Below are 56,983 nucleotides of genomic sequence, written 5' to 3' on the forward strand. Positions count from 1 at the left end.
GAGACTCAGTGAAATTGAAATCGCTGTGAAGATGCAGTGTATCCGCGGCTAGACGGAAAGACCCCGTGAACCTTTACTATAGCTTCACAGTGGACTTTGAACCTGCTTGTGTAGGATAGGTGGGAGGCTTTGAAGCGAGGACGCCAGTTCTCGTGGAGCCATCCTTGAAATACCACCCTGGCATGTTTGAGGTTCTAACTCTGACTGGTAATCCTGGTCGAGGACACTGTGTGGTGGGTAGTTTGACTGGGGCGGTCTCCTCCAAAAGAGTAACGGAGGAGCACGAAGGTGCGCTAAGTACGGTCGGACATCGTACGGTTAGTGTAAAGGCAAAAGCGCGCTTAACTGCGAGACAAACACGTCGAGCAGGTACGAAAGTAGGTCTTAGTGATCCGGTGGTTCTGTATGGAAGGGCCATCGCTCAACGGATAAAAGGTACTCCGGGGATAACAGGCTGATACCGCCCAAGAGTTCACATCGACGGCGGTGTTTGGCACCTCGATGTCGGCTCATCACATCCTGGGGCTGAAGCCGGTCCCAAGGGTATGGCTGTTCGCCATTTAAAGTGGTACGCGAGCTGGGTTTAGAACGTCGTGAGACAGTTCGGTCCCTATCTGCCGTGGACGTTGGAGATTTGAGGAGAGTTGCTCCTAGTACGAGAGGACCGGAGTGAACGAACCGCTGGTGTTCGGGTTGTGATGCCAATCGCATTGCCCGGTAGCTACGTTCGGACGGGATAACCGCTGAAAGCATCTAAGCGGGAAGCCCCCTTCAAGATAAGATCTCCCTGAGGACTTGATCCTCCTAAAGGGCCCTTGTAGACCACGAGGTTGATAGGCTGGGTGTGTAAGCGCTGCGAGGCGTTGAGCTAACCAGTACTAATTGCCCGAGAGGCTTGACCATATAACACCGAAGTAATTTACCGGTATTGATTGAGTATAACTGCTTATCCAAGTTAAAGGTCTTCTGACCAAGCGCCAACTAGACAAGCTAGAACTAAGACAAAGCTTAACGGTTTTGCCTGATGATCATAGCGGACTGGAACCACCTGATCCCATTCCGAACTCAGAAGTGAAACAGTCCAGCGCCGATGGTAGTGTGGATTCCCATGCAAGAGTAGGTCGTCGTCAGGCTCTTAATACGAAGAACCCGTCCCCGTGACGGGTTTTTTTTATGTCAAAAGAACACCAGCTGTGCTGGATCATCTATCCCCATCCTCCTAAGACAACCTTCCTTCAACGCTCAGTGAAAGTCCCTCGAGCGCGATTCCAGCTCTTCGAGATGCGGCGTCAGGTCTGTCAAGCGATGTGCGAGGACGTGCGCTACCCTTCCTTCCTCGTCCTTATCTAACTCCCCGTATACCATTAGCAGGCGTTTTATTTAGTACAGAGCTGAAGCTCTGTAGGAATGATTGGACAACTATGGGCATGTGCAATGATGGAGATGTGGTAATCCGCTTTAAGATATGCGGCCTGATGAAGAAATTAGGACCAAAAAGCTTCACTTGCCAGTAATCCGGCAAGTGAAGCAAAGTTGAACAGAGAAAAGGTTATCCCTTGTTCTGTACCGGACGGAATGGGTAAACCCAGCCGGTGAAGGCTTGTACGCTACGGGTCTGTATCCATACTTTGCCTTTGCCGCTGAAGCGGCAGACAAAACCTTCTCCAGAGAAGAACAGGGATTTATAGCCGCCGACTTTGGTGATGCTGTATTCCAACCCTTCTGTGAAGGCGACAATATTGCCGGTATCCACGACATAGTCGCCATCCACGTCCAGCATGATCATTCCGCCATAGGTGTTGAACCAGAGGTCGCCATCGCCGCTACACCGAATAAGGAAGAGGCTTTCGCCTGAGAAGAAACCTTTCGTCAGTCCCTGCCATTTGGTCTCCACCGTTACGCCCATATCGGAGGCGACAAATGCGGAGTTCTGCAGAAAGATAGTTTCTCCTCGCAGAAATACGTGCGCCAGATCGCCAGGAGAAGCTGGCGCGATGCCAATTTCGCCAGGACCGTTTTGAGCGGTGAACTCATTGATGAAAATGGACTCGGAGGTTAAGAAGCGGCCTAGGCCGCCTTTCGCCTTGGTCTTCATGACCATGTTGGTGTCCATGGTCGCCATTGCGGAGGCTTCTACTCTGAGCGTCTTGCCGCCGGGTACTTTCACCGTCAGGAAGGCGAAGTCAGGGCGACCTTCGATTTTGAATTTAAAGCCCGGTTGCTCTTCCCCCTGATCAATGGTCGCTTCAGGCTCGACCGTGCCTGGGGGAGCAGGCTGTGGTACAGGCTCCAGAGGAGGCGGAACTGGCCTGGTAATCTCATTGCCTGGCTTCAGCTCCTCCTCTGCGACGGGGGCAGGAGAGGACGCTTCACTCATTCCTACTTGGCTTTGTACGCCGATTCTACTCAGCGCCATCTGAATTTTATCCGCAGTGGACTCATCTAAGCCTTTTTTCACGACCATCGGGGCGCGAGAAAATATTTGTTCAGCGGTCTCCGGCGCAACTTTGAACAGTTTGGCGAAAGCCTCTACTGCGCTTTCCCGGGTAACGCCGGGGTTGAGCTCACCGGTAACTGTGACTTGGTATGCTGTTGTACTCATCATCACTCTCCTTAAGCTTTACGCGGCTTCAAGCCTGACGACATCGCCCATCCGAAGCTGGATGGATTGTGCGATTGACACCAGACCGTGCCCTTGCCGTGGAATTTGCAAACCAGCCCTTCTCCGCCTAGAAACGAATGCATCCAGCTTTTACCCGCCTTGGTGATCGTAAAGTCCAAGGTTTCGTTGAATGCGACGATATGGCCGGTGTCCACGATATACTCACCGTCGACTTCTACGGGGTATATGGCGCCGAAAGAGTTAAGCAGGACCTTGCCTTTACCTTTCATATGCAGCCAGAAAACGCTTTCCCCAGAGAGGAGAGATTTGAAGCCCTGCCAGCCCAAATCGATTTCCACGCTGTGTTCGCAGGCCATGAAAGAACCGCCCTGAACGATTAGGCTTTCGTTGTCCAGATCATAGGTCATCATGTCGCCTGCGAGCGTAGCCCCGAACCAGACTTCTCCGTCGCCGGATTTGGGTTCGAAATGGTTAAGAAACAAAGATTCGCCTGCGACCATGCGTTTGATCGCTTTCATCAGGCCGCCGCCTTGCTTCTTATGTGTTGTCGTCGTGACGTCCATATTGCCGCTCATCGCGATCATGGCTCCGGATTCCGCCGTACAGATCTCACCTTGAGCCAATTTGACTTTCGCCGCGGTGTTGCCAGGGCGATGGATAAGTTCGATGTCCATAGTGCGCCCCTTAGAAAAGTTTCGGGTTGATCCAGTCGGTCAGACCGGAAATGCTACGAGTTTGAATGATGATTTTGCCTTTGCCTTCGACCCGGGTTACCAATCCTTCGCCGCCAAAGAAGCTGGAGAACAGGCCGCCGGCCAGCTGGATGTGCAGGCTCAGACCAGGGTCATAAGCCACCAGGTGACTGGTGTCGACGATATATTCGCCATCAATCTCTTTTTCCAACAAGGCGCCGTAGGCTCCGTACCAGACTTTGCCTGTGCCGGAAACCACTAGCTTGAACAGTCCTTCCTTGGCGATGAAGGATTTGAAACCGGCCCAGCGCACGCCAAGGCGAACGCCTTCTGTCGCCGCCAGAAACGCGCCGGGTTGAAAGCACAGGGTTTCATTGTTCAATTCTGCGCAGCGCACTTCGCCAGGAGTGGGTTGCACCAGGGTCAATTTACGTACGCCGTTGGTTTTGTTGCTGAAGCGGTTGATGAAAAAGGTTTCGCCCCCCAGAAATTTTCTAAGGATGGCGATAAAAAACGACCCATTGGTGCGCGTCTCCATATCCAGATCCGCCGACATGCTGGACATGGCGTCGGACTCAGCCGTGATCTGCTCGCCAGGCTCCAGTTCGACGTCCACGTAACCGAACGCGGCGCCTCCTTTTATCTCTGCCTTCATGCGCTATCTCCGTTGTCGATAACTTTGTTTCTTCGTATTTCGAGGGAGCGGACTCTATTTTTCCGCCACAAACTCTTTGACCAGTTGCTTCAGTCTCTGGAACTCCGGCTCCAGATTGCGATAGTCGCCATCCTGATCGCTGATCTGCTCCTGAAGATCAGTGATGCGATCCTCAGTGGCTGGATGAGAGCTTAAGAAGCCCATGGTGTCTTTCATGAGGTCCCTGGCGTCCTCGTCTTCAATCTGTTCAAGCCGCTTTTTCTCTTCTTCGATGATTTTATCGAAGAAGGTAATCAAGCCTTTGGGGTCGATATTGGCGCGTTTTAGTAATTCCAGCCCCTTGGTGTCGGCGTCTGACTCAAATCCTCTTGAGTAGCTCTGGTTTAGCAACAGCGGCGCGGCGTTAGCCACTGTCGCCAGCAAACCGCTGACGTCGCCGAACACAGCCTGAGCCAGCGCGTAAGTGCCGGCGGCCCCCATGATATTGCGTATTCCGTGCTGTTCCGTGACATGTGAAATTTCATGGGCCATGACGCCAAGAACTTCGCTGGCGTTATCAGCCGCCAATATCAGTCCGGAGTTAATAACGATGTATCCTCCCGGTAACGCGAAGGCGTTGATATCGGATGAGTTAGACACGTAAACCTTATAAGTGTAACGCTGGTCATTAACGGCATTGATCAGTGGGTCGGTAAGCGCAGCGACCGCCTGTTTGCCATCTTCGGATTCAAGTAGCTCGTTCTCTATCTGATACTGGCCGAATACCGTTTTGCCCAGTTTCTCTTCCCACTCGGCGGGAACCTGTCTTGCGGCGACGGCGGTGATGCTATCCATAAAAACGACAACAGAAAGCGGCGTTCCGATGATCAACGCTACGACGATGACCAGCACGGTCCAATTAATACGGCGTACATTACGCGCTTTGCGAAGCTGGCCCTGCAGATGATTGTCCTGGTGCAGGGCTGGATGGTTGAGGATGCTGCGGTCGCTGGTGTAGAGGCTCCACTCGGGAAAATCGGGGTGAGTGATAAAAACCAGTCTATCACTGGCGCCGCCCATTTTGACTTGCGCGCCAGTGACAGGAAAGCGAACGTTACTCTCGCCATTGGAGAATTCAATGAACCCGTCGGACACCGTCAGGGAGCCGGAAGCTCTGCCGTTATTGAATTGCTCGTGAAACGCATGGGCCTGATAAGTTTGCGTTGGTTCCATTCATCCCTTCCTGTATGAAATTCTGAAGTGCTGAAGAGTAATAAAAAGGACAAGTTGTCAGGGACGGAATTAAATCCTCTTTCTTAATCGCCGTAAAGCAGAAACGGGGAAAAAGGCTTTGATTTAAAATAGTTGCAAACTTCAGCTGGCGCAAACGTCGTGACCCGTATGTTAAGGCGGTCACTTTATTGTGATGAACTATCTTGTTTTCACTGACTATTTAATACACGGCATGCTAGAATCGCGCGCTTTTTATTCAAATGTAGTCTGTGGAAGTTAGAGTAAAGTTATGATGCTGCCCCGTTATTTGTCTGTTTTGTTGCTCTTAGGAGCGCTTATCTGTTTGCCTGGTTGTGGTGGCGGTGGTGAAGGCGGAGGCGGAACTTCGAGTAGCGATGACAGCAATAGCGGAAGTGTGGAAACTGGCGGGGAGCAAGGAGATACTTCTGACGACACGAGCAATCCTTCTAATCCCTGTGACGCCCCTGTCGGAACTCAAGCTGATCTATCTGAAGATTGCCGAACGAAAGATTGGGAGCCGGTAAGCTCTCCAGATATATTTAAGGCGGGGCCTTCCGGTCTTTTGTATGTTCTAAGTAGTGAGGATACAAGCAAGATATATAGATGGGATCTGGCTACCCAGCGCTATATCAATCCTATTACGCTGTTAAATCCAATTTCCGATTTTGAATATTCCGCGTCACAAGAGCGTCTGCTTTTAGGGCATGAGAACGGCGAAATTACGGCGATCAATATTACTAAAGATAAAACAGAACGCCCTTTCGCTAAGCTTGGCCTTAATATCATTAAACTTGTCGCGGCCGACGACGATTTGTGGGTTGTGGTCCCTGGTGACCGCGATCCTTACTACAGCCCAGATGTTCTCTATTTATTGGACGCAGTCGGGCAAGTTAAGAGCAGTACTTCTATTGATGATCATCTTTACACTCTGCAATGGAATTCTGAGGCTGGTCGTCTTTATTTCTTTGGCCACCAGACATTTCCGGGCACGGAATACTATGCGTGCGGATCAGGTGATTATGTGACTAAAGGCAGCCTCTATTGGAGGCGCTACAACAAGGATACCGCGATAATTGAGCACTCATCCGAGTTGGCGACGTGCCTGGAAGATGGAGATTTTTCGTTGAGTCCTGACGGAGGGGAACTGGTTGATCTACGGGCCCAAATTAGTGACTCAGACGGAGACTCAGCTCTAACTAAGCTTAGAAGTCCTTTTACTGACCCTGATGCTTTGGGGTTTGGGGAGTACAAATACAATCAAACTCTTTGGCTTGAAGGACATATTCTGGCGACGTACATTCATGAGGGAAAAACCTATCTCATTAGATGGGGCGATTCTCGCCAGGTAGTGGACTACCGGATATACCCGGGAGTAGCAAAGGCGTTGGTTGACGCCGGAAATCAAGTGGCGCTTGTGGTTGGAGATGACGGTGAAACATCTATTTATAGTTACGATATCCGTCTGGACGATGATGGCGATGGCGCACCAAATCGTGAAGATGCTTTTCCAGCGGACATCTCCGCCTCTAAAGACTCTGATAACGACGGCTATCCCGATGAATGGAACCCCGGTTTCACTGATGCAGATACGACGACAGGGTTGTCCCTGGACTACTATCCCTATGATTCGTCATGCGCTCTGATTGAGCATGGCGCGCCCATGGACGTCAGTCTGTGTGATATCGCGAGAATGCATTCTGAGGTTGTTGCGACAATCGTTCAGGGTAATCGGCAAGGGGATGTGTTTGCTCTGAATGGCGATCGCAACGCCATCTATCGTTGGTCCGCTGTCGACCATGAATATAAAAATCCATGGCGATTAAGTCAGCCTGTTGTCGATATGAGTTATTCCGATAGCGTTAAGCGGCTTTATGTTCTGTACAAGAATGGTGAAATCAGATACTTCGATGAGGAAAATGAGAATCGCTTTTTTGCATACATGGTCGGCAATCCCACCACTATAATAGCCGGAGGAGATGCGGTTATCGTAATGGCGTCTCCAGTGTCAGAAGGCGCTTGGTTGTACGACAACAATGGCCGCATTCTGGCTAAAGGTCTGATTACCAGTGCGCCGCCGGCCTTGAATGGTTGGTATGCTTCGGGCAAAGACGATGCCTTATACTTTTTCTCGCACGACTTTCCTGAACTCATGATTTCATTTTCCAGCTCTGGATATTTGGATTACATCGCTCAAGTCGATGGTCCTGTATCAGCCGGCTTTTTAGCGTACAACCCATTCAAAGATCTGTTGCTTATCGATAGGGCTGTATACAGCTTTGAGGAGGTGGGGCGCCAGCTGACCAATGCCGTTAGCTTGCCTCTGAGTTCGTTAAACGGCGCTACCTGGACGAAAAACAGTGGTCTTCTGACTGTGTCGGAGAAAGAAGGTGGCGGGACACTCTTGACGGAATTGAACCCTGCTTTCGAGAAAATTGCTGAACAGGAATATGAAGGCGCTCCAATCGCGGTGTTTGGTAGCGAAGGCGATTATATGGTTGTGACAAAGTCAGACGAACGTATTGAAATAAATGGCTACGCTCCTGTAGTGACTGACTAAAGTTAAACTTTTTCCTCGGGCGGGAAGTTCTTTTCCGCCCCTTTCTACTTCTTCCTTTTCCCCCAATTCCGCAGTATTAGGCAAGTCTCCCGCAGGAATGATGTAGTTGCTCTTGTCTGACAGGGACTACACTTTACTGAGCTGTGTATGCCTATCAACCACATCCCGGGTCAGGGATATAAAGAATCAACGAATACTCTGTGGGGGGCGATTATGGGAATCGAACTGACTATTAATGGAGAAAAGCGCTCGCTGGATGTGCCTGAGGATACGCCTTTGTTGTGGGCGATCCGGGATCATCTGCATTTGACCGGGACCAAGTTCGGATGCGGTATGGCGCAATGCGGCTCCTGTACAGTGCATATGAACGGGGCTGCGATTCGTTCTTGCGTGACGCCGGTTGGGTCAGTAAAGGGACAGTCTATCACCACGATAGAGGGACTGGAGTCGAAAGTCGCCAAGGCGGTGCAGGAGAGTTGGGAGGAAGAGGCGGTGGTGCAGTGCGGTTACTGTCAGTCCGGACAGATCATGTCCGCCGTGGCGCTGCTGCAAAGTAATCCCAAGCCCAGCGACAGTGATATCGACAGCTTTATGTCAGGTAATATCTGCCGTTGCTCCACCTATGTCCGCATTCGCGCTGCGATCAAGTCCGCAGCGGAAAAAATAGCGTAAGGAGGCTCTATGAAAACCATGAATCCCAGCCTGAGCCGCCGTTCCTTTATCAGCAAATCCACTCTGGGCGGAGCGGGACTGACGTTGGCGCTATCACTGCCTTCTTTGGCCGGCGCAGCGGAGTCTGGTCCGGGGAAAACCGCCGGCGAGGCGGCCAGTCAGAACTTCGCTCCCAACGCATTCGTTCGCATCAGTCCGGACAATAAAGTATACGTGATCAGCAAGCACATCGAGATGGGGCAGGGAACCTATACCGGCCTCGCCACCTTGTTGGCGGAAGAACTGGATGTGGATTGGTCTCAGGTCGTTGTCGAAGGCGCAGAAGCCGACGCCAAGCGTTATAACAACCTGTTCTGGGGGCCATTCCAGGGTACTGGCGGCAGCACCGCCATGGCGAACTCCTACCAGCAGATGCGGGAGGCGGGAGCCAAAGCCAAGGCGATGCTGGTCGCTGCGGCGGCGACTTTGTGGAAGGTTCCTGCTGCGGAGATCGAGGTCGAATCCGGCAAAGTGAGCCACAGCGGAACCTCCAGGCAAGCCAGCTTCGGAGATCTGGCGGAACTGGCGGCCATGCAGCCGGTGCCGGAAACGGCGACGTTGAAAGATCCCAAGGACTTTCGTCTGATTGGTCAGAAGCTGGTGCGTAAAGATCCGGGTAAAACCAATGGGACTGCGATCTTTACTCAAGATGTACAACTTCCCGGTATGCTGACCGCTTTAATCGCCCATTCACCCAAAGCGGGCGGCAAAGTCAAAAGTGTTGATGACTCGGGGGCGCGCAAGGTTCCCGGTGTTGTCTCTGTCATGCAGATACCCGCTGGCGTGGCGGTATTGGCCCAAGACTTCTGGTCAGCGAAAAAAGGCCGCGACGCTCTCAAAGTGGAGTGGGATGACAGCGCTGCGTTTCGCAAAAGCTCAGAGACTATTCTCAAAGAGTACCGCGAAGAGCTGAATAAGCCGGGAGCCCCCGTCGTGCGCAATGGAGATTTCGATACCGCATACGCGGCTGGAGCGAAGCAGTTTGACGCCATCTATGAGTTTCCCTTTCTGGCCCACGCGGCGATGGAGCCGATGAACTGCGTGATTCAAAAGAAAGAGAATGGCGCTGAACTCTGGTATGGCTGCCAGTTTCAGACGGGGGACCAGATGCAGGTCTCACAGATCCTGGGCGTACCGATGGAGAACGTGAAGATCAATATGCTGTTGGCGGGAGGCAGTTTTGGCCGTCGCGCTAACTCACACTCTGATTACATCGTTGAAGCTACGCAGGTCGCCAAGGCCTATTCGGAATCCGTTCCGATCAAGTTGGTGTGGACCCGTGAAGATGATATGCGTGGCTGGTACTACCGTCCCATGTATGTGCATCAGATATCCGCGACCTTGGGTGCGGACGGTTACCCCTCCGCCTGGCGTCATCGCATTGTCGGTCAGTCGATTGTTTCCGGCACAGGCTTTGAAGGGATGATGAAAGACGGTATCGATCCAACCTCTGTGGAAGGCGCTTCCAATCTGCCTTATCACATCGCCAACATGCAGGTGGATTTGCACACGATCAAGGAGGGCGTGCCCATTCTATGGTGGCGCTCCGTGGGATCGACCCACACAGCTTATTCAACGGAGACCTTTATTGATGAGCTGGCCAAGGAGGCCGGTAAAGACCCCGTGGCGTACCGCATGAAGTTGCTGGAAGGCCATCCCCGTCATCAGGGCGTACTGAAGCTGGCGGCGGAAAAGGCCGGCTGGGATAAGCCACTGCCCAAGGGGCGCTTTCGCGGCGTGGCGGTGCATGAATCCTTTAATTCCTACGTGGCGCAGGTGGCGGAAATAGAGGCGGTGGATGATAACCGCTTTCGCATTGTGAAGATCACTTGCGCGGTGGACTGTGGGCTCGCTATTAACCCCGACATAATCCGGGCGCAAATGGAAGGAGGCATAGGTTACGGGCTGTCGCCGGCGCTGGTGAGTGAGATCACCCTGGAGGATGGCGCAGTCAAGCAATCCAACTTCCATGATTATCAGGTGTTGCGCATGAATCAAATGCCGGATGTGGAAGTGTATATCGTACCCTCTGCGGAGCCGCCCACCGGCGTTGGCGAGCCCGGTACGCCAGTGGCGGCGCCGGCGGTAGCCAATGCGTTGTTCGCCGCGACGGGAGAAATCCCTCGCAGTCTTCCATTCAAGAATCTGTTCGCCTGATATGAACGCGCCGATGTTTGTGGAAAACGTGATACCTGCGGCCTGCGCCTGGCTGGCTCAGGGCGCCAGGGTGGCGTTGATTACTCTGGTGGGCGTCGATGGTTCTTCGCCGCGCCCGCTGGGGAGCCAAATGGCGGTGCGTGAAGACGGCGTGGCGATAGGTTTGATTTCGGGAGGTTGCGTTGAGGCGGCGTTAACCCATGAAGCCGCCGCCGCTTTGGCGGACGGTCGCAATCGCATGCTGCGTTACGGTAAGGACTCTCCTTTCTTCGATATTCGGCTGCCTTGCGGCTCTGGGATCGATGTGCTGATTGACGTTAATGTAGGCGCTGATCTGTTGTTCGCTGTGCGAGATCGGCAACTACAACGTCAGCCGACGTTGTTGTGCATGGACTTGGAGCGCGCAGCCAGCGGCGATGGCGTGCATCTGCAACTGGAAGCCTGCTCAGGAATGCAGGCTTCCGACTCCTATGCGAACGGCGATCGCTTTGTCAGAGTTTATAATCCCACCACCCGCCTGTTGGCGTTTGGACGGGGTGAGATATTTCGACAGCTGTTGATGCTGACGCCTGCAATGGGGTTTGAAGTGTTGGCGGTCTCTCCTGGAGATGCATCTGGATCTTCTCCGCCCGGTGTGACCAGACTGCATGCGCCGGACCATTTCGAGGAGGGGTGGAGCGACGCCTGGACGGCGGCGGCGCTGTTATTCCACGATCATGAATGGGAGCTTCCCATTTTGCGCAACCTGCTGCGCACGGACTGCTTCTATATTGGCGCATTGGGAAGCCTGAGGACGCAGGCCCTACGGCGCGAGCAGTTGGCGGAGGAAGGCGTCAGCACAACTGAGATTGACAGAATCAAAGGACCCATTGGGTTGAATATCGGTGGTAAATCGCCGCCGGAGATTGCAATTTCGATTCTCGCCGAAATTATTTCCCGCCGCGCATAAAAACGGCGCGTTACGCGCCGTTCTGAAACAGGCCCCAGGCGATGCGCCACATGAGTACCGCGATCAGCGCATCCACCAGACGCCAAAATGAAGGGCGCGACAACCAGGGCGACAGCGCGGCGGCGGCGATGGCCAAACCGAAGAACCAGATGATCGATGCTGACGCTGCGCCGGCGGCGTAAGCGGCGGGCGCGGCCTGTTGGGCTCCTACCGAACCGATCAAAAACAGGGTATCCAGATAAACGTGGGGGTTGAGCAGCGTCACCGCCAGAGTGGTCGCCACGACAATGCTGAGGTTACGCTTAACCGCGCCCTCCGCTTCAAGGCCCGCTCCAGGGTAGAGCACCCGCTTCATGGAAAACGTCCCATAAGCGGTGAGAAAAATAACGCCTCCCCAGCGCGCCCATTCTGCAATCTGGGGGAACTCCCGCAACAGCGCCGCCATGCCAAATACTCCGGCGATAATCAGCAGCAAATCCGCCAGCGCGCAAATTGCGGCGACGGGAAAGTGATGTTCTCGCTTCAGACTTTGCGCTAATACGAATGCGTTCTGTGCGCCAATGGCGACGATAATTCCCAAAGAAAGGCTAAACCCGTTGAAATAGCTCTGCCACATGCAGTTAACACCTTTTTGTGATGTACATTGCCGCTATAGACGTTTTGTCGTTATGGACGTTTATAGTCATGTACGTTGTTGTGATTCAGGTTGTCGCAGGCGCCTTGCGTTTGTCTGCATTGAAGATTAGGGTGTTTCTAAATATTAATAAAACAAATAATACTAACCTCTCATTAGAAAAACTGATCATGCTGGATTACAAATTACTGCAGGCGCTGGCGGCGATAGTGGAAGGCCAGGGCTTTGAGAAGGGCGCCGCCTTGCTGGGGATTTCCCAGTCTGCGATTTCTCAGCGCATCAAGCTGTTAGAGGCGAGATTGGGACAACCCGTGCTGATCCGCTCCCCAGGGCTCACGCCCACCGATCTGGGAAAACGTCTTCTGAATCATGTGCAGCAGGTGCGTCTACTGGAGCACGATCTGTTGCAGGATGTACCGACGCTAGGCGCAGAGGCGCTACGCCTGCGCATTGCGATAAATGCCGATAGCCTCGCCACTTGGTGGTTTCCTGTGATGGGGGATTATTGCCAGCGCGAAGGCGTGCTGCTGGATCTGGTGATTGAAGATCAGGATATTGGGCTCAAACGGATGCGCGACGGCGACGTAGCGGGATGTGTATGCAGCGCCGAGCAGGCGGTGCAGGGCTCCCGTTGCGTTTACTTGGGAACCTTGGTTTATCGCGCCTACGCCAGCCCTGGTTTCATGTCCCGTTATTTCCCGCTGGGGCTGACCGCTGACGCGCTGGCGGTCGCGCCGGTCATTAATTTCGGTCCTGACGATCAATTGCAGCACCGCCTGTTGCACAGCCTGGGCTATCAGGGCGCGTTTCCGTTTCACTTATGCCCCTCTTCAGAAGGGTTCATCCGCATGTCGGAAGCCGGGCTGGGGTACGGCATGATGCCGGAGATTCAGGCGCAGGAGTCAGTGATGGCGGGGCGATTGGTGGAAGTAGCGGTAGAACATGCGCAGAAAGTGCCGTTGTACTGGCATTACTGGCGGCAGGGTGGGGACATGCTGGAAGGCCTGACTCGGCATTTATGTACGGCGATCCCTTTAAATCAGGGCGAAATAAAGGTTAAATAGCGATCTCCTGCAAAGTTGACCTACTCTCATAATGGATGTGATCCCGTAACCAAGTACACATACTGAACATTATTTTCTTTTCGTGCGCGGCGATGGGGCTCCATATTCGCTCATATCGGCGCTCAATTGTTAGATTCCAATTAATAAAAAAGCAGTTATTTCATGGCTAGTGAACTTCATCAAACCCAGGTTGACCTCGACGGACTGTTGGAGGTGCTGGGTCGTAACTTATATTCCACTCCCGCTGTGGCGATCCGGGAGCTTATTCAAAACGCGCATGACGCCTGCGTGCGTTCCCGGCTGGAGACAGGCCGGGACGGCGATTTCTCCATCCGCATCCAGGCGGATAGCCACCGCAACCAGATTGTCATCACCGATAACGGCTCCGGCCTCACCTACGAGGAAGTGCTGAAATATCTCGCCACTATCGGTTCCGGCTATACCCGTGTGCTGCGGGACAGCTCCCACAATGAGGACATGGTGGGATATTTCGGGCTGGGTTTTTTGTCCGCCTATGTTGTGGCGGAGAAAGTGGAAGTCTGGACAACGTCCTACCAGACGCCGGAGCAGACGTGGTATTTCTCCACCGCCGGCGGTAAAAAATTCGCCATTTCCGCCACTGCGCCAGCGCAGGTGGGAACCACCGTTAAGCTTCACCTGCGGGAGGAGTTTTACCACTTGGCGGAAAGCGACTTATTGCAGGGGCTGATTGAACGCTACTGTTGTCTGCTGCGCGTTCCCATTTTTCTTAATAACGACGACGTGCAGGTCAACAATCTTGTGGCGCCCTGGCGCTTGGACGCCGCCACCTCAGAATTGCAGCGTAAGAAGCGACGCCTGGAATTCGCCGCCATTTTCGAAGGCGCCTTTGAGCCCTTGTGCGCCATTCCCATTCCTGAGAATAACCCCTGGAGTCTGAAAGGGCTGCTTTGGGTACAGGACCGCGGCGGCTACGCCACCTCAGACTACCGTAATATCTCGGTGTTCGTGCGCAGTATGTTTATCACGGGAGAATGTCGTGAACTGTTGCCGCTTTGGGCGGGATTCGCCGGCGGAGTCGTGGAGTCGGTGGCGCTGTCTCCGACGGCGAGCCGTGAAGATATTCAGAAGAACGAGCGCTTTTATGAAATTCGCGACTTCCTGGCCGAAACGCTGATTGAGGGCCTGCGAACCATCGCCGCCAACGAAAGTAGCGTGTGGCGCCGTATTCTCAGCCGACACAACCAGACACTGTTAGGAGCGGCGCTGAGCGATGACCGTTTGTTCGAGGTCATGCAGAACGACCTGAAAATACCGACTACGATTGGCGATGTGACGCTTCCTGCTTACCTCAAGCAGAGCGGCGGCGTGATTTACATCCGGAATGAGGACAAGAACAGCCAGGAAGAGTTGCTGTTCCGGGCGCAAATGAAGCCATTGGTTTCGGGTTATCTTTATGCCGCGTCCGGTTTTTGTCAGAAGTATGCGCACTGGAATCACCTGAAAGCTCACATTCTGGGTAGCGGCGATGGGGAAACCAAACTGTTCACGGAAGAGACGGTAGATAAAGCGATTCACGACAAACTGGCCGCGCTCTTGTTGCGTAAAAATGAGGCGCTGTCCTGCGCGCGTTTTGAGCCGGCTCATGTGCCGCTGCTGGTCATCCACGATCAGGATGTGGCGCTCAAGAAACGAATTGAGCGGGATGAGGCGGACAAGCGCATCGGCTCGGCGGCGTTGAGTCTGGCGCGGTTACATACGCAAGCTATCTCAGCGGAAATCGAACGGCGTCTGTACGTCAACCTGAATTCGCCTTTGATTGCAGCCATGATTGACGGGACGCAGGAGGCGGCAGGCCACTTGGCGGTGGCTGTCCGGGCCTATATGGAGTCGTTAACCCATCAGGTCGACGATAGCGACTCTAACTTTTCTGACGAACTCAAACGCTTCAGCGATGCACTGCTGGCGATTACCAAAGGGGAGTAACGATGGATATTTGGAATTGGGTCCATGAACGCGTTTCGACGCTGACAGACAGCGGCGAGCATCGTCTGGCGGATTTTGTCTACGACATTTCCCATTATTCGGTGAATGATGAGCACCACAAAGTGGATGCGCTATTCCCGGAAGCGCTGAGCCTGGCGCGCAAGAACGGCGATAAGTGGCTGGAGATCTATTTCCGTCATTGGCATCTGCAAAGTCAGGTGCTGACCCGGCGCAAAGGCCAGGCCATGTTGGGCGAGGCGGTGGATTTGTTGGAGTTCGCCCACCGCGAAGAAACCCGTGACTGCCCGCAAAGCATCTGTGCAGTGCAGGATTTGGCCTGCTGCTATGCGATAACCGATGGTCCCGGCTACGTAGAGGAAAGACTGGCTGTGGCGCAGGAAACCATGAGCAGAATCGATGCGACCTGGCCCTGTTTCACCTGTATTGGCGGCGAATACAACAGTGCATTGATTGACGCGGGGCGCTTCGAGGATGCGCTGGCCTCTATCAGCGAGCAGAAAAAGGCGTTGACCGCCAGCCATCGCTCCCCTGATGACACCAACATGTTGTTTTGTCAGTTGGACGCCCTGATAGGTCTGCACCGATACGAAGAAGCAGAAAAGCTGGCGCGTAAAGCCAGAAACGATGGCGGCGGAGAGCATTTCGAGCGCCGCAGAAAGAACTATCTGGCTTGGTGTCTGGCGCTGCTTGAACGTGCTGAAGAGGCGGAGGAAGCACTGCTAAGCTATGAAGAGACCATGCTTTCGCCCGCTTTTTTTGAACCCTGGATCAAAACCAAGGAAGTATTGGCGTCCAAGCAAGTCAGCGCCAACTCGGAAGAGTTGGATTGGCAAATTAACGCCATGGTCTCGGAACTCTACGACAGTAAAGCATGGCGGGACACCGTCAATCTTGGGATGGTGCAGGCGCGATTGGCGCTCAATCGAGGAGCCGTCGCTATCGCCCGCTTATGCGCCCAGCGTGTAGCCGAAGCGGTTCAGCAACTACATCGGGATTGCGGCGCCGCAGAGGAGCTGGCCGCCCTGAGTGAAGCGGTAACCCAGGCGGAATCGCAAAGAACGCCATGGGATTTTGCTGAAATCGAGCAGTTCCTTGAGCAGCAGGCGGAAACCCGTGAAGCGGCGTTGGAGATGACTGCGGACGCATTGCGGAAGTGGCCGGATGACGAGCGAGTATTGCTCGAATACACCCAACTCCTGGACGCCAGCGGCTGGAGTGAGGCGGCGCTTGCGGTATTGCGAGAGAAATCCGGTTTTCACACTCCACGGTTGTTGATGACTTACGGCAATATTCTCATCGATCAGGATCATACAGACGAATTTTTGCGGGAATTCGGTGCGGAAATCGACCCGACCTTAGAAGATGATCTTTTTTGCCGTTTGTGCTGGCTGAAAATGCGCTTCTATTCAAATGGCGACCCGCAACAGGCCTACGAGTATGTCTGCAAATTGATTGATCGCTCTCCTGACGCAGGCTTTGCTATTGCCGCCGCTGCGCGACTGGCGATGAAAGTGGGTCGCTTTCAGGAGTCCGTTAACTGGTGGTCGCGTCTGATTGAGTTGGACCCGGAGGAAAGCGATCTGCATTGGGATCGGATGGTTCCTGCGACGATAGCCGGCGACTGGGCCTGCGTCAGGGAATCCATGCATGCCTTAGGGATGAACGCGCCTGAAGGCGAAGGACCAATTGATGAAGACAGCATTTATGTGAGAGTTCGCTTTATCGATGAGGATGGAGAAACGCGGGATTATCTGGCGGTGCGTAATGGTCCGGTCACTGCTCGCGTTATTGGTTTGGCTAGGTTGGGTGAGCCTCAACGCTTCGGATGCGAAGTGGTGTTTGACGCCGCGCCCTTGAACAAACTGGATCAGGAAGATGAAGAAGGCGGAATGCGTGATAGCGAAGGATTTTACACTTTGCTGTTTTCCGTAGTGCATGTCCTCAAAGCCCCTGAATATGACTATTTCGCCATTGATGGCGCGCATCCCGGCGATGAAAATCTGGAGCGCTTGCAGAATAGCCTTGCGGAGCTGCAGGTGTATTTTGATCGTCGCAGCAACGAAGAGTATATCCTGTATCTGGAGGACGACGCAGAGTTGCCTGGGATATATATCTACATCGCAGTCCCTATCGGCGCAGATCTGGAGGCCGTCAATACGCTACTGAGCGGGTTTTCCGCTGAGCTGGAGCATCCTCTGATTTGGCCGGATCTATTGGAAAAGCTGGGAGATGAAGCTGCTTTGGAAGCGCAGATGGAAATTCAGGAAAAGTACGATCTGTAGTCAGCAAGAAGGGCGGCGAGCCGCCTTTCTTGCGCATGTCCCAAAGGAAAAGACTATTTCACGATAGGCGTGATCTTGGAGCCTTCCAGGGAAACGCCCGCCATCAGGCCTTTGTTGGAGACGACAAAGGCGATGATGGGTTCTTGAATGGTGTTGGTGTCGATGGACTTGCCTGCGCCGAACTCGGCGATGGCGACGCTACCGTCAACGCCGACCTCCCAACCTTCACTTCTAGTGAACTTGTTAAGCGCGTCGGACGTCATGAACAACATGACGACGGTTTTCTCCTGCACTCCCGCCTGAAAGCCGATTGAGGCGGAAGCTATGTTGTAATAGCTCTGAATCGCGCCGCCTTTCACCAGTGCGCCATCGCCGTATTCGCCACCGACAATGAAGCCGGCTTTCAGTATTTCAGGAAACACTAATACGCCTTGCGCTTTGGCGGCGAGTTCTTGCCCGGAAGGGACTTTGTTGTAGAAGACTTTCAGGGCGGCGTTCACTTTGGCGTCAATTTCGACTTTGGACGCAGCAGAAGCGTTGAAAGCGACGCCGATAATCAATAGCAGGGAATAAATGAGTTTTTGGATTTTTATCATCAGATGCATACTTCCAGTCATTGAATGAATCCGCCCTATTATAAGCCTAACAAGCCCCGGTAAAACTGTGGTTTTCCCGGGCGCATCAATAGCTTGAGTTATTCGTCGTATCCGAAAGGAAACATATGCTGGCGAATGATGCCTTTAGGTACGGTCTTGTTGTTCAGTAGTCCGTAGCTTTTTGGCCATTCTTTACCTGGCAGTTTGAAGGTGCCGAACAGCATGTCAATAATCGGTAAGTGAATCGCATAGTTCTTATAGGCGTATGCAGGATCGTCTGCGTGGTGCCAGTGGTGATACTGCGGCGTTACCAAAATGTATTTCAGGAAGCCGAAGTTGAAATTCAGGTTAGCGTGCGCCAGCACCGCTTGCACTCCCACCAAAATAACATAGGCGTTCAACGCTTCGGCGGAAAAGCCCAGCAGGAACAGTGGAATCATTACCACGCTGCGAGTGATCAGTATTTCAACCAAGTGTACGCGGGAGCCGGCCAACCAATCCATGTGCTTGCTGGAATGGTGTACTGCGTGGAACTTCCACAGAAAAGGCACAGTGTGGTACAGGCGGTGGAACCAATACTGAGAGAAATCAGCCATAAATACAGCCAGCAGAAATTGCGCCCAGACTGGCATGGATTGAATGGCGTCACGCAGCGCATCGGAGGCTACCCAGCCAACCAGGAACGTGGAGGATGAAGTGGTGAAAATCAGAATGAACTGCACCAGCATGTGGCTCATAAAAAAGTAAGCCAGATCGGTCCGCCACTCAGGACGCAGTGTATGTGTTTCCAGTTTTTGCGCGAATGCGCGCTCCATGGGGATAAATACCAGGGCGGAGAAGAACAGCGCCAGAATGAACCAGTCCAGACCCAGCGAGTAGGGTGTTTCACCAATGCTGTTGAGCTGAATGTCCGCGCCGCCGGCGACCACCGCCGCAGTGGAAAAAAGCACGCCAGTCATGCTGAGGCGCTTTTGTTGGTTCAGCAGGAAGCTGAGCAGTCCAAGTATAAAAGAGGCGCAAAGCGCTACCAGCAAAAGAGTGCGAGCAAACTGCTCAGTGTAAACCTGACGCAATTCCTGCGTGGTCAGATATTCAGGGAAATGGAAACACAAAATTGCAAGGAAACTGAGAATGCCAAGTGTGGCGGAAATGTATCCGGAGATACGGCCCTGACCGAACTTGAAAGGAGCATGACCGTGACGGCTGAGATAATCGTTGATCAGTTTCATGATGTCTTCCCGAGGGTAAGCGTTAAATACCGCATAAGCGAGATGTTGTCGTGGAAGCCATCATGGAGTATTTCCGGGCGTCCGGCTATCAATGCTTATTGGGTGTCGGGATGTACGCAACTCGGTATCGAATATCGATACCATATACCGGAAAGACTTTTAAACGGATCAGTCTCGCAATTCAGGGATACACTACTAACACCTCTTCGGCCAGAGACTGACTTTTCAGAAAATCGGCGATAGCGCCGAAAGTGGTGGTTTTGATATCGCCAGAATGGTCGGATGTTCGGAACTCTTTCGCTATCAGCGGCGCAAGCAACCCTTTCAACGGTCCCAATTTGATCTCTTGCGGCTGGAACCACGCATGTTGATTGACCTTGATCTGCTTAACGCTGTCAGTTTGGTAGATCGACGCGAAAAGAATATCCAGCACATACTCCGTGCAATTCTGATACTTGGTGTTGAATGGATTGGACACCACGGAATAATTCTTGTTGTGAACGCTTTGCAGAATGCCCGACTCGATACTTTCCAGTATGCGCTGTTGCAGGGCTGGCGTAGGTATGATGACGCCAGCCTTCAAGACTTTGGCGCCGGAGAAAAAGTCGATGGGATAATCCATCGCCAGGTGACTGCGACGGGGGTTGTCATCGTCTTGATATAAATTGTGGATGGCGTACCCCTTCAGCGTCTCTCCCTGCTCGGTAGTGATAGTGGAATAGACGGCGAGCCCCGTATGCGTGAATTCCACACCTTTCGGGAGATCTTTGCCGGGAACGCCTTGTCTGGCCAGTAAGAATACGTAGGCGCCTCGCGCTGCGGCGGTTTTCTCCACTTTTTTCGCAAATACGGCGATTTCTTCAGCCGTGAAAGGAGAGGGACCTTCTTGTTGGCGACTTCCGCCGTAAGCATTGGACTGAAATAAAAAGAGGCTTACGGACAGCGCCACAAACCGAACTAACGCAGCGAATGCAATGCGCGCTCCCGATATGGAGCCTGATGCGGGCATAGTAAGCCTCTTGTACGTCAATTTAACGGGCTGCGACGGCTAATGCAGGAGCCGGACCTGCGGTCACGCTTTCGTCAGATACTTCCAGTGACCCGGATTTTTGGCCGGTAGCGCTGTTCCACAGTGGTTCGGCGATCCTGGCGCTGGCTTCGCCAACCACAGCAATGGCTTTAAACGGAACCGCTGCTGCGCCTGACGCCAGTTTGGCGCCGCCGGAGACGGTGTTGGTCGTCGCCTGTGCGGAGTGGGTCGCCGCTTGAGAGAAATGTTGCATGCTATCCGCCGCGAAGCTGGTGGATGCGAACAGCAAACAGGCGCTTGCCGTTAACGTAGAGATCATTTTTATCGCCATAGCGTATACCTCACTTTCTTGTGTTGCTGAAAAAGGTCGAGGACGCAAGCGTCGTCAACCTCAATGCCGAGCCAGCATGAACCTGGGCTGAACAAAGGCGATAGTAAGTCAGGTAAAGTCGCACGTTGTGGGCTGAAAAGTATCGTTATCCACGACTTTGAAGAGGGGCAAAGAGGATGGCATTGAGCTTTTCACGTGGCGGAGAGGTTTTTATTCTATAGTGAACACATGGTGAAAAATATTTTCAGAGGATGATCTATGACAACCAAAAACAAAGGCTTGACCAACCATGAAGTCACTGTTTGTTTAAAGGGCGGTGCGGTGCTGGGGCCCTTCAAGGCGACCTGGAGCACGGAAGTGGTCAGTGATGTGAGAGAGTTGCTGAAAGACTACGACGCTTTCTTGCAAACCGGTAAGCAAACGCGTTTCAAGTACCATTTGCATGATTCAGAAAAACGTCTGTCCCACACATTGGTGCTGCACTTCACCAATGTCACCGGCATTTATGATTGCGTCGAATTAAGTGAAGGCTGAGCGCGAAGGGCTCAGGATTGGCGTACGTAAACCCAGTTGGTGGCGCCGTTATCGCAAACGATAATGGCGTCCGACAGACCGTTGCATTGGTTGATATCCGACGGCAGCTCCTTCGAATAGCGAGGTTGGATCGCCATGGCGGATTTATCTCGCTTCAAGAAGCCGTACATAGTTTCAAAACGGTCGGAAAAGCTCAGGTTTTGCTTTTGGATATCCTTAAAGGAGTAATAGAACTTGGTGAAGCTCATGGTGGCGTCGCCCAGGCCTATTTCAAGCATTTTGGGGATATAGACGCGATAGGCTTGAGACAGATAGTCCTTCACCGCTGGCTCATTAGCGGGATCGCCTTGGAAAGACGGCAAATTCAGTTTGTTGTCCTCCGCCAAAGCGCCCTGTTTCAAAAACTTGTTCTGCTTGTTGGTCGCTAGATGAAATTGGTGGGAGCCGCAGGTTATCTGGTCTTTGTAAAGCAGGCAGTCGTTGGTGGCGGGGGCGCTGGAACGGGGAGCTTGTTGCACATCCGCTTTGGGCTCTGAACGAGAGATATTATTGGTGGCGGTTGCAGGCGTCGTGCCGACGGTGGATTCGGCTTTCCGCGGCTTCTGCGACTTGCCTGCGCCAGGCAGCGATAATCCCAGTTTGGCGGCGGGACGCTTGAGCAGCAGCGCCTGAATCTGGCGGTCGTTGCGGCGAAAATCCTCCAGCTTGGGCAGCGAAGCTCCTTCGCCTTTATCTTGGATCTCGCAGTAAAGACGCTCCATATCGGTGCGGGCCAGGGCTTGGCAGTCCGCCAGGCTGTGTGCGCTGAATGCGGCGGCGGCGAGCAATACGGACGTTCGTGTAAGAGAGAGTATTTTATTTTTCATAGGGCGTTAGCATAGCGGATCGACGGGACTAAACTGAATAGGCCATTTTTCAGCCTGTCATAAGCCTATTAACCAGGCAGACAAATAGCTTCCTTCTATTTGTCTGCAACGACAGGGCCTGCACATGTCAGGCCCTGTCTCCTGCGGCTTGTCGCCGCGCAGGCGCGTCCATGCGCCTGGTGATTAACATGCCAATATCATTGCCATGTTAATAATGTGTATTCTCCGATGGCCGGGGCGCTGCTTGCCAAGATTTCATCTCTCCGCAATGGGATTTGTGCTAGCTTTGTAAGCGGCCCTGCCTTCCCGCTGGATTCAGGGATTCCCGTTCAATAATTTACCTGTCGAAAAGGATAAAACATGGCTTCTATCACCTTAAAAGGCAATCCGGTTGAAACCAAAGGCGACCTGCCTGCAGTGGGCTCCAGCGCGCCGGATTTTACTCTGGTCAAACCTGACCTGTCCGAGGCGACGCTGAAGGATTACGCCGGCAAGCGTCTGGTGCTGAATATTTTCCCCAGTGTGGACACGCCTACTTGCGCGACTTCCGTACGCATGTTCAATGAGAAAGCGAGTAAGAAGGACAATACTGCCGTATTGTGCGTCTCTGCTGATCTGCCATTCGCCATGGCGCGCTTCTGCGGCGCGGAAGGATTGCAAAATGTGGATAACGGCTCTGTATTTCGTAATGCCGAGTTCGGTGATCGTTATGGTGTGACGGTAATGACCGGTCCACTGAAAGGACTGTTGTCACGGGCGGTTGTGGTGATCGATGAGTCCGGCAAAGTGCTGCACACGGAGCAAGTGGCGGAAATCGCGGATGAGCCTAATTATGAGGCTGCGCTGGCTGCGCTCTAAGCGGCTGGCAAGGCGTGTGAACGCCTGAGGTAAACGAAACCGGCGCATTTACGCGCCGGTTCGAAGGCTAAGCCAGCACTTTTTGAATCCACGCCGAGATATCGTGAATCTCTTCCAGACACACACTGTGATCCATTGGGTAAGTATTGTACTCGGGTGTGTAACCCATCGTCTGCAAGTGGCTGAGGGCGGCCCGTCCCAGACTCTCCGGCACGACGGAATCCATGGTTCCATGACAAATACGGATGGGAATGTCGCGATTCGCGGAATCAGGCTTCAGGCTCGCGGCGGTGGCCAGATAAGTGGAAAGGCCCATCAGACCCGCCAGAGGTTTGGGATAGGTTAGCGCAGTTTGGTAGGCGACGGCGCCGCCCTGGGAAAAGCCCGCCACGATAATGCGGCGACTGTCTATGCCGCGCTCGATCTCTCTGTCCACTAATGCGCGCACCGCGTTGGCGGAAGCTTGCAGGTGGGCTTCGTCCACTTTGCGCTCAATGCTCATCTCCAGAATGTCATACCAGGCGGGCATGACATAGCCGCCATTGATAGTAACTGGAATAGACGGCGCATGAGGAAAGATGAAACGCACCGCCATGTCCTCAGGCAGACGCAGCTCCGGCACGATCGGGGCGAAGTCGTTGCCGTCGGCGCCGAGGCCATGCAGCATGATAAAGGCCGCGTTCGCGGGTTTGCTGGGCTCAATTTCAATATAAGGTAGTAGTGCTGGGGTAGGGGCTAGGGTAGTCACGTGATAGGTTAACCGATGCTTTTTTCCAGGATGGATTGTTGTTTCATATGTTCGAAGCCAAGTTTGCCATAAAACTCCAGCGCTTCCAGCCGCACGGCGTTGCAGCGCACGCGCAAGCGTTCGCAACCGCGCTCCTGCAGCCACTCTGACGCCGCCATTATCAGCTGCTTACCCACGCTCAAACCGCGTCCATTTTCATCCACCACCAGACTGATGATTTCGCCGAAACAGCCTTCCGCCAGACGCACATCCATACTGGCCTGGATGCAGCCGACGGCCACGCCGTCTTTTTCCGCGATAAAGGTTTCGCCGCCCCTTTCTGCTATTTGGGTGATTCTGACCGATGTCTCTTGTGGTGAGACGGCGTAGCCCAATTGCGTCATTAAGTGAGAGATGGGCGTTGCGTCGGCGCAAGTGGCCGCTCTGATATCGATAGTCAGCATAGGCGTTGTCGGATTCGCTAAGTTGGAGTCTGCCCCGAGCCGGGCGTTTGACGGCTGATCGTGCATCTAATATAGCCTGAAACGGGAACGTAAAGAACTGTGGCCGATCTTGGCTTTGGTCGATGACGTTCTGATGACGGCGGGCGCCACTTATTTCAACGTCAGCCGATCCAGGCGCAAGCGATGGCGCTCATCGAACAGGCGCCAGATGGCCAGTCGGTTGGCGATCCAGGTTCCAAATCCGGTGGCGGCGACAATCATCAGAAATATCATGATTTGATAGGCGACGGCGGTTTCCGGCGGGCTGCCTGCGAGAATCTGTCCGGTCATCATACCGGGAAGACTGACGACGCCTGCGGTGGCCATGCCATTGATGGCTGGCGTCATTCCTGCGTGCATGGCCTGACGGCGCTGATCCTGAATGGCTTCCTCGGCAGGTGCGCCCAGCATGAGGCGTCCCTCGATGAGGTCTTTCTGGTTTCTGGCGCCGGCGGTCAGACGGTCCAGGCACAGTGAAACGCCATTGAGAGTGTTGCCGAGAATCATCCCCAGCAAGGGGATCGCGTATTGCGGCTGATACCAGGGGGCGGGTTGGATCAGCGCCAGCAAGACAATCAGAATCATAGAGTACGAGCTTGCCGTCATGGCGAGCAGGCCGATGTGGAAAGTCCAGCCATCAGCAAATCTGAGTTCTTGGCGCGCGCCGACCTCCCGTCCCGCCATGGCGGCCATAAACAGGCTGACTATTAGCACCCAGGGCAGCGAGGCCTGGGCGAACAGAAACTTCAGCGCCATGCCGATCAAACTTAGCTGAATAGTCAGACGCGCGACGCCGATCAATATGCCTGAGCTGAGGTCAGGGGCCTGTCGCCAGTTGATCCAGGCCAGGCTGCACACCAATAATGCGCACAAGCCCAGGTCCCAGATGCTTAAGTGGATAATGCTCATCGTTCAGCCTAATAAATGGCGCTCAAACTTGGAAAGTGGGAGTGAGTTCGCTCAGCTCCCGCACTTTGTCGTCAATGATATTCCAGAAGCGATTGGCCAGCCGCAGGCACTGCTCCTGATCATGGCTGACCAGACAGATCGCCCGGCCCGGTTCCGCCAGATAGGCGGTCAGCATCCGTTCGACACGGTCACGGTTACGGTTATCCAGATTGGCGCTTGGTTCATCCAGAAGCGCGACGGCGGGTGAGCGGGACAGGGTTCGGATCAGGCCCAGGCGTTGACGTTCGCCACTGGACAGGCGGCCGGCTTCCCAGCCTGCGACATCGGGATTGAATCCGGCCTTTTCATACCAGGAAGACGGCATGGCGGCGGGCATGTGCTCTCCTACGGTGGGCAGCCACCAGCGGCATTCGCTGGGGGTGAGCATCACCATACGACGCCACTCCGGCGCTGGAATCTGGTCACAGGGCTCACCGCGTAGAAAGCAAGCGCCGGAGTGTGGGTCCAGATCGGCGATGGCGCGCAACAACAGGCTTTTACCGCTGCCGGACGGGCCGCTCAGAGCGACGCAGTCACCCTCATAAAGATGATTGGAGAATGGTTTGAGAGAGCCTATGGCTAGGTCTCTAAGCGACAACAGCGGCATTGCGTCAACCTGCTCACGTCCGTGAGTATCACGAAGGTCTGCTGAATTCAGGCCAGGGGAAATTGTTCGCTCACAGCTTGCGGCGCCTCACTGGCGATGGGATGAAGATGCTCCGTCAGGGTCATTTTTGAACGCGCCGCTCAATAAAAGTCTATCGTAAAATTCGTAGAACGCCCGTAAAACTTTGTGGAATGCTCCACGGGTTTTTAATGCGATTCAGTTACGTTCGCCAAGCGCTTGATTGTTAACAGCCTGCTCGCAGACGCTTAAACTGAAACGCGACCGCCGGAGTCGCCGGCGCGAATAAAAAACGGATTCATGATGAAGATACTGTTGCTATCCGCCTACGATATAGACAGTCACAAGCGCTGGCGGCTGGGGCTGACCGCCGTATTTCCTGAGCACGAATGGATCGTGCTGAGCCTGCCGCCCCGCTTCTTTCGCTGGCGTATTCGCGGTGCGCCGATCAGTTGGAGCCTGTATGAAAACGAAGCGTTGCGGGGGGCGTATGATCTGATCGTGGCCACCTCCATGGCGGACGTCGCCACTTTGCGAGGCGTGTATCCGAATTTGGCGAGGGTTCCGTTGCTGGTCTACTTCCACGAAAATCAGTTGGCCTACCCGTGTTCCGGCGCGCAGCACGACAGCATCGATCCTGCCATGGTGAACATATACGCCGCGCTGGCTGCGGACTCAGTGGTGTTTAACACGACCTTCAATCAGGCATCCTTTCTTGCCGGTTTGGAGAGTTTGATCGCCCGCTTGCCGGATGCGGTGGATGCAGAGCTGTGTCGCCGTATTCGCGACAAAAGCCGGGTGATTCCTGTTCCACTGGAAGACGAGCTATGGCGCTTTGCGGGCGAGGAAAAAGGGGATGAACCCTTGACCATCGCCTGGAATCATCGGGTGGAATATGACAAAGGCGTGGATGACCTGCTGAAGATTTTGCGAAGGCTGCGGGAGAGGACGCATGACTTTCGGCTCATCCTGCTCGGACGTCGCTTCCGGCAGGCGCCTCACGCCTGGGGCCAACTGCAGGAAGAGTTCGCCGCCCACCTGCTATTTGATGGGTATGCGGAAAGTCGCGAAGAATATTGGCGTTGGTTGAGTCGGGCGCATGTGGCGCTGTCCACGGCGCAGCATGAGTTTCAGGGGCTGGCGGTAATGGAGGCGGCGGCGCTTGGGTGCGCGCCGGTGACGCCTGATCGTTTGAGTTATCCTGAACTGTTTCCGCAATGTCGCCGCTATCAGAATGAGGCGGAAGCCGTTGAACTGCTGCTTGACGCCCGCTCCAGGCGCGTCTGCGACATGCGGGAATACGGTTGGAGCGCAATGCGCGACGTCTATGCCGATGTATTAAGTGCGACGGCGGATCGGTCGTGAGCGCTCATGAGTTGCAGTCTAGGCGTGATCTGTATCCGCTTCGTTCAGATGAATAGCGCGGTGCGCAAGACGGCTGACGTCTTCGCTTTGGTGGGTGACCATCAACAGGGTTTTGCCGAATCGTTCCGCTATGGTTTTGGTCCATTCGGTCGCGAGACGGCGGGTCTCGGCGTCCAGCTCTGAGAAAGGCTCGTCCAGCAGAATGAGCGGCTCCGGCCGCAGCATAGTTCGCAATAGCGCCGCCCGCTGTCGCTGTCCCCCGGAGAGTCGGCCTGGAAGTTTGTCCAACTGGTCGGCGATTCCCAAAACCCGGGCTTGCCTGGGGATCTCATATTGCATCGCCGCTTCCACCCCCAGCTTCAAATTCGCCATCACGGTGAGGTGCTCGAACAGATTGTAGTCCTGAAACAACATGGCGACGGGGCGTTGCTCCGGCGGCGTGTGGGTCAGGTCGGCGTCTTCCCAGGACAAGTGGCCGGTTTCCGGCGCGACGAAACCGGCGATGGCTTCCAGCAAGGTGGACTTACCCACGCCACTGACGCCCTGCAGGGCGATGATTTCCCCTTGAGCGACTTGCAGGTCGTAATGCAGAGTGCGGGCGCCCCGCTTAATTTGAAGTGCGCGAATTTCAAGCATGACGAGGGGATTGCTTCTCCAGATAAAAAATCAGCAGGCCGCAGACGCCCAGAAACACCATGGAGGCCAGTGAGGCCTCTGTCAGCCGATAGGTGCTGGCGTAGCCGTAAATCAGCCAGGGCAGGGTGACGAAATCCTGACTGCCGAAAATTGAGTAAATCGCCACGTCTCCCATGGCCAGCATAGCCACGAACGCGGCGGCGGTGCGAATGGCCGGAGCCATATAGCTCCATTCGATACGTCGACGCCGCCACGAGGTCAATTTCAGTGACTGAGCCAGGCGATGATATTGACTGTCGAAGTTCAATAGCGCCGGCTTTAGTTGGGACGCCGCGAACGGGACGGTAATCAAACCGTTGATCAACGCCACCAGCCACATGCCCCAGTGATCCAGGTCCAGGTGGGGCAACAGCAATACGAACAGACCGACGGACAGCACCATGGCGGGCACAGCCAGCGAATGCGAGGTAAGCCAGTCCAGCCATAACGCGGTGGAAGAGCCCTGCAGGCGAGCGCGACGATAGGGACGCAGGGCGCTGTAGGCGAGACTGATCGACAGTGCGGTGGAAATGGCGCCGAGCCCCAGCGTCACCAGCAGAGGACGGCTGAGGGAGCTCCAGAACGTCATATCGGCGGCGCCGTCGATGACGCGTGGAATCAACGCCAGCAGCGGCGCTAGTAGAAACAGCCAGCAACAGCCGTAAAGCGCCCGGTAAGCAAGCGCTTCAGGGCGCGTTGCGGTCGGCCTTAACTGAGTCGGCGCCGAGGCTGGGCTGAGCCAGGATACTTTGCCGCAGAATGACACCAGTAGAAAGGCGGAGCCTGCGATCAACAACTGCACCCAGGCCAGAGCCAGGGCTTCGGAAATATTGAAGTCGTATTTCAACGCCTGATAGATCGCAACTTCCAGCGTGGTGGCTTTGGGACCGCCGCCCAGCGCCAGCACCACTGCGAAGCTGTTGAAACAAATGACGAAAATAAACCCCAGCAGCAACCAGGTTGAGCTGTGCGTAGCGGCCCACTCCAACTGTAGAAACCGTTGCATGCGCGTCAATTTGAGCTGGCGCGCCAGCCGCCAGCTGGCGTCGGGGATGGACTGCAGGCGCAGATACAGGGTGCGTACTGCAAACGGCAGATTAAGATAGACATGCGCGATCAAAATGCCGCTCAGCCCGTACAGATTCCAGTCTTCTCCCAGCAAAGGACTGAGGCTGCCGGATCGTCCCAGCAGGCTGATGATGCCGGTAATTACGATCAATGTCGGCATGACGAAACAGAGCACGCACAGGCTGAGAAAGACGCGTTTGTGCAAGCTGTCTTTGAGGTAACTGAGCGCCAGCGCCGCCGGCCAGGCCAGCGCCACCGACACTAATGCGCTCAGCGTCGCCTGCAACAGGGTGAAGCGTAGGATGGCGAGAAAGTAAGGATCGCTGAAATAGCTCCAGTCAAATTCGTTACGATTGAATCCAATCAGTCCGCCGAAGGCCAGGGCCGTTGCGATGGCGACAAAACACAGGGCGGGCCAGCCGGCCCATTTTCCTGTCGTGAACGCGCCCTGTTTCATCAAAATACAACCTGCATGGAAAAGGGATAAACTAAGATTAGCGGCGGCGTCGCTTATTGCGAAACGGCGCCGCGCCACTCCTTGATCCATGCTTTGCGGTTCGCAGCGATATACTCCGGCGTCAGCTCAATGGATTTGGGCTGAATCAGCGTGTCGAAGGCCTCAGGCAGTTTGACTCCCTTGCGGACCGGCAGCATCCAATTCGTGACGGGGATGATTTCCTGGGCTTCCTGTGAAATCAGAAAATTAAGAAAGCGGTTGGCCAGCTCTTTCTTTTCGCTGTTTGCTGCGATGGCGGCGACTTCCACTTGCATTACATGGCCTTCGCTGAACAGGGCCGCTTTGTATTGCGTCTTATCTTCCGCCACCTGGTGATAGGCCGGGGAAGTGCTGTAGCTGAGCACATAATCCGCGTCGCCTTCCAGGAACATGCTGTAGGCCTCCCACCAGCCTTTGGTGACGGTGACGGTATGTTGCGCCAGCTTTTTCCAGGCGCTTTCCGCCTGATCGCCGTAAGCGCTCTTCATCCACATCATCATGCCCTGACCCGGCGTGCTGGTGCGGGGGTCCTGATAGATGACGGACGCGGAGGAATCCACCAGCTCCTGCAGAGATTGCGCCGGTTGCTTTATCTTTTGACTGTCATAGATGAAGGAGAAATAGCCGTAGTCGAAAGGCACGAAGTCTTTATCGCTCCACTTCAATTCCGGCGTCAGGGCGTCAAAGGCCACTGCGTGCGGTTGCACCAGACCTTCTTTACGGGTTTCTTCTATCAGTCCCGTGTCCAGTCCTAAAACCACATCTGCTTTGGCCTTCTTGCCTTCGATGCGCAGTCGGTTGAGAATGCTGACCCCGTCTTCCAGGGCGACGAATTTCACATCGCACTGGCAAGTGGCTTCGAAGCCTTTCTCCAGCGCAGGGCCGGGGCCCCATTCGCTGACGAAGGAGTCGTAGGTATAGACCGTCAGTTCTTCCGCCGCGCTGGCGCTGGCGGCGAAAGCGGCGGCTGAAACAGCGATAAGCGAATGGGCTAATCGGGAAAATGAAACTGCGCGGGTAAACAGATGGTGCATGGAGGCTCCTCTAAACAGCGAGGCGCGGAAGCGGCGGCTTGATCCAGAAGTGGACTTGCCGGCCTCATTTCCTACGCCAGCATTAACTGGATCAGGTTCTACGGGTACACTCTCAGCCTGACAGGCGTGTGTTCGAGCGCAATGGCGCATCGAATGAACGCGGCGGAGTCAGGCGCCCCGATGAGACTGCCCGGATTCTAACCAAAAGCGATGGCGCAATCTACGCGGATGCAGAATATTTTGCTGCGGGGAAACTCTGTCTGCGGCGTCGCAATGCGAGTAAACCTTAACAAGGAGTCAAGACGGGATGGCGTTTACAAAGATGGAAACCGAGCGTTTAACGCTGCGGGTGGTGAGTCCGGAGGACGGTCCGGCGCTAAACCGGACGATTATAGAATCTCTGGATCAATTACAGCCATGGCTGGACTGGATGACGCCGCCGCCGAGCGTGGAGGAAACCTCCCGTTGGTGCAGGCAGGCTTACGCTCGCTATCTATTGGAGGAAGAAGTGAACCTGATGCTTCTGCGTAAGGAAGACGGCGCTTTGGCGGGAGTTTGCGGTTTACGTAAAGCCAACGCCGTCTTACGTCATCATGAAGTGGGCTATTGGGGGGCGGCGCGTCTGCAAGGGGCTGGTTATATGACCGAAGGCGTGAAGGCTTTGGTGGAATATGCGCTGCTTGAGCTGGCGGCCAGCCGGGTTTATCTGACCACGGACGAACGTAATCTGAGTAGCCGCAAACTGGCTGAACGCGCCGGATTTCAGCTTGAGGGCGTGCTGCGCAACGAACGCATGGATAACCATGGACAGTTTCGTAACACCTGCGTGTACGCGAGAATTGCGGCGGGAAACTGGACCACTCATTAACCTGGACTTCCCATTATTAATATGGCAATGATATTGGCATGTTAATAGTCAGGCGCATGGATGCGCCTGCGCGGCGGCCAGCCGCGGGAGACAGGGCCTGACCTGTGCAGGCCCTGTCGTTGCAGACAAATAGAAGGAAGCTATTTGTCTGCCTGATTAATAACAACGAGAACGGCATGAGCGATACCCTACAGTCACAAGAGCCCACGCAACGCCCGTTTGTTGCGGAGCGGCTGCGGGCGGCTGACGCATTTGTGGGGATGGAGATGGACTGGCGGCTCATGCCGGCGTCTGGGCACAGCAATATGCTGTTTCGAGCGCAAGGGCCGCAAGGGGATTTGGTGCTTCGCATAAACGCCAGTTCCCTGCGCGCCTTTGGCGTTGACCGACGGCTAGAAGCTGAGGCGCTGCAATTGATCCAGGGCGCCGACTGGGCCCCGCGAGTGCTCTGCAACGCCTGGCGGGAAGGCTGGCTGTTGATGGCCCACCATGGCGTCAGTTTGACCGAGGCAGGGGAGACTGACGCTTCGCATTCTGGCCAACAATTGCTGTCGTTCATCTCGGATCTGCAACGCATCACCGAGGGCCCTGCGTTCGATTACCAGGCATTGATCGCGCTCTATCGCCGTCATATAAAGGAGCGCGCCGACGCTTCCGCTCATACAGAACGCCTGCTGGAACTGGAAGCGGCGTTCTCCGCTATTCCCTCCGATACGATGACACTCACCCATCATGATCTGCACTCCGGCAACCTGTGTCTGGATCAAGGACAGTTAGTCGTGCTGGACTGGGAATACGCCGGCCTGGGATGGCCCTGGCTGGACATGGCCTCGCTCCTGCAACACCATGACCTGGAAGCGGATGACCTATACGCCTTGCCCGCCTGCGCCAACTTGAGCGCAACGGAAATCGAACAGAGACTGCAACTTGCCGCGCATATCAATCAACTCCTTGAGCAACTTTGGTTTGCGGTAAGAGAGGAGCAAACCGGGTGAATATAATGGAGTCCGCAGCAGCTACACGCTAGATTCTCTCAAACACTTCAGATATCGAAGCTGTCAGTCAAGAGTACTATGCCCTCCGAATGATGTATCCAAGCGGCAATGGAAATTAAAATAAACTTGCATTGTAACGGTTTGTTTCGCTTCTTCCTTCGCCGTAATAACTGTCATGAGCGGTAAAGGCGGATTATTAGGGATGTATTCGCATGTATTCCACTCGTCAGTACGAGTTCAAACATTGGACAGATTTAACCATTGTTGACTTGTCTTTTGTTGAGTCTCCATTCTTCGCCGCCAGCTACGCTGAACGCTGTTTAAACCATGATATGAAGATCAACGATATTGTCGGTAACCTTTCAGGTTCCCATTTTCGCTCTGCTTTCGGCGCCTTTCCTGGGCGAGGGACGCCGCACTTTCGGAAATGGAAGGAAGATTTCGTCAGGCTGGTTGAGCGCGGCGACATTCTTCTGGTGTTTAAAGACGGTAAAAAGCCATTTAGTCCGATTGCAAGGCAGGAAGACGAAGGCGTCTTTCCTACAAACTCAGATCCTGTATTGGCTGAGCGACTGATCGCTCGGGCGAACCCAGAGCCACCTCCGCCGCCAGTATTAAACGGACTACTAAAAGACATTCCCTCATTGAACGGTAATTTGTGGTGGGAAAGTGTTCCTGCCGAACGCCGTAATTATCTCCCCCCGCCATCCAAAAGGTCTGAAACGCCTGAGATCGCTCAAGCAGAACCTGATGAGGCGACCAGTCTGACCGAGGATGAGCGTGAGGAGGCCTACAGGGAATTCTGGGAAGCCAAAAAACAAGGAGACGCCTCCGCTATTCTGACAATGGAAGAAAAGTTGGGGGGTGAGTTTTACCACTCGCTGGAAACAGGCGGGGGTGGCCCTTTCGGGAAGTACTATGCTATACCGAAGGAGCGAGCGGAGCTGATGCTGGAAGGGCTACGCGTCATTGAACGGGGAAGCCCCATTGACGATGTAAGAGCATTCGATAACAAGATCAGAAACATCCGTAAAGACCTGATCAACGCCAGTTCAGACCCAATTGTCGCCAGACGCAGCATCGAAGTCAGTTCACTGGAAGGACTAAGCGAACGCGTAGCATTGGAAGACGTCGGCTCATTTGTCACCGAAATTCCACCCAGACTGGGAGAGTTGGAAGAGATCTATGCTGGGGCCATTACTGCAGTGGTTGGGCATCCGGCGCTGATGAAAGTGGGAGATGCAACTGTAAAAAAGGTCTCAAGCCCTTTTAGTGAGAAGAAATATATAGGAGGCGCAGCTGGGGGAAATGGTTCTATCTATAGTCATGCTCTAGAAGATGCTGGCTTCTTTAAACCTATAAAGGACTTACCTTCAACAAGAGAGGGGCTGGAACTTGCGACTCGTCGAATTGAAGAGTTGGTTAAACATTATGCTCCCGAGTTAGATATATCGCGAATTAAGTTCATACCTAACTACAATTTTCCACAGCGCTTTCCTGGAGAGTTTGCTGGGTATGGGAAGTTCATTCCTGATAACTCAAGAGGTGGTTACAACGAGTTAATTTCATTTGATGCGCATAAATCCGGTCAAAGATCAATAGCAGATGCGAAGGGTAACGTAATCGTCGAATTCGACCCAGAGATTCTTCGGAATGATGCTGGTGCTCTTGCTATTTTTACTCATGAAGCATACGAGATTAACGCACTAAAAAGACTATTTGATGAAGAAGGCGAAATATCTCTGCAAACATATGTTAGCAAGATAAATGGCTTTTCCAGCAACAACTATCATGGAAAAGCCGTTCTTAGGGGCGACCAAGCAGCTGCTAAGCATATGATTGATGAGGGCGATGCTACAGTTGAGCAAATCACAGAAGTGTTCAAAAACAAGTATTTCAGATAGCGAGGGTAAGGTGAAAATTGAAGATATAGTGCAAGACTTTGAAGAGTACAGGTGCGACAAAACCAGTGCCGCTCTGGATATTGCCGAACTGATAATTCTTGAAAAGCGCCCTGAAAAAATAAGCACGCTTCCTGGTGAGATAAAAGAAGAAATTAATACTTTGATTCGGGTTTATGAAAATGAGGGCGCTGTGAAAATAGTGACAAGTTCAGGTTTAGAGCATGATTTTACAGAGCTGGCCAAAGGACTCTGTGACGTCATCAAGCGCTATTCCAAGAGTTAACGTCCAAGGGAAGCTAATCTGTCTCCAGTTGGGCTTAATTTGTTCATATTGAAGATATTTTTCATCGACTCTAATAAGTTATAGACGCATCACGAGATCCAAAGTCGGCTTCTTTCTCTTCTTCTTTTTTTTCTTCATCGGGCTTTTCTGTGGCGGGGGCGTGTAGCGGTAGTTCTATTTTGACGACGCAGCCGTGTCCGATGGCGCTGGAAATGTTGATAGTTCCGCCCAGTACGTTGGTGACCAGTTGGTGCGTCAGGTGCAGTCCCAGGCCGGTGCCGCCCTGGTTGCGTTTGGTGGTGAAGAAAGGGTCGAAGACTTTGGGCAGGATTTCCGGTGGGATGCCGGCGCCGTTGTCGCGGACCTCTATTTCTGCGACCTGTTCGGTGCGACGTTGAGCGGACAGCCACACGCGACCTTGCGGCATGTCCTGGAAAGCGTGTTTCATCGCATTATTGACGAGATTCTCCAGCACTTGGCTCAAGGCGCCGGGATAGCTGTCCAGCTCCAGGCCGGGGTCAATATCCGTCACCAGTTGGTGTTCTTTTTTGTGAATGCGTAACCAGGTGGTCAGCAGCATATCATCGATCAGGCTTTTTAAAGAGAATACCCGCCGTTCTGCGCCTGCGCGGTCAGTGGCGAGTTGCTTGAAGCTGTGCACCAATTGCGCCGAGCGATTGAGGTTGCTGAGAATAATGGCGGAACCTTGTTCGAAGCGGGCGAAGAAGTCGTTCATATCAGAACGGCGCAGGCCGCGCGCAAAGGCGTCTCGCAATTCTTCCGCCTGACGCTGCAGGGAGGAAAGCGTCACCAGAGAGGCGCCGATGGGCGTGTTCAGTTCATGGGCCACGCCGGCGACCATCATCCCCAGCGAAGCCAGCTTTTCCGCCCTTACCAGCTCGTCTTGGGTATGCATCAGTTTGTCCAGCGATTCCTGCAACAGGGCGTTGGAGCGCTCCAGTTCGTCGCTACGCGCGCTCAATTGGGCGTTAAGCGTGTCTCTTACGGCGTCGGTCCTGGCGATGCGGATGGAAACGAATAACAGGATCACAAAGAGGAGGAAGATCACACCCAGCGTGGCGATCAGGGCTTTTCGCTGTATTGCGGTAATCGCTGCGGCGTCCACATTCACCACCAGCTTCCAGTATTGGTCCTCCCGGCTCAGGTTCGAGGTGGGTGAGAAGGTGGTGAACAACCATAGTCCCTGATCGTCAGTGAAGGAGCCGTAACTAGTGCTGTTTATGCGGTCCCAGCCCTCCGGGTGACGCACGCCGAAGCGTAATTCGCTGCGCTTGAACATGAATCCCCATTCATCCTTGGATATGTCGCTTAGCAGCCAGTATCCATTGGCGTTCAGGAGATAAAGGCGCACACTGGCTGGCAGATGCATGTTGCGCAAGGCTTGCAGCATCAGATTAGCTTTGTAATTCAACACCACCAGACCGTTATGCTCTCCCTCCGGGGTCAAAACTGTCGTCACTACCCGCAGCGCTGGATTATGGGGGATCTGAATGGCGCCTTGCTCGACATTAAGATCCAGTGGAGAGAAATAAATTTCTTCCGGTTTCAGCGCCATGCCCGAGGTGAAATAGTAGCGATGGCTCTTTTCCTGCAATTGCTCTTCAGGAATGCGTATCGCCTGAGCGCCAAACATTTCTATTCGTACTATTTCACGGCCGTCAGGCCCTAACCAGCGTACTTGGTCGTAGACGCCGGACGCCTCGGAGAAGTCCTGCAACAAGGTTTCTGCGCCTTGCTTGTTCTCCGGCGTTGCGTTGCGAAGCGCTTTATTGTGCGCCAGGAAACGAATGTCCGTAGCCAGATCGCCGAAATTCCTGGTCATTGTCTCATAGGCTGAACTCAGCGACCTGGAGGCAGTATCCTGCACCGGCGACAGATCGTTATTCAACTGATAGTCATACAGAAAAAATGAGAGCGCCAAGAGCAGAATGCTCCAAGGCGCGATCAGTCTCAGCAGGCGCCTGCGAAGATGATAGAGGGACGCTTCCTGGGTGGTCATGGTATTCGCGTCAGCGCCGTTGAGCCAGCCATGGCAACAGAACATCCACCGTCATTGGACGGGCGTACAAATACCCCTGTACGCTGCTGCAGCCGTTGTCGAGCAGCCACTGCGCCTGCTCCTTGGTCTCGACGCCCTCGGCGATAATATCGAGATTGAAGCTTTCCCCCAGCTGGATAACCGTCTTGGCGATGGCGGCGGCGCCTTTGTCTGTAGTGACCTTGTCGACGAACGACTTGTCGATTTTGAGTCTGTCTACCGCGAGGCGGCTCAAATAGGCGAGGGAAGAGAATCCTGTGCCGAAGTCGTCAATGGCGACAGTGACGCCAATCTCCCGCAGACGCTCCAGTTTTTCCTGCACCAACGCGAAGTTGTGCATGACGGTGGACTCTGTGATCTCGACCTCGATTTGCTGGGGTCTGATGCCGACCGCCTCCGCGCTGCGGATGAGCGTGTCCACCATATCGTCCTGCTCGAACTGGATGACGGAGTAGTTCACGCCAATACGAATGTCGCGGTAACCGGCTTCCTGCAAGCGGCGGCAGGCGGCGCAGCTCTGAGTGAAAATTTGCTGGCCTAAAGGCAGGATCAAACCGGAAGTCTCCGCCAGAGAGATGAACTGGTCCGGCCGGATGTGGGTTCCATCCTCCAGGCGCCAACGGGCCAGCACTTCGACGCCGGTGACTTGTTTGGTTTCCAGGTCCACCTGCGGTTGCAGTACGGCGAAGATACTTTGTTTGGTCAACGCGTCCTGTAGCGCCTGTAATAAATGGAAGCGACTGGCGGCGGCGGCTTCGGTTTCCGGGTCATACGTGGTGTGCTGGCGTATGCCGCGTTTTTTGGCCTGTTTCAAGGCGATGCCTGCGCGGGTGATGACTTCCGGCGGCGAGCTGTCCGGGTGGCTGAGCGGATAGGTTACCGAACTGATGTTAAGGAGTTTTAAGCTCTTTTCACTGGCGGAGAGGCCGTTGAATAATCCGTCCAACTTATCGGCGGAGACATCTTCGACACTTCCCAGCACGGCGAATAGATCATCCTTGACCCGGGAAACCTGAATGGTTCCGCTGAACGCGTCTTTGAGCCGGCTCGACACCAGCTGCAAAACCGAGTCGCCATAACGGGCGCCCAGTACGGAGTTGATGCTGGCGAAGCCGTCTATGTCCACCAGCATGAGCTGATACTGGTTTCTATCCGGCCGGGAGAGTATCTGGCTCAATCTGCGCAGCAGCGCATTGCGGTTGGGAATGCGTAGCGTGTCGTCTTCATAGGCCAGACGCTCCAGGCGGTTGAACAGGGAGACATTCTGCAGGCCATTGGCGATGTTCAGGCTGAATACGCGAATCAATTCCTGTTCGGTGGCGTCGAGAGGGTGGCCTGTTTCGATGTAGGCGGCGTAATCGGCGGCGCCGATGGGGTCGAGAAAAAAAAGACAGGTGTAGTCCTTCTCATGAATGGACTTGCGCCCTTGCAGGCACTGATGCAAGTGTTCACGCACGTTAGGCGCTTCGAACTCTATCAGGGTTTTACCCACGCAGTTGGAATAAATGCCTGCGGCGCCGATGATATAACATTCCCTGTTTTCCGGCCTGGACGTAGTGTAAGCCTTGGCGCACACCAGCCCGTCGGGAGGCAGCCCCAACAGTTTGGCCAGCTCCGCCAGCATGCGCGCGGAGAACTCCTGCAGGTTTTTGGCGGAGTACACTGAATCGCTGGACTCGGCGATCAACTGCAAGCCCCGTTTCGCCCGTGCGATTTCCCGAATCTGGACATAAGACCGCGCGCAGCCGGTGAGTACGGTCTGCAGGCGGGTGTCGGTTAACTCGGATTTGGTCCAGTAATCATTGATATCGTACTCTTTCATCACGTCCAGCATGGGCGCCATACCGGGTTGTCCTGTCAGCAGCACCAAACGGATCTCTGCATTGCCGAGCACTTCGCGAATGGCGCGTACGAGGCGGAGGCCGGCGTCGTCGGTCTCCATCACCACGTCCACCAATGCGATAGCGATATCGGCGTGTTCTGAGAGCAGTTTGGAGGCTTCGGCGTAACTGTAGGCGCGTAGTAGCTGAAGGGGGCGGTCCAGGATTTTCAGGCCGGCGAGCGCAAACTCCGTAGAGCGCTGGTAGTTGAAATCGTCATCGACGGTGAGCACTTTCCAGGCTTCCTGCGCGACATGTTCCGAAGGCTCCGGCTCATCTTGCGCGAAGCTGATGACATCGTCATCCATCGGCGTGATTTCCATAATCCCCTTCCGTTCTAAGAACCCCTGTCAACTGGTCCCGACTTTGTCAACGTTTGGCTGGAAGGCGCGTCGTTCAAAGGATGCGCGCGAGGAACAGCCTTGAAAAAGCGGATATTTTGAAGATAGAAGCGTGGGGGCTCACTGTCAACACAGGATGTGACGGCGTCTTATAATTTAATCAAAGCGCCTTATATTGAAATTATTTGCGGCGTATTCTGGATACGGCTTTTCTATCTCAATGGATTAACGCATGATCATTCTCTATCAGTTCCCTATTTCCCACTTCTGCGAAAAAGCGCGATGGGCGCTCGACTATAAAGGGCAGGAATATAAGGTGAAAAACCTCATGCCCGGGGCGCACATCAAGGCTATTAAAAAACTGGCTGAGAAGTCCTCGGTTCCTGTTATTGAGCATGATAGAAAAGTCGTACAGGGCTCAGCGGAAATCATTAATTATCTCGATGGACTGTCGTCGGATAAACCGCTGACGCCGGTGGAGCCGGGAGCAAGGTCCGCCGCTCTGGAGTGGGAAAAATACCTGGACAGAGAGATCGGCGTCTCCATACGCTGTTACTGTTACCACTATTTACTGACGCGTCCGGATCAGGTGATTCCCATGCTGGCGCACCGAGGGCCCTGGTACGGAAAGTGGGTGCTGCGACTTGGATTCGGAAAATTAAGCAAAATCATGCGCAAACACATGCGCATTAACGATGAAACGGCGGCGGACTCCCTGCGCCGTATTCAGGCGGCGCTGACCCGTATTAACGAACGGGCGGGGAGCGACGGGTATCTGGTGGGAGACTATTTTACCCGGGCGGATTTGACCGCCGCAGCCTTGCTGACCCCATTTCTGCAGCCGGAAACCTTCGATATTCCGTGGCCGCAGGACCCACCCCCGACTCTGGCGCAAACCGTCAAAGAGCTGAAGCCGCAGCTGCAATGGGCGCAGCGGATTTACGACCGGTATCGTTAAAGAATCAACTTGCGGCGCCGGGGTTCTCAAGGCGCTGCTTCAGGCTTTGCAGTCCCTCTTCATACATCGACGCCAACAGTCTCTCCAGCAACAGGCCGATATATTAATATGGCAATGATATTGGCATGTTAATAACCAGGCGCATGGATGCGCCTGCGCGGCGGCCAGCCGCGGGAGACAGGGCCTGACATGTGCAGGCCCTGTCGTTGCAGACAAATAGAAGGAAGCTATTTGACTGCCTGATTAATAACAGCTGAACAGGTTGAGGCCGTGTTCGGCGCCGAAGCCGCAAGTGACTTTCACACCGCCGTCGGCGGGCTGCAAGCGGTAAAACGCGGGCGCTTTGCCAAGCAAGAAGGTTATGCGGAAGCATTCTAACGGGCGGGTAAATATCCGGTTTTTCATTCAGTTAGGGTTCACGTTAGCAGGCTTATCTTAACAACTGTGATCGATAAACCTGTGAGGAACTAAAGATGAAAAAATTACCGATGTGGATACTGACTCTGGGGCTGGCGATAGCCGGCGCTTCCACCTCCGCGATGGCACACGACGGCGGACGTCATGACGGCAAGCGTTACGATAACCACCATAACCATGGTCATCACGATAAACATCGTCATCGTGGCGGACACCATAAGCATCATAATCGTCACCACCATCGTCGTCATCACCGTTATTACAAACATCATGACGGCCGCAGATGGGATAATCGCTACAGCTACTACAACCACCGCCGCTACAACGATGACGGCATTGTCGTAGTCTTTCCCATCAAATAAGCATTGCTGGCGGGAAAAGGAGGCCCGGAGACGCAGCGGCGACAGCGCTGACTCCGGGCGCTCATGAATGGATTTAAACCGTCACTGGCGGCGTTCAGCCGAACGCCAGCATCTTGACTGCGGCGATCGCCGCCATGCCTCGTATCATCCACTTAAACTGGTTGATGTTCAGCTTTTTCAACAGCCAATAACCCGCCAACGATCCGACCAGTAGTCCCGGCAATCCGGCGAGACTGCGCAGGGCGATCTCCTCATTCAGAAATCCCGCTGCAATCAGCAATGGAACCTTGGCGCTGTTCAGGATCATGAACGCCCATGCCCGGGTCCCCACATAAGCTTCCTTGGATAGACGCTGCTCCATCAAATACAGACTGAGCAGAGGGCCGGCGGCGTTGGCCGTCATGGTGACGAACCCGGACAACAGCCCCATGGCCTGGGTGGCCGCCGGATGTCGCATAACGGCGGAAGGGCGGTAGTCCAGCCAAAGCCCCAGCGCCAGAATCAAAACGATCATGACGCCCAGCAACAGGGTGAATTGCTCTGGATTGATGCTGGACAGCAACCAAATGCCCAGACCAATGCCGATTAGCGCCAACGGCAACAGGCGCAGCACGATAGGCCAGGAGGCGTCTCGGCCATAGCTTTTCACCGCCAGGATATCCGTCGCGATGTACATGGGAATCAGAATCCCAAGCGCCTCGGGGCCGGGATAGGCGATAGCGATGATCGGCAGGATGAGCAGCCCCATGCCGCCAATAGAGAACTTGGAGAAACCGGTGATAAACCCGGCGGCGAGAATACAGAAGAACGCAGTATCAAAGTCCATACAACCCCCTCAGATCTTGACGGGGCAAGCTTACTCCGTTATATGACCGTAAAATAACGATATATATCGCTCAAGTTGATCGCTTTAAGCGATAGATTTTTGGCGGATTATTGGTCAAATCATTCCGGGGAGGACGAGCATGACCAATGAGCAGTTACGCGCATTCGTAGGCGTGGTGGAGCATGGCAGTTTCCGCGCCGCGGCGGCGGCCCTGTTTAAAACCCAATCTACGGTCAGCGCGGCGGTGGCGGCGCTGGAGCAAGAGTTTGATTTGCAGTTATTCAACCGTGAAACCTATCGACCGACGCTGACCATCGAAGGCAAGGCGTTGTTCCGGGAGGCCAAGGCGTTACTTTCCAAAGCCCATGATCTGGAGATGCTTGGGCATCGTCTGGCGCAGGGCAAGGCGCCGGAGCTGTCCATTTCCCTGAGCGCCATGTGCGCGCATTTGCCGGGGCTGGACACCTTGAAAGCGTTCGCCAAAAAACGCCCCGAGATGCGTCTGCATTTGCATACGGAGCATTTGTCCGGGGTGTTGGAGCAACTACTGCTGGAAAAAGCGGAAGTGGCTATCGGCCCCCAGGTCGGCCTGGATGATCGCTATGAGTTTACTGAAGTGGCGAAAGTCACTCAGGTCACGGTTGCTGCGCCAGGTTTTACTGAAGCCGGCGGGGACGGTGTGGTGCGTCAAGCGCAATTACGCAACCGGCCGCATATTCTGATCGCCGATAGCGGCTCGCTGGCGCCGTTCGATCATGTCAATGTTATTCCCGGCGGCCATCGCTGGTATGTAAATGACTTTTTGATGAAGAAAGGCCTGCTTCTCTCGGGAATGGGGTGGGCGCGGATTCCTCTGCATATGGTGGATGCCGAACTGGAGCGGGATGAGCTGAGGTTCCTGCAGGTGGAGAACTTTCCCTCGCGCAGTCTGGTCCCCATTTATCTCATTCGTTTGCGCAATCAATTGTTATCGCCGCTGGCGCAGGAATTCTGGGATGAAATGTTGGGAGCCTCGCTTTGACATTACCCTCACTCTGTCCAATAGTTATCAATGAACTGAGGGCGCTTCCTCTTGGGCGGCGCTTGTGGGGACGGCGGCGATAACAATAAGGGTCCATCCGTGTTTTTCTGCTTGGGATAAGCAAAAACGCCATGAAAGATGCGTGCGTATATATCATTGAAGATGACCAGATGCAGGCGGATCTGCTGTCGGCCATTCTTGAGTCCTATGGCTATCAGTCCAAAGCTTACGGCAATCCCAAGGCCTTTTTGTCTGAATTCAGCAATGACCATAATTGCGTGATTCTCTCCGACATCATGATGCCGGACATGACAGGTCTGGACTTGCTGAACAGAATGTCCGAAACCGGCTACCTGCCGCCGTTGATATTGATGACGGCATACTCCACGGTGCCGGTGGTGAAAGAAGCGCTACAGGGCGGCGCCTTCGATTTTCTGCTCAAGCCCATCAGCATCACCGACGTAGGGCCATTGCTGGAAAAAGCCGTCGCCCATGAAAAACTGCATCGCGAGCGCTATTTGAAACGCCTCAATATCCAGCGCAGCATCGAACAATTGACCGCTCGTGAGAGGCAGGTCTACGACTTGCTGTTACAAGGGCTCAGCACCAAGGAAATGGAAGCCAGGCTGTTTATCAGCCCCCGCACTATCGAAACCCACTGCCGCAATGTGCTGGCGAAGTTTGATGTCTCCTCCATCAAGGATCTGCTGGTCAAAGTATTGCCTCTGGCTGCGGAGAAAAATAGCGCTGGCTGACTCCGTGCGCATACCGTTCCGCCTGCCTGATTATTAACATGGCAATGATATTGGCATGTTAATAATCAGGCGCATGGACGCGCCTGCGCGGCGACAAGCCGCGGGAGACAGGGCCTGACCTGTGCAGGCCCTGTCGTTGCAGACAAATAGAAGGAAGCTATTTGTCTGCCGGATTAATAATAAGTAGTACTACTGAAAACCTCCCTGATATTTCAGTAAGCGTACGAATCCTCCTGCACAGGCAAAGTGCGTATTCTGTCCTCATAAAGTTCAGGAGGGGTTATGTCAGCAAATCGAGTCGTTTCCCTTGTTGCGAACAACGCGCCACAAGACGAGCTGGAGCAGAGCAGGCAAAAGATGGCCGAGTTGGAGCAAAGTCTCGCCAGCGTGAATCAAATGGCGATGGGGTTGTTGCGCTCCAACAGCTTCCTGGGCGGAATGATTGAGTTCTTTGAGCGTTGCTCGGAGAGTCGCGACCCATCTGAGATCGGGTTGGCGATGGAAAATGCGCTGGCCGCTTATCAGACGCCCTACGTATTTATTCTCAACCTGCCCGAGCAGCACTATGTGTTCGGTGGTAAAAACTACGTCACCAATCTGCAGTTCGACGTGATCACTACACTGACGCTGCAGCGCGAGCGCATTGTGCACTTTGATCAATATACGTTGATTAATTTCCCCTATTTCTCCATCTGTCTGACTATGACGGAGGAGGAAAAAGAAGCCCATCTGGATAATCTCACCCGGTTGGCGCAAGTGGCGAATTTTGTACTGTCCAATCTGGTGCGGGAGACCCAGGAAAAAATGGTGCGTCAGGGCATCATGCAGCGGGCGGTGCGGCGCACTGAGGCCTTGTTGGACAACATCATGAAAATGGTCCTGGACTGCGGCGCTCACTCTATTCAAAGTTTTTCGGATCTGAAGTGGACGATTCAAAGCTCGATTATGGGGCTGGATCTGGACGTCGAATCGGAGCAAAGCATTTTTAATATCGTTGATCAGTTGATGGAGCAGTTCGAACACCAACAGGCTTCCACGCGGATTATTGAAAACTATATCCGCTCGGTGAAGGAGAGCTTGGCGCAGCTTAGCGATAGTGGCGCTGGAGAATTGAAATGAACGTAGAGAAGGTTATGGCTTTTGAAGGTGATTTCGCCGCGGATGTCGTCAGAAACAAGTTTCTGGAGCATCTCGCCGATAGTATGTCATTGATAAGCTCCAGCGGCTCCTGGTTGCATTGCGCCAGCTTGAAGGAGACGTCCCGTATGATTGCAATGATGCGGGATATCGCCAGCGGTATCGTCGCCACTGCGGAAAGTCAGGGGTTGCCCACGATTGCGGAATGCGGTCTGGAGTTGCAGCGCTGGTGTCGACTGGCGCTGGACAATGAGGATCTGGAGGTGATGCGCTGCCTGATGCCTCAGATCAAAAAGGCGGGTTACGAACTCGGCCGCGAGGCGGATCGTCTGTGCGACAACAGACAATGGAAGGCCAGCAGAAGAGAGTGATTTTCCTCCCGCTGCGGCGTTCGCGCTGCGGCTATTCCCTGTCTATACTCCCTAGCATTCATTCCTGTTTCTTGGCCCAGCCAGTTACTGTCCTGGCGCCGTCGTTGCGGACAAATAGAAGGAAGCGATTTGTCCGCCTGATTAATAGTGCAGCAGTTTGCGACTCGGGGAGTCTATGAAGGTTTGTCCCATTTGCAGTACGGATTTTCCCCAGGGCGACTACTGTCCCGCCGATGGGGCCACGTTGGTGGATAAGCAGCGCCGCGATCCGCTTATCGGCAAAATGCTGAAGGACATGTATCGCATTGAGTCCCGTCTGGCGGAAGGCGGTATGAGTCTGGTCTATGTGGCGCGTCAGTTGTCGCTGGACCGTCTGGTGGTGGTCAAACTGCTGCGGGCGGGCATGGACGACCATGACTTTATCCAGCTGTTTTTCCGCGAAGCGCGCATCGCCAGCCAATTGAACCACCCCAACGTCATGCATGTGATCGACTTCGGCAACACCGACGACGGCATGATGTATCTGGTGGTGGAGTATCTGCGCGGAGAAAACCTGTCCGACCTGGTGGAAAAACGCAGCGGGCTGCCGCTGGAAAATGTGGTGTGGCTGCTGGAGCAGATCGGCGCCGGGCTGCAGGCCGCGCATCAGATGAATATCGTGCACCGCGATCTGAAGCCCGGCAATATCATTGTGGCGCGAGTGTCCGGCGACCACTCTGTCGCCAAGTTACTGGATTTCGGCATCAGCAAGCCGCTGGGGGAGGGGGATCTCAAATACACCCGCCTGGGTATGGTGATGGGGACGCCCGGCTATTTGGCGCCGGAGCAGATTGAAGGCGCCCGCAATATCGATAAACGCGCTGATATCTATGCGCTGGGCGCAATTCTCTATTTTTGCATCACTGGCGAACGCCCATATACCGGCGAGAGTCCTCAGGACATCATGAACCGGCAATGCGCCGGACCGCCGCCGGCGCTGCGGGAAAATCGTCTGACCGACGCCCGCAACAAGGCTCTGGAGCCAGTGATTCTGAAAGCCATGGCGTTGCGCCCGGATGACCGCTACCCCGACGTGCAGGCGATGGTGCGAGACATCCAGAACCGCGCTCACGCCGGTATCGCGGAATACTCTAAAGCCATGGAAATGGCGCCGCCCAATCCGGACGTTTATCAGTTCATTTTCTATGGCGAGATTCGCGGCGATGTGGAGTTGCAGGATACCCAGGAAAAGCTGAAAGCGGCGCTGGGATTGAGCGACGCCGCCTGCGCCCGACTGTTCAGCGGTAAACGGGTCGTGGTGAAAAAGCACCTCAGTCTGGGCAAGGCCAAGAAATACGACGAAGCGTTTCAGGCCGCCGGCGCGCTGGGACAGATCGAAGAGATGGATACCGCCACCCGCATTGATCCGGCGCACAGCATGGATGAACGCTCCATGAGTCAACCCATTGTAGTGGCGGCGTCCACCCTGGCGGAGCCTATGCACCTTGGATCGCAGCCGCCGCCGTTCGGTGTGCAGGGTTATACCCACCCCGTGGCGCCGGTACTGGACGATGAGGGCGACACCACTATTGCGCCTCAAGGGACGCCGCCGCCTTTTCCTGCCGCGGCAATAAAGCCGGAATCCGCCGGCGGACGCTCCAGGCTGAGGCTTTGGAGCGTACTGACCGTCGTGTTGCTGCTGATCGGCGTCGGTTACGCAGTTCCGGTGGTGCGTTACAGCGTTTTTGACTGGGGGGCGGAACTGGCGGGCTGGCAGGCGCCTCGCGGCGTCAGTGAAGAGCGTGTGTCCCTGGGAATGAGCGCGGCGTTCAGCGGCGGCGCCAGAGAGCTGGGACGGGCCATGCAGTTGGGCGTCGACCTGCGTATCCGGGAGATCAATGAGCAGGGCGGCATTCACGGACGCTATATCGAACTGCGTGCCCTGGACGACGGCTATGAGCCAGTGGCGGCGCGTCATAACGCAGAAAGATTCATACAGCCGGATGGCGTGTTTGCGATGCTGGGAAATGTCGGCACTCCCACTGCGGAAGCGATTCTGCCCGTAGCCTTGCAGGACCGCACGATTGTGTTCGGAACCTTTTCCGGCGCGGCGTTGTTGCGCAAAAGTCCGCCAGAGCGTTATGTCTTCAACTATCGCGCCAGCTACGAAGATGAAACCAGCGCATTGATCCGTTATTTCGTGGAAGAGAAAGAGGTCGATCCGAGGATGATCGCCGTGTTCTACCAGGACGATGGTTATGGTCTGGATGGTCTGAAGGGCGTGGAGGACGCCTTGTCCGACTATGGCGTGCGCCCGCATGAGATCGCTAAATTCAGCTACCAGCGCAACACGGCGCAAATTGAAGGCGCCGCCCAGGGAATGCTGGGACGGTTGAGTGATATTCAGGCGGTTGTCGCCATCAGTACCTATACCGCCAGTGCGCGCATGACTAAGCGCCTGCGGCAGGCGGGCTTCACCGGACCTTTCGCCAATGTGTCCTTCGTCGGCGCCAGGGCTTTGGCTGAGCAGTTCAAAGAACTGGGCGCCGAATACGGAGAGGGCGTTATCGTGTCTCAGGTGGCGCCGCCGTATGATTCCTACGCCACGGGCGTATTGCGCTATCGGGAGGCGTTGAGTCGCTTCTATCCCAACGAGCAACCGGATTTTATCTCATTGGAAGGCTATATAGTGGCGACCCTGTTTTTCCATGCGTTGGAGAAGGCGGGTCGCCATTTTGATACGGAGTCGCTAGTGAACACCCTGGAGTCCTTTGACGGTGTGGACTTGGGCATTGGGGAAACCATCACTTTCCGCGCCTCCAATCATCAGGGCAGTCATCGGGTATGGGGAACCCAGTTGAATCGCGATGGAGCGTTTGAGGCGATCAGGCTCAGCAAGAAAGAAACGCTGTAGCCTGACCATTCCGACATCATCTCCGCGGCGTCCGATGCGGCTGGATGAAGGATGCGCCAGACCGGGTCGCGCGCTGCGGACTCAGCATGAGGCGAAGCGAAATGAGCGGCGTAACAGCGAAATCTCTACTGGTGGCCATGGGACTCTATTGCAGTCTATGCGCGACCTCCGCGATGGCGGTGGAAGTGCAGCAAAACCAGTTGTACGAAGGGGGAACCCTGATTGAGTCCGGTTCACTGGGCTTGTCGTTCAAGATCCCGGACGGTTGGCAAGGCGCCTGGCCGGCGGGCTCGGAACTCTTCGTCCTGGAATCCCAGGCTTTAAAAGCCAATATTTTTGTCTATATCGACCAATCCGGCGAGCAGGCGCTGATGCAACAGATGGCGCAACCGGTGCCGCTGGACGCTTCCGTTATCCTTTACCCCAAAAGCGCGCCGCAAAAACGCAATGGCCGTCTGACGGCGGATTACAGCATCGGCAATATGCCCAACATGGAAGGCCGCATCAGCGCCGTCACCGGCAAAGGCTCCACCTCTGTGGCGTTGATCGCGGTCGCGGATCAGAGCACCGCCGCGCAAGTCTGGAAAGTGGCGGAGACCGTGGCCTCATCGGTTAAATTCTCCGCGCCGAAACCCTTGGCGCAAGGCGGGGGCGATGGCGGTTGGAGCACCTACATGCGAGGGCGTCATATCGTGCGCTACTACTCCGGCTCCGGGTATCACGAAGAAGAGCACATCTGGCTGTGCAGCAACGGTGAGTTCTATCGCTCCGGCAACAGCGGGGGCTATGGCGGCGGAGCGAGCGGCGCTACCGGCACTCAGGGCGCCGGTAAATGGGAAGCTCAGGGTTCGTTGAACGCCCAGGGCATGTTGATTCTGCAATATGGTCCTGGCTACAGCATGCACGGCAGTACGCCGGGCTTTGATTGGAGTGAATCCGGTCCGGGCGGGGAACGCGTCACTTTTACACTGGCGTTGGCCAATAACAAGCTGTATCTGGATGGAACCCAGTGGTTGCGGGACGGCAACAATCGTTGTCAGTAAGAAGGGCGGGAGCGACGTTGTCGCTCCCGAAAAGCTCAGTCCGACCAGCGCAGTACGACTTTGCCGGAACGGCCGCTACGCATGGCTTCGAAGCCTTGTTCGTAGTCGGCGTATTCGAAGTGGTGGGTAATGATGGGCTCGATATCCAGTCCCGCTTCCAGCATCGCCAGCATCTTGTACCAGGTCTCGAACATTTCGCGACCGTAGATGCCTTTGATTTGCAGCGCCTTGAGCACGATTTTGCTGAGATCCAGCTCCGCCGGCTTGGACGGGAGGCCCAGCAGAGAAATGCGGCCTCCCATCATCATCACGTCCAGCATATCGTTGAGAGCGGAGGGAATGCCGCTCATTTCCAGGCCCACATCGAACCCTTCCTTCATTTTCAGTCGTCCCATGACGTCGCGCAGAGACTCCCGTTGCGCGTTGACTGGCTCCACATCCGCGACCTTGGCCGCCAGCTCCAGGCGATAGTCGTTGATGTCGGTGATCACCACTTTATGGGCTCCTGCGAAGCGCGCCACTGCGGCGGCCATGATGCCGATAGGGCCGGCGCCGGTGATCAGAACGTCCTCGCCAACCAGATCATAAGCGAGGGCCGCATGGACGGCGTTGCCCAGCGGGTCGAGGATGGCGCCCAGCTCCAGACTTACTGCGTCCGGCAAGGGCACGACGTTGAACGCCGGCAGGCAGAGGTACTCGGCGAAAGCGCCGGGCAGATTTACGCCGATGCCTTTGGTGTCCGGCGCCAGATGGAAGCGTCCTGCGCGGGCGTTGCGGCTGAGCATGCCCACTACGTGACCCTCTCCCGAAACGCGCTGTCCGATATGCAGACCATCGACATGACTGCCGACTTCCACTATTTCACCGCTGTACTCATGACCGGTGGTTAAAGGGACCGGGACGTTGTTGCGCGCCCAGTCGTCCCAGTTGTAGATGTGGATGTCGGTGCCGCAGATCGCGGTGCGCTTGATCTTGATGATCACATCGTTGGGCCCGCATTCGGGAACCGGCTGCTCCTGCAGCCAGAGTCCGGGAGCGGATTGCGCTTTGACCAACGCCTTCATGGTTGACGACTGCATGTTCAGCCTCCAATAACCCCAAGTTGTTGACCGACGCGGGTAAAGGCGGCCACCGCCTGCTCCAGTTGTTCGCGGGTCAGCGCCGCATTCATTTGGGTGCGGATGCGCGCCTGACCTTGCGGCACCACCGGATAGAAGAAGCCGGTGACATATACTCCCTGTTCATACAGCGCTTTCGCAAAATCCTGCGCCAGCTTGGCGTCCCCCAGCATGACCGGGATGATGGCGTGTTCGCCGGGCAGCAGTTTGAAGCCGGCTTCGCTCAGGCTGTTACGGAAAAACGCGGCGTGCTCGCGCAGGTTGTCGCGCAGATGGTCGCCGGCGATGGAAATTTCCAGGGCTTTCAGGCTGCCTGCGACGACAGGCGGGGGAAGGGAGTTGGAGAACAGATAGGGGCGGGCGCGTTGACGGAGCAGTTCGATAATATTGCGGCTCGCTGCAATAAAGCCGCCGGCTGCGCCGCCGAGGGCTTTACCCAGCGTGCCGGTAATAATGTCCACTTCCACGCCGTTGTAGGCGGCGCTGCCTTTGCCCTGCGGACCGATAACGCCGGTGGCGTGACAGTCGTCCACCATCACCAGGGCGTCGTATTTGCGCGCAATGGCGACAATGTCTTTCAACGGCGCGATATAGCCGTCCATGGAGAAGACGCCGTCGGTGGCCACCAGAATGTTGCGGGCGCCGTCGGCGCGCGCCTGTTTCAACTGGGCTTCCAGATCATTCAGGTCGCGGTTGCCGAAACGGTAGCGCTTGGCCTTGCACAGACGGATGCCGTCGATGATGGAGGCATGGTTCAGGGAGTCGGAGACAATAGCGTCTTCGGCGCTTAATAACGGCTCGAACAGGCCGCCGTTGGCGTCGAAGCAGGCGGCGAACAGAATGCTGTCCTCCATGCCCAGGAACTCGGCGATTTTGTGCTCCAGTTCTTTGTGCAGCGTTTGCGTGCCGCAGATAAAACGCACGGAAGCCATGCCGAAACCGTATTTGTCGAGCGCTTCATGGGCCGCTGAGATGACTTCCGGGTTGTCCGCCAAGCCCAGATAATTATTCGCGCAGAGATTGAGAATTTGTTTATCGCCAGCTTCTCCGGCGAGTTTGACGGCGGCCGCCTGAGGGGTGTCGATTACCCGTTCCTTTTTAAACAGGCCGGCTTTTTCAATTTCATCAAGGGTTTGCTGTAATTGTTGTTGGAAAGTCTGGTTCATTGGAATTTTCCCTTATATCGGACGTGTTTCCTGTATAGTGGAAAAATGTCTGCAAAGCAATAGGGAAAAATATACCCGGCCCCCTGAATCAGGGCCATGGCGGCCTCCCTGCCGTGTTGCGTCTCCTAACCGTATTGTTAAGTGGAATGGCCGTCAGATGGCGGCGAAGAAACGCTGACAGTACCTAGCGATGGCTATGATTCATCACTACTAAAAGAGCAATGGTGTCGCTGTCGCCGGGGTTCTGAATGGTGTGGGCGACGTCGGCGTGATAGCGGGCGGTGTCGCCCTGCGCCAGCCGTTGCGACTGTGTGCCGCTGACGACTTCAAGCTGACCGCTCAGTACGGTGAGGTGCTCCATGCAGCCCTGCGTGTGCGCCTGACTTTCCAGCTTCCCCTGTGGCCGCATGCGCAGCTCGTACCACTCTATGGAGCCCACCAGATGGGGCGGGCTGAGAATACTCAGGTGATAGCCGCCCTGGGGATTGTCTATCTTTGGCGTCTGCGCGGCGATGATATGTTCGATAGGAGAGTGCGAGACGCCCTCGCTTTCATCCACCAGTTCCGACCACTCGATGCCCATGGCGCGGGTAAGGTTCCACAGGGTGGCGAAGGTCGGGTTGGCCTGGCCGCGCTCGATCTGCGACAGCATGGAGCGGGAGACGTTGGATTGCTGCGCCAGTTGCTCCAGGGTCAGTTTTTCTGACTTCCTGAGCTGTTGAATGCGTTTGCCCAGTCTGGCGACTAAATCAGTGTCTTTCATTGTTTCGTTTCGCGTTCCAGAGATCGGCGCCACTCGCTTAGAAAGCGTTGCCGTTTCAGTTTATCCAGCGGAACCAGCAGTTGTGGCCCCACAGTAATGGGTTTCAGCGGTCCCGGCGCATGTTTGTTCAGCCAGTCCGCAGTGACTTCGCCATGCACGCCAGGGTCGATGGGATACAGTTTCGACTCGCTGGCCAGAGTCTGCTGGCCGGCAGGCGATAACAGAAAATCCAGGAAATCCCGGGCGTTCTGCGTGTTGAGCGCATGCTTATGAATCAGGGCGATGCGCGTCATGATCAACGTGTAGTCCGCCGGCAGAATCATCTGCAGGTGCGGGGCGGAGGCCAGACGGGCCTTGGTGTACGATCCCAGCAGATTATAGCCGATCGCATACTGGCCGGAAGCCAGTCCGTCGAGAATGTCGCCGGTGCAGCAGGCCAGTTGCACCGAGTGGGTGCCGAAGGCTTCCAGCAAACGGCCATAGGTGGTCGCCTGCTGGCTGTCCTGGGCGGCGAACAGATAACCGACGCCGCTGCGGGCGATGTCATAGGTGGCGATTTTTCCCGTCAGACTCTCGCCCTGACTGCGGATCAGCTCCAGCAATTGCTGGCGATCCTGCGGCGGCGGTTCCGGTAACAGTCTGGTGTTCACCACGGTCACCACCGGTTCGAAGGTAAAGCCGAACGCTTCGTTGCGCCACTTCGCCCAGTCCGGAATGCGGCGGGTGTAAGGTGATTCGTAGCGTTGCGCATAGCCGTCGTTGACCAGCTTTACCTGCAAATCCATCGCCGAGCTGATCAGCAGATCGCCGACGATGGCGTCCATCGGCTCCGTCGTATGGGAGGAGCCTTCCACGGTATGCTGGAACAGGTCGGCGGTTTCAAACTCGATAAGACGGATCTCTACATTGGGATAACGCTGCTGAAACGCCTTGATGATAGGGTTCATCACCACGTAATCCAGCACAGCGTGGATATTGAGTGCGCTGACCGGCTTCTGTTGCGCCGGATAAAGCACGACCGGCAACGGGCCGGACGCCGCGCTGGCGGGCGTTACGTTAACGGCGAACGCCAGCGCGCAGCCTAGCAGGAGGAAGCCGAAGAGTTTCATCATGTCGCTAACCACGGGCGTTCTCCTTGCGGAAACCGACTCGCACCGTCAGGCCCTGGGGGTGATTATCCATCAGTCCCACTTCTGCGTTATGGCGCTCCGCAATTTCCCGCACGATGGCCAGGCCCAGTCCGCTGCCGACGCCGGCGGCGGCTGGTGTGCGGTAAAAGCGGGCGAACACTTTATCGCGGAATTCAACGGGAATGCCGGGCCCGTTGTCCTTCACTTCCACAAAAAAACGGTTTGCGTTTTGATATACGCGCACTTCCACCACACCGTTGACAGGGCTGTATCTGACCGCATTTTCGATCAGATTTCGGAACAGTTGCTTTAATGCAAAAGCGTCGCCAGGCAAAGTCGTGTCCTCGGCGTCCGCCTCAAAAGCCAGTTCCACTTTTTCGTTAATGGCGTGGGACGCCAGTTCCAGGCAGGCCTCTTTCACCACTTTGTTCAGCTCGATGCGCCGCAGCGCCTCGCTTTGCAGGCGATGAGTGATGGTGGCCTGATTAAGCAGCTGCGATACCGTGGTGTTCAGTTGATCCACCGATTGCATGATGCGGTTATACACCAGTTTGGGGTCGTCGATATCGGGGTGGTCGCGCAGATTCTGCAGCGCTGCGCGCAACCCCGCCAGAGGCGTGCGGATCTGGTGGGCGGCCTCCCCAGTGTAGCGCTGCATGCGGTCCAGCGTGTCCTGCAGACGCCGCATGAAATGATTGATGGTCTGCTGCAGACGCCAGGTTTCCTTGATAGGCGTGACATGCAGCGGCGTCAGATCGGTCGGGTTGCGGGCGGCCAGCTCCCGCTCAATCTGATCCAGGGGCGAGAAGGCGCGCTTGATGCCGTAGCCCAATAGTCCCAGGGCGATGACGGAAGCGATGGCGATCAACTGCAGGCCTTTGCCGGTGATGTCCTCGGCCAGATCGGCGCGGGCGTTGATGGTCTGTCCCAGTTGCACGGTGATGTAGCCGGTGATGTCCGCCTCCGTCAGCAAACGGCGCAACACGATGAAGCGCACAGGTTCGTCCAGATAGCGGCTGGTGAAAAATCGCTGCTGGATCAGACGCGCGCCGCCTTTGCTGAAACCCTGGTCCGCCTCGGGGCGCGGCAGGTCGGCGTAGCCAGTGAGATAGGCGTCGCGGGGGCCGCTGATGCGATAGAACACACGGTCGTCCCGCGCCAGGGCGAGGGTTTCGAAAGCGGCCACCGGCAGATCCACGTCCACCACGCCGTCGCGAACATGAATGGCGTCCGCTATCTGAAAAGCGGCGCTGGCCAGCAGGCGGTCATAGGATAGCTCCGCCGCGCGTTTGCCGTATCCGTCGATAGCGATGATGGCCAGAGTTCCGAGCACCAGAATCAGCGCCACGGCGCCCAGGATCAACCTGTTGCGCAATGATACCGGCTGATCCGGACGCAACGGCGAATCAGTCATCATCGCATTCCGCCAGATACCCCAGACCTCGCAAAGTGCGTATCTGAACGGAGGAGTCCGCGAGCTTTTTGCGCAACCGCGCGATGTACAGCTCAATGGCGTTGGGGCCGGGCGATTCATCGAAAGCGAACAGGCGGTCGGCCAGTTCCTCCTTGCTCATGACCCGGCCCAGATTCCCGAGAAACACCTCCAGCAGACGGAACTCCCGGTTCTTCAGGTCAAGCTTTTCATCATTGACGTATACCGCCTTGGCGGAGCGGTCGAAAGACAGGTTGCCATGTCGGCTGAGGTTGCTGGAAAAGCCCTGGTTGCGTCGCATGAGCACTCGGCAGCGCGCTTCCAGTTCGCCGAAATCGAAGGGTTTGGTGAGGTAGTCGTCGGCGCCGGCGTCAAGCAGCTTGATGCGGTCGTCCACCTGTTCGCGGGCGGTCAGAATCAACACTGGCGTGGTGTCTTTGCGTTTACGCAGCTCCGACAGAATCTGCTCGCCGCCCAGTTCCGGCAGGTTGAGGTCCAATATGATCAGATCGAATTGTTGGTGCTGCAACAAACCGTTGGCCTGGCGTCCGTTATTCACCCAGTCTACGCCGTGGCCCATTTTCTGCAGCCGCGCCTGGATGGATTCACCCAGCAATTCAGAATCTTCTACAACAAGGATATGCATGCGCCGACTTCACTTTTTTGAATCAGGACGTGACAGGTTTATGACAGGTTCAGCAGTTAGGATGCAGTCATTACCTGTTCCATATCAAGCATAGGTCGCCGGAGAGGTAATCGAAACCAGGTTTCCAAAACCGCAACGAGCGACTAAATACAGAGCGCAACAAAAATAATAGGAGCGTGACATGAACACAACGTATCTTTTTCGACAGTCCCACCCCCCCAGCACCTGGAATGCCGCCGGCTTTTCGTTGCGTCAGCAAACGACAATATAAGCAGGACGGCGGACGCCGGTAGCCCCATAAGGGCAAAACCAATATATTTGCGATCGAATTAATTCCTGTAACCTGTGTGAGGTAACAATAATGACAATCAGAACTCCGATTAAAATGCTTGTGGCCGCCGCGCTGACCGTCAGCGCCACCTTGACCATGGCCTACGAACCGAAAGGCAAAGTTGAATGTATCGCTCCTGCCGATCCTGGCGGCGGCTGGGACTTCACCTGCCGTAGCGTCGGCAACGTGATGGAGGAGCTGAAGCTGGTTCCCGGCAGCGTGCAGACCATCAACATGGCGGGAGCAGGCGGCGGCGTCGCCTTCGCGCATACCGTCAGCAAGCGCAAGAACGACCAGAATCTGGTCGTCGCCGCCTCCACCGCCACTACAACCCGTCTGGCCCAGGGGCAGTATCCCGGCATGAACGCGGAAATGGTTAACTGGATTGGCGCGATCGGCGCGGATTATGGCGTCATCGCCGTATCCAAGAACTCTCCCCATAAAAGCCTGAGCGATCTGATGGCGGCGCTGAAACAAGATCCGCGCTCCGTTAAATTCGCAGGCGGCAGCGCCAATGGCGGCTGGGACCACCTGAAGGTGCTGATCAGCGCGAAGGCCGCTGGCGTAACCAATCTGCCGAAAATCTCCTACCTGTCCTACAACAACGGCGGCGAAGCCATGACTCAGGTCGTAGGCGGTCACGTTGACGCGTTCACTGGCGACATCACCGAGGTGCAGGGCTTCTTCGAATCCGGCGACCTGCGCGTATTGGCGGTGCTGTCTGAAGACCGTCTGCCCGGCAAATTCGCCAATATTCCCACCGCTCGTGAGCAGGGCATCGAATCCATCGCTCCCAACTGGCGTGGTTTCTACATTCCTGGCGGCGCGCCGGCGGATGTAAAAGAGTACTGGACCACCGCCATCGACAAGATTTACTCCAGCGAGCAGTGGAAATCATTGATGGAAAAAAATGGTCTGATGCCGTTCCACAAAAGCGGCGCTGAATTCAACAATTTCGTGAAAGCGCAAATCTCGGACATCCAAGCGCTTTCTAAAGAAATTGGCCTGATCCGTTAATCGCCATGAATGACCGTATTTTCGGTTTAGTGATGCTCGTCCTGGCCGTCGCCTACGGCTGGGGCGCGTATCAACTGCCCGAGCCCTTCGGCGGCAATGAATCGGTCGGGCCCGAGACCTTTCCGATTCTGCTTTCGGTGGTGCTTGGTCTGAGCAGTCTTTATCTGATGCTGCGTCCCGACCCGGACAATCACTGGCCCTGGAACCGCACTGGCGTGGAAATGGTGGTGGCGGTTGTCGTGCTGACGCTGTATGGCGTGTTGCTGGAGCCGCTGGGCTTCATTATTACCACGACATTGGCGGTCGGCACACTGAGCTGGCGCATGGGCGCCCGCAAGTTCCCGGCCTATATGTCCGGCCTGATTGGCGGCGTCGTAGTGTTCGTGTTGTTCAACTACGTGCTTGAATTGCCGTTGCCCCTGGGCGTACTGGAGGTAAGCTGATGGAAACCTTGAACTTTCTGATGCAGGGCTTTGCTGTCGCCCTGACGCCGGAAAACCTGATGTTCGCGCTCCTCGGCTGCTTCCTGGGCACCCTGATCGGCGCACTGCCGGGATTGGGGCCCGCCAATGGCGTGGCGATCCTGATTCCGTTGGCGTTCACCCTCGGGCTGAAACCGGAAACGGCCTTGATCATGCTGACCTCGGTTTACGCCGGGGCCATGTACGGCGGACGCATTTCGTCGATTCTGCTGAATATTCCCGGCGACGAGCCGGCGATGATGACCTGTCTGGACGGCTATCCCATGGCGCAAGGCGGCAGAGCCGCGGAAGCGCTGGCGATTTCGGCGGTGGCCTCCTTTATCGGCAGCGTTATCGCTACGATCGGTCTGATTCTGC

General features: G+C 55.2%; 51 protein-coding genes, 2 rRNA genes and 1 riboswitch (2 of these 54 cut by a window edge). Of the genes, 27 read left to right on the forward strand and 26 right to left on the reverse strand.

All coding sequences use genetic code 11. The features are described from left to right. Together HCH_RS07165 and rrf are read left to right on the forward strand one after the other, a co-directional pair. A 23S ribosomal RNA gene (locus tag HCH_RS07165) occupies window positions 1-903 on the forward strand; it begins 1,988 nt to the left of the window's first position. 117 nt (window positions 904-1,020) lie between these two features. After that, window positions 1,021-1,133 (forward strand): 5S ribosomal RNA (gene rrf / locus HCH_RS07170). Between the two features lie 416 nt (window positions 1,134-1,549). Here rrf and HCH_RS07175 read toward each other — a convergent pair. Genes HCH_RS07175 through HCH_RS07190 form a run of 4 tightly spaced genes read right to left on the reverse strand, consistent with a single transcriptional unit; the run spans window position 1,550 to window position 5,182 of the window. Further along, window positions 1,550-2,602 (reverse strand): TIGR00266 family protein, encoded by a 1,053-nt coding sequence (locus tag HCH_RS07175; RefSeq protein ID WP_041598489.1) that lies wholly within the window; start codon window positions 2,600-2,602, stop codon window positions 1,550-1,552. Window positions 2,603-2,613: 11 nt separating this feature from the next. Then, the gene (locus HCH_RS07180; protein ID WP_011395513.1) at window positions 2,614-3,297 is read right to left on the reverse strand and encodes a TIGR00266 family protein; all 684 of its coding nucleotides are present in this window, start codon (window positions 3,295-3,297) and stop codon (window positions 2,614-2,616) included. 10 nt (window positions 3,298-3,307) lie between these two features. Then, window positions 3,308-3,970, reverse strand: coding sequence for a TIGR00266 family protein (locus tag HCH_RS07185; RefSeq protein ID WP_011395514.1), 663 nt, complete (start codon window positions 3,968-3,970; stop codon window positions 3,308-3,310). A gap of 54 nt (window positions 3,971-4,024) precedes the next feature. Next, on the reverse strand, window positions 4,025-5,182 hold the full coding sequence (locus HCH_RS07190; protein ID WP_011395515.1) for a M48 family metallopeptidase: 1,158 nt from the start codon (window positions 5,180-5,182) through the stop codon (window positions 4,025-4,027). Window positions 5,183-5,471: 289 nt separating this feature from the next. Here HCH_RS07190 and HCH_RS07200 point away from each other — a divergent pair, with 289 nt between their 5' ends. The 4 genes from HCH_RS07200 to HCH_RS07215 all read left to right on the forward strand — a co-directional run bounded on the left by HCH_RS07200 (window position 5,472) and on the right by HCH_RS07215 (window position 11,577). Further along, complete coding sequence (locus HCH_RS07200; RefSeq protein ID WP_011395516.1) at window positions 5,472-7,760, forward strand: hypothetical protein; 2,289 nt, start codon at window positions 5,472-5,474, stop codon at window positions 7,758-7,760. 213 nt (window positions 7,761-7,973) lie between these two features. Continuing rightward, window positions 7,974-8,432 carry a (2Fe-2S)-binding protein gene (locus HCH_RS07205; protein WP_011395518.1) on the forward strand — a complete coding sequence of 153 codons (459 nt, stop codon included), beginning with the start codon at window positions 7,974-7,976 and terminating at the stop codon, window positions 8,430-8,432. A gap of 9 nt (window positions 8,433-8,441) precedes the next feature. Next, a complete protein-coding gene (locus HCH_RS07210; RefSeq protein ID WP_011395519.1) occupies window positions 8,442-10,628 on the forward strand; it encodes a xanthine dehydrogenase family protein molybdopterin-binding subunit in 2,187 nt (728 codons plus the stop codon). 1 nt (window position 10,629) lies between these two features. Then, a complete protein-coding gene (locus HCH_RS07215; protein WP_011395520.1) occupies window positions 10,630-11,577 on the forward strand; it encodes an XdhC family protein in 948 nt (315 codons plus the stop codon). Window positions 11,578-11,587: 10 nt separating this feature from the next. On the opposite strand, the gene HCH_RS07220 is transcribed toward HCH_RS07215, so the two are convergent. Then, window positions 11,588-12,193, reverse strand: coding sequence for a LysE/ArgO family amino acid transporter (locus HCH_RS07220; RefSeq protein ID WP_011395521.1), 606 nt, complete (start codon window positions 12,191-12,193; stop codon window positions 11,588-11,590). A 188-nt stretch (window positions 12,194-12,381) separates the two neighbouring features. Between HCH_RS07220 and HCH_RS07225 the strand changes: the two genes are divergently transcribed. The 3 genes from HCH_RS07225 (at window position 12,382) to HCH_RS07235 (ending at window position 17,543) form a co-directional block, all read left to right on the forward strand. After that, window positions 12,382-13,275, forward strand: coding sequence for an ArgP/LysG family DNA-binding transcriptional regulator (locus tag HCH_RS07225; RefSeq protein ID WP_011395522.1), 894 nt, complete (start codon window positions 12,382-12,384; stop codon window positions 13,273-13,275). 162 nt (window positions 13,276-13,437) lie between these two features. Continuing rightward, window positions 13,438-15,240: an ATP-binding protein gene (locus HCH_RS07230; RefSeq protein ID WP_011395523.1), complete on the forward strand. Its 1,803-nt coding sequence runs from the start codon at window positions 13,438-13,440 to the stop codon at window positions 15,238-15,240. A 2-nt stretch (window positions 15,241-15,242) separates the two neighbouring features. Continuing rightward, window positions 15,243-17,543 (forward strand): hypothetical protein, encoded by a 2,301-nt coding sequence (locus HCH_RS07235; RefSeq protein WP_011395524.1) that lies wholly within the window; start codon window positions 15,243-15,245, stop codon window positions 17,541-17,543. Between the two features lie 53 nt (window positions 17,544-17,596). Here the strand turns inward: HCH_RS07235 and HCH_RS07240 are convergent, their stop codons facing one another. The 4 genes from HCH_RS07240 to HCH_RS07255 form a co-directional block, all read right to left on the reverse strand. Continuing rightward, the gene (locus HCH_RS07240) at window positions 17,597-18,139 is read right to left on the reverse strand and encodes a BPSL1445 family SYLF domain-containing lipoprotein (protein WP_041599314.1); all 543 of its coding nucleotides are present in this window, start codon (window positions 18,137-18,139) and stop codon (window positions 17,597-17,599) included. Between the two features lie 98 nt (window positions 18,140-18,237). Further along, window positions 18,238-19,368 carry a sterol desaturase family protein gene (locus tag HCH_RS07245; protein ID WP_011395526.1) on the reverse strand — a complete coding sequence of 377 codons (1,131 nt, stop codon included), beginning with the start codon at window positions 19,366-19,368 and terminating at the stop codon, window positions 18,238-18,240. Window positions 19,369-19,549: 181 nt separating this feature from the next. Next, a complete protein-coding gene (locus HCH_RS07250) occupies window positions 19,550-20,377 on the reverse strand; it encodes a DUF2145 domain-containing protein (protein WP_011395527.1) in 828 nt (275 codons plus the stop codon). Between the two features lie 22 nt (window positions 20,378-20,399). Next, window positions 20,400-20,729 carry a hypothetical protein gene (locus HCH_RS07255; protein ID WP_148212513.1) on the reverse strand — a complete coding sequence of 110 codons (330 nt, stop codon included), beginning with the start codon at window positions 20,727-20,729 and terminating at the stop codon, window positions 20,400-20,402. 258 nt (window positions 20,730-20,987) lie between these two features. Between HCH_RS07255 and HCH_RS07260 the strand changes: the two genes are divergently transcribed. Then, complete coding sequence (locus tag HCH_RS07260) at window positions 20,988-21,263, forward strand: hypothetical protein (RefSeq protein WP_011395531.1); 276 nt, start codon at window positions 20,988-20,990, stop codon at window positions 21,261-21,263. A gap of 11 nt (window positions 21,264-21,274) precedes the next feature. Here HCH_RS07260 and HCH_RS07265 read toward each other — a convergent pair whose 3' ends face one another. Further along, entirely contained in the window at window positions 21,275-22,129 is an 855-nt protein-coding gene (locus HCH_RS07265) for a hypothetical protein (protein ID WP_011395532.1), read from the reverse strand. A 360-nt stretch (window positions 22,130-22,489) separates the two neighbouring features. Between HCH_RS07265 and tpx the strand changes: the two genes are divergently transcribed. Continuing rightward, the gene (gene tpx, locus HCH_RS07270; RefSeq protein ID WP_011395533.1) at window positions 22,490-22,987 is read left to right on the forward strand and encodes a thiol peroxidase; all 498 of its coding nucleotides are present in this window, start codon (window positions 22,490-22,492) and stop codon (window positions 22,985-22,987) included. Between the two features lie 67 nt (window positions 22,988-23,054). On the opposite strand, the gene HCH_RS07275 is transcribed toward tpx, so the two are convergent. The 4 genes from HCH_RS07275 to HCH_RS07295 form a co-directional block, all read right to left on the reverse strand. After that, the gene (locus tag HCH_RS07275; RefSeq protein WP_011395534.1) at window positions 23,055-23,735 is read right to left on the reverse strand and encodes an alpha/beta hydrolase; all 681 of its coding nucleotides are present in this window, start codon (window positions 23,733-23,735) and stop codon (window positions 23,055-23,057) included. An 8-nt stretch (window positions 23,736-23,743) separates the two neighbouring features. After that, on the reverse strand, window positions 23,744-24,178 hold the full coding sequence (locus tag HCH_RS32185) for a GNAT family N-acetyltransferase (protein WP_158304936.1): 435 nt from the start codon (window positions 24,176-24,178) through the stop codon (window positions 23,744-23,746). Window positions 24,179-24,328: 150 nt separating this feature from the next. Beyond that, window positions 24,329-25,126 carry an ABC transporter permease gene (locus HCH_RS07290; protein WP_011395536.1) on the reverse strand — a complete coding sequence of 266 codons (798 nt, stop codon included), beginning with the start codon at window positions 25,124-25,126 and terminating at the stop codon, window positions 24,329-24,331. 22 nt (window positions 25,127-25,148) lie between these two features. Continuing rightward, entirely contained in the window at window positions 25,149-25,772 is a 624-nt protein-coding gene (locus HCH_RS07295; protein ID WP_011395537.1) for an ABC transporter ATP-binding protein, read from the reverse strand. 318 nt (window positions 25,773-26,090) lie between these two features. Between HCH_RS07295 and HCH_RS07300 the strand changes: the two genes are divergently transcribed. Next, the gene (locus HCH_RS07300) at window positions 26,091-27,155 is read left to right on the forward strand and encodes a tRNA-queuosine alpha-mannosyltransferase domain-containing protein (RefSeq protein ID WP_011395538.1); all 1,065 of its coding nucleotides are present in this window, start codon (window positions 26,091-26,093) and stop codon (window positions 27,153-27,155) included. Between the two features lie 18 nt (window positions 27,156-27,173). Here the strand turns inward: HCH_RS07300 and HCH_RS07305 are convergent, their stop codons facing one another. The 3 genes from HCH_RS07305 to thiB are packed head-to-tail and all read right to left on the reverse strand — an operon-like array spanning window position 27,174 to window position 30,428. Continuing rightward, window positions 27,174-27,791, reverse strand: a complete 618-nt coding sequence (locus HCH_RS07305; RefSeq protein WP_011395539.1) for an ATP-binding cassette domain-containing protein — start codon at window positions 27,789-27,791, stop codon at window positions 27,174-27,176. Next, complete coding sequence (locus tag HCH_RS07310) at window positions 27,784-29,355, reverse strand: thiamine/thiamine pyrophosphate ABC transporter permease ThiP (RefSeq protein WP_011395540.1); 1,572 nt, start codon at window positions 29,353-29,355, stop codon at window positions 27,784-27,786. The genes HCH_RS07305 and HCH_RS07310 overlap by 8 nt, the downstream gene beginning before the upstream one ends. Window positions 29,356-29,408: 53 nt before the next feature. Next, entirely contained in the window at window positions 29,409-30,428 is a 1,020-nt protein-coding gene (thiB, locus tag HCH_RS07315) for a thiamine ABC transporter substrate binding subunit (RefSeq protein ID WP_011395541.1), read from the reverse strand. A gap of 51 nt (window positions 30,429-30,479) precedes the next feature. Further along, window positions 30,480-30,618, reverse strand: a riboswitch (TPP riboswitch). Window positions 30,619-30,735: 117 nt separating this feature from the next. Here thiB and HCH_RS07320 point away from each other — a divergent pair. The 4 genes from HCH_RS07320 (at window position 30,736) to HCH_RS07335 (ending at window position 34,478) form a co-directional block, all read left to right on the forward strand. Next, window positions 30,736-31,296: a GNAT family N-acetyltransferase gene (locus HCH_RS07320; protein WP_011395543.1), complete on the forward strand. Its 561-nt coding sequence runs from the start codon at window positions 30,736-30,738 to the stop codon at window positions 31,294-31,296. A gap of 176 nt (window positions 31,297-31,472) precedes the next feature. Then, window positions 31,473-32,291 carry a phosphotransferase gene (locus tag HCH_RS07325; protein ID WP_041598493.1) on the forward strand — a complete coding sequence of 273 codons (819 nt, stop codon included), beginning with the start codon at window positions 31,473-31,475 and terminating at the stop codon, window positions 32,289-32,291. Window positions 32,292-32,503: 212 nt separating this feature from the next. Next, window positions 32,504-34,195: a hypothetical protein gene (locus tag HCH_RS34395; protein ID WP_011395545.1), complete on the forward strand. Its 1,692-nt coding sequence runs from the start codon at window positions 32,504-32,506 to the stop codon at window positions 34,193-34,195. 10 nt (window positions 34,196-34,205) lie between these two features. Further along, on the forward strand, window positions 34,206-34,478 hold the full coding sequence (locus tag HCH_RS07335) for a hypothetical protein (RefSeq protein WP_011395546.1): 273 nt from the start codon (window positions 34,206-34,208) through the stop codon (window positions 34,476-34,478). A gap of 70 nt (window positions 34,479-34,548) precedes the next feature. Here the strand turns inward: HCH_RS07335 and HCH_RS07340 are convergent, their stop codons facing one another. Further along, window positions 34,549-36,498: a sensor histidine kinase gene (locus HCH_RS07340; RefSeq protein WP_158304937.1), complete on the reverse strand. Its 1,950-nt coding sequence runs from the start codon at window positions 36,496-36,498 to the stop codon at window positions 34,549-34,551. 10 nt (window positions 36,499-36,508) lie between these two features. Next, window positions 36,509-38,740: a putative bifunctional diguanylate cyclase/phosphodiesterase gene (locus HCH_RS07345; RefSeq protein ID WP_011395548.1), complete on the reverse strand. Its 2,232-nt coding sequence runs from the start codon at window positions 38,738-38,740 to the stop codon at window positions 36,509-36,511. Between the two features lie 250 nt (window positions 38,741-38,990). On the opposite strand from HCH_RS07345, the gene HCH_RS07350 reads away from it, so the two are divergent. Together HCH_RS07350 and HCH_RS07355 are read left to right on the forward strand one after the other, a co-directional pair. After that, window positions 38,991-39,716, forward strand: a complete 726-nt coding sequence (locus HCH_RS07350; RefSeq protein WP_011395549.1) for a glutathione S-transferase family protein — start codon at window positions 38,991-38,993, stop codon at window positions 39,714-39,716. A gap of 473 nt (window positions 39,717-40,189) precedes the next feature. Continuing rightward, entirely contained in the window at window positions 40,190-40,495 is a 306-nt protein-coding gene (locus HCH_RS07355; RefSeq protein WP_011395552.1) for a hypothetical protein, read from the forward strand. A gap of 94 nt (window positions 40,496-40,589) precedes the next feature. Here HCH_RS07355 and HCH_RS07360 read toward each other — a convergent pair whose 3' ends face one another. After that, entirely contained in the window at window positions 40,590-41,321 is a 732-nt protein-coding gene (locus HCH_RS07360; protein ID WP_011395553.1) for a sulfite exporter TauE/SafE family protein, read from the reverse strand. A 139-nt stretch (window positions 41,322-41,460) separates the two neighbouring features. Between HCH_RS07360 and HCH_RS07365 the strand changes: the two genes are divergently transcribed. The 6 genes from HCH_RS07365 (at window position 41,461) to HCH_RS07390 (ending at window position 48,541) form a co-directional block, all read left to right on the forward strand. Then, window positions 41,461-42,342 carry a LysR family transcriptional regulator gene (locus HCH_RS07365; protein ID WP_011395554.1) on the forward strand — a complete coding sequence of 294 codons (882 nt, stop codon included), beginning with the start codon at window positions 41,461-41,463 and terminating at the stop codon, window positions 42,340-42,342. 131 nt (window positions 42,343-42,473) lie between these two features. Then, window positions 42,474-43,097: a response regulator transcription factor gene (locus HCH_RS07370; RefSeq protein WP_011395555.1), complete on the forward strand. Its 624-nt coding sequence runs from the start codon at window positions 42,474-42,476 to the stop codon at window positions 43,095-43,097. A gap of 282 nt (window positions 43,098-43,379) precedes the next feature. Next, entirely contained in the window at window positions 43,380-44,216 is an 837-nt protein-coding gene (locus tag HCH_RS07375) for a hypothetical protein (protein WP_011395556.1), read from the forward strand. Next, the gene (locus HCH_RS07380) at window positions 44,213-44,605 is read left to right on the forward strand and encodes a hypothetical protein (RefSeq protein ID WP_011395557.1); all 393 of its coding nucleotides are present in this window, start codon (window positions 44,213-44,215) and stop codon (window positions 44,603-44,605) included. Before HCH_RS07375 ends, HCH_RS07380 begins: the two co-directional genes overlap by 4 nt. Window positions 44,606-44,780: 175 nt before the next feature. After that, complete coding sequence (locus tag HCH_RS07385; protein WP_011395558.1) at window positions 44,781-47,498, forward strand: ABC transporter substrate-binding protein; 2,718 nt, start codon at window positions 44,781-44,783, stop codon at window positions 47,496-47,498. Window positions 47,499-47,599: 101 nt separating this feature from the next. Beyond that, window positions 47,600-48,541 (forward strand): hypothetical protein, encoded by a 942-nt coding sequence (locus HCH_RS07390; protein ID WP_011395559.1) that lies wholly within the window; start codon window positions 47,600-47,602, stop codon window positions 48,539-48,541. 35 nt (window positions 48,542-48,576) lie between these two features. On the opposite strand, the gene tdh is transcribed toward HCH_RS07390, so the two are convergent. The 6 genes from tdh to HCH_RS07420 form a co-directional block, all read right to left on the reverse strand. Then, window positions 48,577-49,605: an L-threonine 3-dehydrogenase gene (gene tdh, locus HCH_RS07395; protein WP_041599325.1), complete on the reverse strand. Its 1,029-nt coding sequence runs from the start codon at window positions 49,603-49,605 to the stop codon at window positions 48,577-48,579. A gap of 17 nt (window positions 49,606-49,622) precedes the next feature. Beyond that, window positions 49,623-50,825, reverse strand: coding sequence for a glycine C-acetyltransferase (locus HCH_RS07400; RefSeq protein WP_011395561.1), 1,203 nt, complete (start codon window positions 50,823-50,825; stop codon window positions 49,623-49,625). A 184-nt stretch (window positions 50,826-51,009) separates the two neighbouring features. Further along, on the reverse strand, window positions 51,010-51,588 hold the full coding sequence (locus HCH_RS07405) for a helix-turn-helix domain-containing protein (RefSeq protein ID WP_011395562.1): 579 nt from the start codon (window positions 51,586-51,588) through the stop codon (window positions 51,010-51,012). Continuing rightward, on the reverse strand, window positions 51,585-52,712 hold the full coding sequence (locus HCH_RS07410; protein ID WP_011395563.1) for an ABC transporter substrate-binding protein: 1,128 nt from the start codon (window positions 52,710-52,712) through the stop codon (window positions 51,585-51,587). The genes HCH_RS07405 and HCH_RS07410 overlap by 4 nt, the downstream gene beginning before the upstream one ends. Next, complete coding sequence (locus tag HCH_RS07415; protein WP_049780869.1) at window positions 52,705-54,135, reverse strand: sensor histidine kinase; 1,431 nt, start codon at window positions 54,133-54,135, stop codon at window positions 52,705-52,707. The genes HCH_RS07410 and HCH_RS07415 overlap by 8 nt, the downstream gene beginning before the upstream one ends. Continuing rightward, on the reverse strand, window positions 54,125-54,796 hold the full coding sequence (locus tag HCH_RS07420; protein ID WP_011395565.1) for a response regulator transcription factor: 672 nt from the start codon (window positions 54,794-54,796) through the stop codon (window positions 54,125-54,127). Before HCH_RS07420 ends, HCH_RS07415 begins: the two co-directional genes overlap by 11 nt. Before the next feature lie 361 nt (window positions 54,797-55,157). Here HCH_RS07420 and HCH_RS07425 point away from each other — a divergent pair, with 361 nt between their 5' ends. The 3 genes in view from HCH_RS07425 to HCH_RS07435 are tightly spaced (at most 5 nt apart) and all read left to right on the forward strand, a layout consistent with a single transcriptional unit that may run on beyond the window. After that, the gene (locus HCH_RS07425) at window positions 55,158-56,144 is read left to right on the forward strand and encodes a Bug family tripartite tricarboxylate transporter substrate binding protein (RefSeq protein ID WP_011395566.1); all 987 of its coding nucleotides are present in this window, start codon (window positions 55,158-55,160) and stop codon (window positions 56,142-56,144) included. Window positions 56,145-56,149: 5 nt separating this feature from the next. Then, window positions 56,150-56,587, forward strand: coding sequence for a tripartite tricarboxylate transporter TctB family protein (locus tag HCH_RS07430; RefSeq protein ID WP_011395567.1), 438 nt, complete (start codon window positions 56,150-56,152; stop codon window positions 56,585-56,587). Further along, window positions 56,587-56,983, forward strand: the beginning of a protein-coding gene (locus HCH_RS07435) for a tripartite tricarboxylate transporter permease (RefSeq protein WP_011395568.1). Its footprint extends 1,139 nt past the window's final position; 397 of the gene's 1,536 nt are visible here — the first part of the coding sequence; its start codon is at window positions 56,587-56,589; its stop codon lies off the right edge, out of view. The genes HCH_RS07430 and HCH_RS07435 overlap by 1 nt, the downstream gene beginning before the upstream one ends.

Source organism: Hahella chejuensis KCTC 2396 (assembly GCF_000012985.1).
GTDB lineage: Bacteria > Pseudomonadota > Gammaproteobacteria > Pseudomonadales > Oleiphilaceae > Hahella > Hahella chejuensis.

Bases quoted from the DNA above. Each gene is read 5' to 3' on its own strand.
- HCH_RS07215 (WP_011395520.1), top strand. From the start codon at position 10,630: ATGAACGCGCCGATGTTTGTGGAAAACGTGATACCTGCGGCCTGCGCC.
- HCH_RS07385 (WP_011395558.1), top strand. From the start codon at position 44,781: ATGAAGGTTTGTCCCATTTGCAGTACGGATTTTCCCCAGGGCGACTAC.
- HCH_RS07370 (WP_011395555.1), top strand. From the start codon at position 42,474: ATGAAAGATGCGTGCGTATATATCATTGAAGATGACCAGATGCAGGCG.
- HCH_RS07240 (WP_041599314.1), bottom strand. From the start codon at position 18,139: ATGATAAAAATCCAAAAACTCATTTATTCCCTGCTATTGATTATCGGC.
- HCH_RS07420 (WP_011395565.1), bottom strand. From the start codon at position 54,796: ATGCATATCCTTGTTGTAGAAGATTCTGAATTGCTGGGTGAATCCATC.
- HCH_RS07185 (WP_011395514.1), bottom strand. From the start codon at position 3,970: ATGAAGGCAGAGATAAAAGGAGGCGCCGCGTTCGGTTACGTGGACGTC.
- HCH_RS07175 (WP_041598489.1), bottom strand. From the start codon at position 2,602: ATGAGTACAACAGCATACCAAGTCACAGTTACCGGTGAGCTCAACCCC.
- HCH_RS07225 (WP_011395522.1), top strand. From the start codon at position 12,382: ATGCTGGATTACAAATTACTGCAGGCGCTGGCGGCGATAGTGGAAGGC.
- HCH_RS07300 (WP_011395538.1), top strand. From the start codon at position 26,091: ATGATGAAGATACTGTTGCTATCCGCCTACGATATAGACAGTCACAAG.
- HCH_RS07380 (WP_011395557.1), top strand. From the start codon at position 44,213: ATGAACGTAGAGAAGGTTATGGCTTTTGAAGGTGATTTCGCCGCGGAT.
- HCH_RS07290 (WP_011395536.1), bottom strand. From the start codon at position 25,126: ATGAGCATTATCCACTTAAGCATCTGGGACCTGGGCTTGTGCGCATTA.
- HCH_RS07200 (WP_011395516.1), top strand. From the start codon at position 5,472: ATGATGCTGCCCCGTTATTTGTCTGTTTTGTTGCTCTTAGGAGCGCTT.
- HCH_RS07360 (WP_011395553.1), bottom strand. From the start codon at position 41,321: ATGGACTTTGATACTGCGTTCTTCTGTATTCTCGCCGCCGGGTTTATC.
- HCH_RS07245 (WP_011395526.1), bottom strand. From the start codon at position 19,368: ATGAAACTGATCAACGATTATCTCAGCCGTCACGGTCATGCTCCTTTC.
- HCH_RS07350 (WP_011395549.1), top strand. From the start codon at position 38,991: ATGATCATTCTCTATCAGTTCCCTATTTCCCACTTCTGCGAAAAAGCG.
- HCH_RS07405 (WP_011395562.1), bottom strand. From the start codon at position 51,588: ATGAAAGACACTGATTTAGTCGCCAGACTGGGCAAACGCATTCAACAG.
- HCH_RS07390 (WP_011395559.1), top strand. From the start codon at position 47,600: ATGAGCGGCGTAACAGCGAAATCTCTACTGGTGGCCATGGGACTCTAT.
- HCH_RS07320 (WP_011395543.1), top strand. From the start codon at position 30,736: ATGGCGTTTACAAAGATGGAAACCGAGCGTTTAACGCTGCGGGTGGTG.
- HCH_RS07365 (WP_011395554.1), top strand. From the start codon at position 41,461: ATGACCAATGAGCAGTTACGCGCATTCGTAGGCGTGGTGGAGCATGGC.
- HCH_RS07255 (WP_148212513.1), bottom strand. From the start codon at position 20,729: ATGGCGATAAAAATGATCTCTACGTTAACGGCAAGCGCCTGTTTGCTG.
- HCH_RS07415 (WP_049780869.1), bottom strand. From the start codon at position 54,135: ATGATGACTGATTCGCCGTTGCGTCCGGATCAGCCGGTATCATTGCGC.
- HCH_RS07355 (WP_011395552.1), top strand. From the start codon at position 40,190: ATGAAAAAATTACCGATGTGGATACTGACTCTGGGGCTGGCGATAGCC.
- HCH_RS32185 (WP_158304936.1), bottom strand. From the start codon at position 24,178: ATGCTGACTATCGATATCAGAGCGGCCACTTGCGCCGACGCAACGCCC.
- HCH_RS07260 (WP_011395531.1), top strand. From the start codon at position 20,988: ATGACAACCAAAAACAAAGGCTTGACCAACCATGAAGTCACTGTTTGT.
- HCH_RS07205 (WP_011395518.1), top strand. From the start codon at position 7,974: ATGGGAATCGAACTGACTATTAATGGAGAAAAGCGCTCGCTGGATGTG.
- tdh (WP_041599325.1), bottom strand. From the start codon at position 49,605: ATGAAGGCGTTGGTCAAAGCGCAATCCGCTCCCGGACTCTGGCTGCAG.
- HCH_RS07265 (WP_011395532.1), bottom strand. From the start codon at position 22,129: ATGAAAAATAAAATACTCTCTCTTACACGAACGTCCGTATTGCTCGCC.
- HCH_RS07250 (WP_011395527.1), bottom strand. From the start codon at position 20,377: ATGCCCGCATCAGGCTCCATATCGGGAGCGCGCATTGCATTCGCTGCG.
- HCH_RS07345 (WP_011395548.1), bottom strand. From the start codon at position 38,740: ATGGAAATCACGCCGATGGATGACGATGTCATCAGCTTCGCGCAAGAT.
- HCH_RS07235 (WP_011395524.1), top strand. From the start codon at position 15,243: ATGGATATTTGGAATTGGGTCCATGAACGCGTTTCGACGCTGACAGAC.
- HCH_RS07210 (WP_011395519.1), top strand. From the start codon at position 8,442: ATGAAAACCATGAATCCCAGCCTGAGCCGCCGTTCCTTTATCAGCAAA.
- HCH_RS07375 (WP_011395556.1), top strand. From the start codon at position 43,380: ATGTCAGCAAATCGAGTCGTTTCCCTTGTTGCGAACAACGCGCCACAA.
- HCH_RS07425 (WP_011395566.1), top strand. From the start codon at position 55,158: ATGACAATCAGAACTCCGATTAAAATGCTTGTGGCCGCCGCGCTGACC.
- tpx (WP_011395533.1), top strand. From the start codon at position 22,490: ATGGCTTCTATCACCTTAAAAGGCAATCCGGTTGAAACCAAAGGCGAC.
- HCH_RS07400 (WP_011395561.1), bottom strand. From the start codon at position 50,825: ATGAACCAGACTTTCCAACAACAATTACAGCAAACCCTTGATGAAATT.
- HCH_RS07325 (WP_041598493.1), top strand. From the start codon at position 31,473: ATGAGCGATACCCTACAGTCACAAGAGCCCACGCAACGCCCGTTTGTT.
- thiB (WP_011395541.1), bottom strand. From the start codon at position 30,428: ATGCACCATCTGTTTACCCGCGCAGTTTCATTTTCCCGATTAGCCCAT.
- HCH_RS07295 (WP_011395537.1), bottom strand. From the start codon at position 25,772: ATGCCGCTGTTGTCGCTTAGAGACCTAGCCATAGGCTCTCTCAAACCA.
- HCH_RS07430 (WP_011395567.1), top strand. From the start codon at position 56,150: ATGAATGACCGTATTTTCGGTTTAGTGATGCTCGTCCTGGCCGTCGCC.
- HCH_RS07305 (WP_011395539.1), bottom strand. From the start codon at position 27,791: ATGCTTGAAATTCGCGCACTTCAAATTAAGCGGGGCGCCCGCACTCTG.
- HCH_RS34395 (WP_011395545.1), top strand. From the start codon at position 32,504: ATGTATTCCACTCGTCAGTACGAGTTCAAACATTGGACAGATTTAACC.
- HCH_RS07190 (WP_011395515.1), bottom strand. From the start codon at position 5,182: ATGGAACCAACGCAAACTTATCAGGCCCATGCGTTTCACGAGCAATTC.
- HCH_RS07230 (WP_011395523.1), top strand. From the start codon at position 13,438: ATGGCTAGTGAACTTCATCAAACCCAGGTTGACCTCGACGGACTGTTG.
- HCH_RS07310 (WP_011395540.1), bottom strand. From the start codon at position 29,355: ATGAAACAGGGCGCGTTCACGACAGGAAAATGGGCCGGCTGGCCCGCC.
- HCH_RS07220 (WP_011395521.1), bottom strand. From the start codon at position 12,193: ATGTGGCAGAGCTATTTCAACGGGTTTAGCCTTTCTTTGGGAATTATC.
- HCH_RS07340 (WP_158304937.1), bottom strand. From the start codon at position 36,498: ATGACCACCCAGGAAGCGTCCCTCTATCATCTTCGCAGGCGCCTGCTG.
- HCH_RS07180 (WP_011395513.1), bottom strand. From the start codon at position 3,297: ATGGACATCGAACTTATCCATCGCCCTGGCAACACCGCGGCGAAAGTC.